We start from the raw sequence: 57671 nt of genomic DNA, 5'->3' as shown, positions 1-57671 counted from the left end.
TTCCGTGGACGGCGCTCCTGCGGTCCCGGGGGCGGTCCCCGTGACTTCACGAAGATTAAGCCACGATCGCGCGGCGTGTCCGGGAAGAGAATCACCGTCGTCGCACGGGTGCTCACGGTGGCGTGATACGGGCGTTCGCCGGCGCGTCGCCGGACCGTCCGCCGGGGCCGCCCGAACACAGGCGATCACGCATCGTCACCAGGTAGATTTAAGGTTGGACTAGTTCGTTCGGAGGGTGCTCTCCCGAACTGGCGTGACCGAAACGGGTCACAGATCGTGTCCGGTTGTCGTCCTCGTGGATCAAATGATCGGCGCCGGGCACGGAGCCCTGCGGCTCTTCGGCACCCGGCGCCATGATGGAGGGCAGTCCCGGCCTGGACCGACGCCTGGACCGGCGTTTGTCCAGGCTTAGTGACCCGCTGGCCGAATTGCGCCACGTGCCACGCATCGACCTGCAAGGATTGTGGACGGAGGTTGGCCGTGGCCATTGACTTCAACCCGTCCCGCGGCCCGACGCTGGGCGTCGAGTGGGAGATCCAGCTCGTGGACGCGGAGACCAGGCACCTGCGGCAGGACGCGCGTGAGGTGCTGGCCGCGCTGCCGTCGCTCAGCGAGGGCGGCGACGTCCACAAGGTCCGGCACGAGCTGATGGAGTCGACCGTCGAGGTCGTGACGGACGTGTGCCACACCGTGGGGGAGGCCAAGGACGACCTGGCCGCCACGGTGGCCGCGCTGCGGTCGGCGGCCGCCGACCGCGGCATCGCGCTGGCCTGCACGGGGACGCATCCGATCAGCGACTGGCGGGACGCGGTCATGGCGCCGGTGCAGCGCTACGCCGACCTCATCGAGCAGATGCAGTGGCTGGCCCGCCGAATCCAGACGTTCGGGGTGCACGTCCACGTCGGCGTCAGCGACGCCGACCGGGTGATCCCGATCGTCAACGCCCTGTCGGCCTACCTGCCGCATTTCCTCGCGCTCACCGCCTCCAGCCCGTTCTGGAGCGGCCACGACACCGGGCTGGCGTCCAGCCGCGCGGTGGTCTTCGGCCAGCTGCCCACGGCCGGCCCCCCGCATCTGCTGGACGACTGGGCGGCATTCGAGGATTACATGGCGACCCTGCTGCGTGCCGGTACGATCCGCAGCATCAAGGAGGTGTGGTGGGACATCCGGCCGCACCCGGACTTCGGCACGGTCGAGATCCGGATGTTCGACGGCATTCCCACCCTGCGGGAACTGGGCATGGCGGCCGCGCTCTGCCAGAGCCTGGTGACGCTGTTCGACCAGCAGCTGGACCGCGGCTACACGCTGCCGCGTCCGGCGGCCTGGGTGGTGCGCGACAACAAGTGGCGCGCCACCCGCCACGGTCTCGACGCCATCGTCATCACCGATGACACCGGGAATACCACGCCGCTTCGCGACGATCTCTACGAACTGGTACGCGAACTCGAACCCGTCGCCGACCGGCTGGGCTGTACGGAGGAGCTCAAGGTCGCGGCGGAGGTTTTGGAACACGGGGCGTCCTACGAACGCCAGCGCGCGATCCGCGCCGAGGGCGGCACCCTGGAGAACGTGGTCGACGCCGCGATCGCCGAGTTCGCCGAGGACAGGTTCGTCACATTCGGGGAGGTTGCACATGTCGGGAACTGAGGGGCCCGCCGACCCGGCGGGCCGCGCCGGACCCGACGACGCGACCGGCCACGACCCGGACCGCGGGGTCTCGCGGGCGCGTCACGCGCCCGGGGCGAGCCCACCCAACACCGGACAGACCACCGGGCGGACGCCGTTCGGCTCCGCCATCGCGCAGGGGGCGCACATGACTCAACCGGGACCCGGGGTGATGCCCGGCCTTGAACCAGCGGCCGCCGCGGGGGCGGCGGGCGCGGGCGACGCCGAGGAGGCGCGGACCGCGCCGGGAGCGGCCGGGACCGCACCGCGCGGCGTCGCCACCGGCGGCGCCGGCGGCGCGGCGCACGGCCCCGCGATCCGCTCCGCGACCGGCTCGCCGGCCGGTGTCGCGGGCGGCCGCGCGCTGGGCGGCGAGGCGCTGCAGCTGCAGCTGGACTCGTTCCTGGCCCGCCACGAGGCCGAGCTGATCGCGTTCCGCCGCGACCTGCACATGCACCCGGAGCTGGGGTACGCCGAGCACCGCACCACGGGGCGGATCGTCGAGCGGCTCACCGCCGCCGGGCTGACCCCCACGGTGCTGCCCAAGGGCACCGGCCTGTTCTGCGACGTCGGCCCGGCCGGCGGGCCGACGGTGGCGCTGCGCGCCGACATCGACGCGCTGCCGCTGCAGGACGAGAAGGAGGGCGTGCCGTACCGGTCGACGGTGCCGGGCGTCGCGCACGCCTGCGGGCACGACGTGCACACCACGATGGTGCTGGGCGCCGGGCTGTTCCTGGCGCAGCAGGCCGCGGCGGGGCTGCTGCCGGGCCGGGTGCGGCTGCTGTTCCAGCCCGCCGAGGAGACCCCGGGCGGGGCGCTGGACGTCATGGCCGCCGGCGGCATCTGCGGGGTCGACCGGGCGTTCGCGCTGCACTGCGACCCGCGCATCGAGGTCGGCCAGCTCGGCCTGCGCACCGGGCCGATCACCGCGGCCTGCGACAAGGTGTACGTCAAGGTCACCGGGCCCGGCGGGCACACCGCCCGGCCGCATCTGACCGCCGACCTGGTGTACGCGCTGGCCAAGATCGTCACCGAGCTGCCCGCCGCGCTGTCGCGCCGGGTCGACCCGCGCTCCAGCCTGTCGCTGGTGTGGGGGCGGGTGTCGGCCGGGTCGGTGGCCAACGCCATCCCCGACGACGGCATCGCCGAGGGCACCGTGCGCTGCCTGGACGACGAGGCGTGGCACCGGGCGCCGGAGATGATGAAGGCGCTGCTGGAGTCGGTCGCGGCCGCCTACGACGTGGAGGCGTCGCTGGAGTACGTGCGCGGCGTCCCGCCCACCGTCAACGAGGCGACCAGCGTGCAGATGTTCCGCGACGCGGCCACGCAGACGCTCGGCGAGGACGCGGCGGTGCCCACGCCGCAGAGCCTGGGCGGCGAGGACTTCGGCTGGTACCTGGAGTCGATTCCGGGCGCGCTGGCCCGGCTGGGCGTGCGCACTCCCGGTTCGCCGGGCGAGTACGACCTGCACCGCGGCGACTTCGACGTGGACGAGCGCTGCATCGCCGCCGGCGTCCGGGTGCTGAGCGCCACCGCGCTGACCGCGCTGTGGGACGGCGGCCGTCCCGGCGACCCCGAGCAGGTCGAGGGCGCCGCCGTGGCGTGAGCCGTCACCGGCGGCGACGACAGATTCACCGTCCGCCCCGGGCCGGGCCCGGGGCGGCGTTCCCCGTCCTCACCGGACGGCGGGCGGGCCGCCGCACGAGCGGCCTGACCTGTGGCGATATGCCTACACCTTGGTAACGGACCCGTTGCGAATCGGCGCATCGTGGGCGTTTTGGTCTGTTTACCGGGTAGCGTCCGATCGATTTCGGCGGCCACTGTGCGGGCCGCCATTTCGAGGGCGGGGAACGGAAGGAGCGCCAAACGTGCGCCGTGGACTCAGGATTTCGCTTGTCACGCTGACGGGCGCAGCGCTCACGCTCGGCGCTTCGGCGTGCGGCGGCAAGAAGGCCACCACCGGTGGGGACGACGGCGGCGGCAAGAAGACCGTCAAGGTCGGGCTGGCCTACGACATCGGCGGGCGGGGCGACAAGTCGTTCAACGACGCCGCCTACGCCGGTCTGCAGAAGGTGCAGTCGACGCTCAACCTCGAGGTCAAGGACATCGAGGCGACCAAGGGCGAGAGCGACAACGACAAGGTGCAGCGACTGGAGCTGCTGGCCAAGTCCGGCTACAACCCGGTGATCGCGGTCGGGTTCGCCTACGCGGGCCCGCTGGGCAAGGTCGCCAAGAACCACCCGAACACCAAGTTCGCGATCGTGGACGACAGCTCGGTCACCGGCCCGAACGTCACCAACCTGGTCTTCGCCGAGGAGCAGGGCTCCTTCCTGGTGGGCGCCGCGGCGGCGCTGAAGTCCAAGACCGGCAGGATCGGCTTCATCGGCGGCGTGGACACCCCGCTGATCAAGAAGTTCGAGGCGGGCTACACGGCCGGCGCCAAGAAGGCCAAGCCGGACATCAAGATCGACGTCAAGTACATCTCCCGCGGCACCGACTTCTCCGGCTTCAGCGACCCGGCCAAGGGCAAGACCGTCGCCGAGGGCCAGTACGACGGCGGCGCCGACGTGATCTACCACGCCGCCGGCCTGTCGGGCGTCGGGCTGTTCCAGGCCGCCGCCGCCAAGCAGAAGTACGCGATCGGCGTCGACTCCGACCAGTACCAGAACGCCGAGGCGGCGCAGAAGCCGCTCATCATCACCTCGATGCTCAAGCGGGTGGACACCGCGGTGTTCGACTTCGTCAAGGCCGCGGGCGAGGGCACGGCCAAGGCCGGGCCGATCACCTTCGACCTGAAGAACGACGGCGTCGGCTACTCCACCGCCAACGCCGCGGAGATCAAGGACGTGCAGGCCAAGCTGGACGAGTTCAAGCAGCAGATCGTCAGCGGCGCGATCACCGTCCCCACCAAGTGACCTGAACGTGCCTCGGCCCGGGAGGGCGGCCAGCGGCCTCCTCCCGGGCTCTGGTGTAGGAGGACCAGGGATGTCCACCACTGAGCGGCCGTCCGACACCGGCACCGCCGCCCCGCCCGCGTTCGAACTGCGCGGCATCACCAAGCGCTTCCCCGGCGTGGTCGCCAACCACGACATCGACCTGACCGTCACCGCCGGGACCGTGCACGCCATCGTCGGGGAGAACGGCGCGGGCAAGTCCACCCTGATGAAGATCCTCTACGGCATGCAGCGTGCCGACGAGGGGACCATCAAGGTCGGCGGCGAGGAGGTCAGCTTCCACTCGCCGTCGGACGCCATCGCCCGCGGCATCGGCATGGTGCACCAGCACTTCATGCTGGCCGACAACCTCACCGTCCTGGAGAACATCGTGCTGGGCGCCGAGCGCCTGCACGGCATCGGCGCCAGGGCGCGGCGGCGGGTCGAGGAGCTGGCCGGGCGGTACGGCATGCGCGTCGACCCCGGCCGGCTGGTGGAGGAGCTCGGCGTCGGCGACCGGCAGCGGGTCGAGATCCTCAAGGTGCTCTACCGGGGCGCCCGCATCCTGATCCTGGACGAGCCCACCGCCGTGCTGGTGCCGCAGGAGGTCGAGGAGCTGTTCGCCAACCTGCGCGAGCTGCGCCGCGAGGGGCTCACCGTCCTGTTCATCTCGCACAAGCTGGACGAGGTGCTGGCGGTCGCCGACGAGATCACCGTGATCCGGCGCGGCACCACGGTGGCGACCCGGCTGGACCCGGCCGCGACGACCTCCCGGGAGCTGGCCCGGATGATGGTCGGCAGCGAGCTGCCCGTCCCCGAGCTGCGCGAGTCGACGGTGACCGACCGGCCCGTCCTGCAGCTCAGGGGGCTGACCGTGCGGGACGGCACCGGCCGCGCCGTCGTCGACGACGTCACCCTCACCATCCACGCGGGCGAGATCCTCGGCATCGCCGGGGTGGAGGGCAACGGGCAGGCCGAGCTGGTCGAGGCGATCATGGGCATGCGCGCCCCCGCCTCCGGGACGATCCTGCTGGACGGCGAGGACGTCACCGGCTGGCCGACCCGGCGGCGCCGCGAGGAGGGCGTCGGCTTCGTCCCCGAGGACCGGCACCGGCACGGGCTGCTGCTGGAGTCCCCGCTGTGGGAGAACCGCGTCCTCGGCCACCAGACGCGGCGGCCCAACGTCAAGGGCCCGTGGATCGACCGGGCCGGCGCCCGCGCCGACACCCGCCGGATCGTGGACGCCTACGACGTGCGCACGCCCGGCATCGACGTGGACGCCGGAGCGCTGTCGGGCGGCAACCAGCAGAAGCTGATCGTCGGCCGGGAGATGTCGGGCGAACCGAAACTGCTGATCGCCGCGCACCCGACCCGGGGCGTGGACGTCGGCGCGCAGGCCGCGATCTGGGAGCACCTGCGCCAGGCCCGCGCCGAGGGCCTGGCGGTGCTGCTGATCTCCGCGGACCTGGACGAGCTCATCGGCATGTCCGACACGCTGCGGGTGATCCTGCGCGGCCGCGTGGTCGGCGAGGTCGACCCCGCCGACGTGACGCCCGAACGGCTCGGCTCGGCGATGACCGGGGCGCCGCTGGAAGGGGAACAGTGAACCGGCTGAAGAACTCGCCGCTGGCGCTGACGGTCCTGGCGGCGGTGGTGGCGCTGGCGTTCTCCGTCGCCGTCACCTCGATCGTGCTGTCGATCAGCGGCTTCAACCCGCCGTCGACGTTCCAGGCGATGATCGAGTTCGGTCTGGAGCCGGACAGCGTCGTCAACATCGTCAACCGGGCGTCGACGTACTACCTGGCCGCGGTGGCGGTGGCGATCGGGTTCCGGATGGGCCTGTTCAACATCGGCGTGGACGGCCAGTACCGGCTGGCGGCGATGCTGGCCGCCGCGGTGGGCGGCGCGGTCGCGCTGCCGCCGGTGCTGCACCAAGCCATGATCATCCTGGTCGCCATGCTGGTGGGCGCGCTGTGGGCGGGCATCGCCGGGCTGCTGAAGGTCACCCGGGGCGTCAGCGAGGTGATCGCCACGATCATGCTGAACTTCATCGCCACCGGGATCATCGCCTACCTGCTGCAGAACGGCAGGCTCGGCACGCAGGTGGCGGGCAGCGACAACATCGGCACCGAGCCGATCGCCTCGTCCGGGCGGGTGGCCGGCATCCCCTACCCGGGGGCCAATCTGAAGATCTTCGGCCTGGTGCTGCTGGCCGTGGCGGTGGGCGTGGCGTTCCACGTCGTGGTGGAACGCACCCGGTTCGGGTTCGACCTGCGCGCCACCGGGCTGTCCCCGAGCGCGGCCGTGGCCAGCGGCGTCGACGCCAAGCGGATGGTCGTGGTGGCCATGCTGCTGTCGGGCGCGGCGGCCGGGCTGATCGGCATGCCGCAGCTGCTCGGCTCGTCCTACTCCTACGGGCTGGACTTCCCCGGCGGCCTGGGCTTCGTCGGCATCGGCATCGCGCTGCTGGGCCGCAACAACCCGGTCGGGATCGTGTTCGCCGCGCTGCTGTGGTCGTTCCTGGACCAGTCGTCGCAGATCCTGGAGTTCAACGAGATCCCCAAGGAGATCGTGGCGATCACGCAGGCGGCGGTGCTGCTGTCGGTGGTGGTCGTGTACGAGGTGGTGCGGCGGCTCGGGCTGCGCTGGCAGCAGCAGGCGGTCGCCGCGGAACTGGCCGGCCGTGACTCGTCCCCGAAGGAGGTGGCCGCGTGAGCTCGACCCTGGCCGAGGCGATGCCGGCGGCGGAGCCCGCGCCCGCCCGGACGGCGCGCCGCCCGCTGGTGCGCGTCCTGATCGCCCTCGCGGCCGTGTTCGGCGTGCTGGTGCTGCTGCGGGCCATCACCGGTGAGAACACCATCACCTCCGGCGGGACGGTGAGCACCACCCTGGCCCTGGGCCTGCCGATCGGCATGGCCGCGCTCGGCGGCCTGTGGGCCGAGCGGGCGGGTGTGGTCAACATCGGCCTCGAAGGCATGATGATCTTCGGGACGTGGGGCGGGGCGTTCGGCGCCTACTTCTCCGGCAACCCCTGGATGGGGCTGCTGATGGGCCTGCTGATGGGCGCCCTCGGGGGCCTGCTGCACGCGCTGGCCACCGTCACGTTCGGCGTGGACCACATCGTCTCCGGCGTGGCGATCAACATCCTGGCGCCCGGCGTGGCCCGCTACCTGTCCACGATGTTCTTCCTGGGCGAGGAGGGCGGCGGCGCCACCCAGTCGCCGCCGCTGCCGGAGTTCCCGACCGTCAGCGTGCCGGGCATCGCCGGGCCGCTGCGCGACCTGGAGGACCGGCACTGGTTCCTGCTGTCGGACCTGGCCGGGCTGGTGCGCGGCCTGACCACGGACCTGTCCGCGCTGACCATCATCGGGCTGGCGCTGATCCCGCTGACCTACGTGCTGCTGTGGCGTACGGCGTTCGGGCTGCGGCTGCGCTCGTGCGGGGAGAACCCGTACGCGGCCGAGTCCCTCGGCGTCAAGGTCTACAGGATGAAGTACGTGGCGGTCACGGTGTCGGGCGCGCTGGCCGGGCTGGGCGGCGTGTTCCTGGCCATGGTGGGAACGCACCAGTACCAGGAGAACCAGACCGGCGGCCGCGGCTTCATCGGCCTGGCCGCCATGATCTTCGGGAACTGGCGTCCCGGCGGGCTGGCGGCCGGCACCGGGCTGTTCGGCTACACCGACGCGCTCCAGCAGCGCGGCGCCACCGGGGCGGTGCACGCCCTGCTGCTGGTCGTCGCGGTCGCGCTGTTCGCGTTCGCCGCCTGGCGGCTGCTGGCGCTGCGCCGAGCGCCCGCCACCCCCGCGGAGGTGGGCGACGGCCACCGGCGTTCCCGGATCTACCAGGCGGTGGCCGCCGCCGTCGCGGGCGCGCTGCTGCTGGCGTGGTACCTGCTCACCGACGAGCTGCCGAAGGAGATCGTCACCTACAGCCCGCACATCACGACGCTGCTGGTGCTGTCGCTGGCGTCCCAGCGGCTGCGGATGCCCGCGGCCGACGGCCTGCGCTACCGGAAGGGGGAGGCCCGATGAGCGAGCCGCAGGGGCGCGGTGGCGCCTGGACTGACGAGCGACGAAGGAGCGAGGAGGGAAGGCGTCACCTTCCCGGCGCCCCGGAGGCGAGCGGGGGGAAGGCATGAGCGGGATCGACTGGGAGGCTCTGCGGACCGCCGCCCGGGAGGCGATGCGGCGCGCGTACGCGCCGTACTCCGACTTCCCGGTCGGCGCGGCCGCGCTGGTGGACGACGGCCGGGTCGTGTCCGGCTGCAACGTGGAGAACGCCTCCTACGGTGTGGGCCTGTGCGCCGAGTGCAGCCTCGTCAGCGCCCTGTACGGGCCGGGCGCGTCGGGCCGTCCCCGGCTGGTGGCGGTGGCGGTCGTCGGCGGCGACGGCGAGCCGCTGATGCCGTGCGGCCGCTGCCGCCAGCTGCTGTGGGAGCACGGCGGCCCTGACATGCTGCTGGAGACGACGCGCGGCGTGCGCCCCATGGCGGACGTGCTGCCCGACGCCTTCGGCCCCGACGACCTGACCTCCTGAAGGAGCCATTCGACGTGGACGCGATCGACGTCATCCGCGCCAAGCGGGACGGCGGCACGCTGACGCCCGAGCAGATCGACTGGACGATCGACGCCTACACCCGCGGCGTCGTCGCCGAGGAGCAGATGGCGGCGCTGGCCATGGCCATCCTGCTCAACGGCATGACCCGGGCCGAGGTGGCCCGCTGGACCGAGGCGATGATCCGGTCCGGGGAGCGCATGGACTGGTCGGGGCTGGACCGGCCCACCACCGACAAGCACTCCACCGGCGGCGTCGGCGACAAGATCACTCTGCCGCTGGCGCCGCTGGTGGCGGCGTGCGGCGCGGCCGTCCCGCAGCTGTCGGGCCGGGGCCTCGGCCACACCGGCGGCACCCTGGACAAGCTGGAGTCGATCCCGGGCTGGCGGGCGTCGCTGTCGCCCGAGGAGATGCTCGCGGTGCTGGCCGACGCCGGGGCCGTGGTGTGCGCGGCGGGCTCGGGCCTGGCGCCCGCCGACCGCCGCCTGTACGCGCTGCGCGACGTGACCGGCACCGTCGAGTCGATCCCGCTGATCGCGTCGTCGATCATGTCCAAGAAGATCGCCGAGGGCACCGGGGCACTGGTGCTGGACGTCAAGGTCGGCTCGGGCGCGTTCATGAAGACCGTCGAGCAGGCCCGCGAGCTGGCCGAGACCATGGTGGGCATCGGCTCCGACCACGGCGTGCGCACCGTCGCGCTGCTCACCGCCATGGACCGTCCGCTCGGCCGGGCGGTCGGCAACGCCGTGGAGGTCGCCGAGTCGGTCGAGGTGCTCGCGGGCGGCGGCCCGTCCGACGTCGTCGAGCTGACCGTGACCCTGGCCCGGGAGATGCTGGCGGGCGCGGGCCTGGCGTCCGCCAAGGACCCGGCCGACGCGCTCGCCGACGGCTCGGCCATGGACGTGTGGCGCCGCATGATCTCCGCCCAGGGCGGCGACCCCGACGCGCCGCTGCCGTCCGCCAAGGAGACCCACGACGTCACGGCGCCGTCCTCGGGCGTCCTGACCCGCCTGGACGCCTACGCGGTCGGCGTGGCGGCCTGGCGGCTCGGCGCGGGCCGCGCCCGCAAGGAGGACCCGGTCTCGGCCGCCGCGGGGATCATCTGCCACGCCAAGCCGGGCGACCGCGTCACCGCCGGTCAGCCCGTCCTCACCCTTCACACCGACGACCCGTCCCGCCTCCCCCGTGCCCTGGAGGCCCTGGACGGCGCCGTCCAGGTGACCGGCGACGGCACCCCCGACCTTCTGCCGCTCGTCATCGACCGCATCGCCTGAGGGTCGCGTCATCGGATACCGGGGGACATGATGTCGAAAACCCCTTCACGGCGTTATCGCCCCGTGTACATCATCTGCCTCGTCATCGCGTGTTTCGGGGGGCTGTTGACGGTCACCTGGGGTGGCGGCGCCGTCGCCGCATCGGTGGAACAGATGGGAAAGGCCAGGGCGACGGCACGGGTCCTGGAGGTCGAGGGCAACCGTTCTTCCGGGCACATCACCGTCGAGTTCACCACCCGCGACGGCCGCCGGGTCGAGACGGACGACAAACGCCGCGGCTGGCCCGCCGACGCCGGGCCCGGCGACGAGGTCGAGGTCGTCTACGACCCGAATGACGCGGCGGGCAGTGTTCAGCGGTTCCAGGACGTGCGAAAGGCTCTGGTGGTCGTGCCGTGCTTCGCGATCGTGGCGGTCCTGTCGGGCGTCGCCGCCTATCGCACGCGGCCCCGATGACGAACAGTGCCGCCGTGAACACAATTCCACGCACCCGGCAGAAGTTCCGCGGGTAAGTTCCGCAACGGTGTCCGGACGCGGTCCCGATGTCGATATCCAACTGTTTCCGGCGCGTCAAGATCGTATGATGACGCGACCTGAGAAACGGGGAGGACTGCGTGAAAGTCACGCGGACGGAAATCGATGGGGTTCCCGCGTTCTGGGCTTCCGGGGGCTACACCGACGGCTATCGCGTCGCGCTGCTCTTCCGTGTCGGCCAGTCCGACGAAACGCTGGCGCGCAGCGGAATCACACATCTGGTGGAGCATCTGGCGCTGCACCGCGTGGGGCAGCCCGAACACCACTACAACGGCACGGTCGATTCCGTGACGACGGCGTTCTTCACCGAAGGCGACGGCGACGAGGTGATCCGTTTCCTGGCCACCGTCTGCGGCGCTTTGCGCGAGCCCCCGCTCGACCGCCTGGAGGCGGAAAAGCAGATCCTGCGGACCGAGGCCGCCGGCCGGTCCCCGGGGGCCGCCGGCCGGCTGCTGCTGTGGCGGTACGGGGCCGCCGGCTACGGCCTGCAGGGCTATGACGAGCTCGGGCTGCCCGCGCACACCGGCGAGGACGTCACCGCGTGGACCGCCCGCTGGTTCACCCGCGCCAACGCCGCCCTGGCCGTCGTCGGCGGCCCGCCGCCCGCCGGGCTGCGCCTGGACCTGCCCGACGGCGAACGCATGCCCCCGCCCGAACCGACCAGCGCCCTGCCGCACACCCCCGCCTACTTCAACTCGCAGGTCAACGGCGTCGGCCTCAGCGCGATCGTGCCCCGCGCCACCGCCGGCAACGTGTTCGCGACGATCCTGCAGCGACGGCTGCACAAGGCGTTGCGACTCGACGACGCGCTCAGCTACAGCGCGCAGGTCGGCTACTCGCCCCGCGACCGCGACGTCGCCCACATCGTCGCGTTCGCCGACGGGCTCGCCGAGTCCCACCCCCGGCTGACGCAGGAGTTCATCGACGAGATCGAGCGGATCGCCGACGAGCCCGTGGCGGACGCCGAACTGGGGGAGGCGGTGTCGATCCACCGCGCCCGCCTGGACCAGCCCGAGACCGCGGGCGCGATGACGATGTCGTCCTGCTGGAACGAGCTGATGGGCGCCCCCCACCGCACGTACGAGGAGATCCTGCGCCACCTGGACGAGCTGACGCCCGACGACGTCCAGGACGTCGGGCGCACCGTGCGGGACTCGGCGCTGCTGATGGTCCCCGACGGCCAGGAACCCCACGTCGAGCGCTACGTCCCGGCGCCCGGCTCCTCGGTCGTGGCGGTGCGCGGTGAGACGTTCACCCGCGCCGATCCCGAGGCGGGCCACCTGCATCTCATCGTCGGCCCCACCGGCGTGACCAGCATGGCCGGGCCGACCATGGGGACCGTCCGCTACGACTCCTGCGCCGCCGTCCTCGCCTGGCCGGACGGCGCCCGCGCCCTGATCGGCCTGGACGGCATCACCGTCCACATCGAACCGAACCGGTGGATCGACGCCGACGGCCTGCCCGCGCGGATCGACCGGATGGTCCCCGCCGACCGCGTCGTCCCCATGCCGGCCCGCCCCGACGAGGACATCCCGGAGCGCCCCGAGACCACCGTCGCGCCCCCGAAGCCCGGCAGGCGCCGCCGCTCACTGCGCTCCCGCGTGTCCTTCGGCCTGCGCGAGGGCACGGCCTGGGACGACCCCGCCCTCGCCGCCGCGCTGCCCCAGGTCGGCGCCGGCCGGCTCGACGCGGGCCTGGAGCTGCTGACCCGCTCGCGGTCCCTGCCCGAACTGCGCGGCCTCTATCTCGACCGGCTCTCCCGCGCCGCGTCCGGCCACAGCGACCGGCTCGCCGCCATGGCCGCCGCCCGCCCGGACGACCCGGACGTCCACCTGTGGCTGGGCGGCACGCTCGTCCGCGAGGCCTGGGACGCCCGCGGCAGCGCCCAATCCGAGTATGTTTCGGACGAGCAGTTCGCCCAGTTCTGGCTCATCCTCGCCGGCGCCGGAGAACCGCTGTACCGCGCCGCCGAACTGCTGCCCGAGGATCCGGTTCCCTGGGACTCCCTGCAATGGCATGCCATCGGCCTCCAACTGGGCCGTTTGGAACTCGACCGTATATGGCGAGAACTGAAGGACCGGCATGACGGCCTGTATTGCGGCCATTACACGCGGGCCCAAGCCCTCTGCGCCAAGTGGTGGGGCTCGGACGCCGACGTCCTCGAATTCGCCGAGTCGACGGTCGAGGCCGCCAAGCCGGGCGATCCCCTGGCGGCCATACTGCCCGTCGCCCTTCTGGAGAACGGCATGGACGCCGACGACGGCCTGGAAGCGTACCTCTCCCGTCCCGAAACCCACGCCGCCCTGGGCGCGGCGGCCGACAAATGGCTGACCAACATGACGGAGCACCCCCGCACCCGCGAGGCCCACCACCTCTTCGGCGCCGCGTTCTATTTCGCGGGCGACGTCGACCGGGCCCGCCACCACCTCTCCCAGGCGGGCAAGACCCTCCCCGACGGACTGCCCTGGGGCTACTGGGCGCGCCCCGCCCGTGCCTACAAGGACGCCCTCCGAGACCTCGGCCTCCGCTGACCCGCCGGTTCCCGGTGCGCCCGCACGGCCGCGTGCAACGGACCTGAACGCCTAACCGCCCGCCACCGCTTTTGCGACATCACTCAACGCCCGCGCCTGCCTGCCGGGGTCGGTGATGGAGCGGGCGATGCGTTCGGCCTCTGCCGAATCGCAGGTCCCCAGCCCTCAGGCCGATCACCGTAGCCGGGCGCTCCGTCGCGTGACAGAAGCTTTCCGTCATCTGCCACCCCAGCCATGGCGATGCCTCAGCGCCGGGGTGTCGGACGCGCGCGTCGAGCACGACGGCCATGACCGCGCCCTACTCGTCGTTGCGGCGCGGTCATGGCCGTCGGCGGCGGGGTTACTTCGGCGGCGTGACGGTGACGGTCACGGAGCCGCCACCGGAGCCGGTCATGCCCTTTTCGAGCTTCTTGGCGTTCACGACCTGGTCGATGCTGATGGTGTAGCCGTTCGCGAGCTTCTCGCTGTGCCCGGCCTTGCCCGTCACCCTCCAGTTGCCTTCGGGGGGCACGCCGTACCCGGCGAGGACGACGACGGTGCCGGAGCCGCCGTGGGCGCCGGCGACGCCCAGGCGCAGCCCGCCCACCCAGCTGGTGGTGCCGCGTGCGACCGTGTTCGTCTCCTTCTGCGGGTTGGCCGGAGGGCTGAGCCTGGCGGTGGGCACGGATTGCGGGGACGACTTCGTCATGGGATCGGCCTCCTCGGAGGAGCCGCAGCCGGCGGCCGCGAGCGTCAGGGCGCCGGTGAGGAGAATCGGCACCGCGCGCCGGTATCCACGCTGGAACATGCTGATCCTTCTCACTCGAACGAACTGATGTCGACGCCGCTGAGGTACTGGTTGAACTCTTCCATCGTCAGGGTGGCGTGGTCATAGCCCCACGGGTTGTACAGCTCCACCTTGCCATCCTGCGTGATGCCCTTGACGACGTAGGCGTGGTTGGCGTGGAGCCGGTTCTTGTAGATCGGCTTGCCGTCGACGTCGCCCTCGTCCTTGGTGCTCACGGTGACGGCCTTGCCGTTCCTGAGCCAGTTCTGCAGGTCCTCCCGGGACACGTCGTCGGCGTCCTCGCTCTCGCTGTCGTGGCCGGTGAGGGTCTCCATGCCGTTCCCCGGGTCGCCGCCGACGATCTCCTCGTAGCCGCCCTCCTTCTGCGCGAGCGCCTTCTCCAGGACGAGCGGCCAGATCGTCGGGGGCTGGCCCTCCGGGTTGGCGAAGGACAGGTTCCCATCCTTGTTGATGGGGAAGTAGGGGGTGACCGTGACCCGCTCGCCGTCCGGGAACGTCACCGTGTACGTCCCGTTCGGGTTCTGCCGGATCATGTTCCGGAGCCGCTCGCGGCCCTCCGGGGTTTGGGCGAGCGCGCCCATGCCGGCCAGCCACCAGCAGTCGCCGAGGCCTCCCTGGTTGAGGTCCTCAAGGGACGGCTGCCCGCCGTTGCCCCACAGCCGCGCGTTCGGCACGGAGCCCCAGGCGGTGGCGGGGTTGTCGGACTTCTCGTCTTCGTAGACCTCGGTGAAGTTCGGCTCGATGGATCCCGGCGCGATGCGTTCGAGCTGGTGCAGCAGCCACGCGTCGGCGCGGAGCTTGAGGACGTCCACCACGCCGGGCTCCCGCAGGAGCCGGCGGATCTCGGCGTCGCTGAGCTCGTCGAACAGGGCCTGGATCTCGCCCGGCGACATGCCGGCCAGGAGGTCTCTGGGTGCCCGCGTCCCGTCGCAGCCCCACTTCCACACCCTCCACCAGGCGCAGGCGCTGCCGAGATAGTCGCGGATCCGGTCCGCGGCCTCCTTGCCGGTCTTGCGCTCGTCGTCGGTGGGGGCCGGAGGGGGCTGGCCGGGATCGGTGGGCCGGTTCCCCCACTCCTGCTCGCTCGGCGGGTTGTTCGCGAAGACCCTGGGTTCGGTCTCGCAGTCGTCGTCGCCGACCTTGCAGACGGCGGCCCGGATGTCGCCGACGACGGTGGCGCCCACGCCCGAGAGCGTCACCGCCCCGGCGATCCCGGCGATCAGCAGGACTACAGCGATGTACGACAGCGATCCTTCGCCGGCGTCCGATCTCCGCCCTTTCACGGTTCACGCCCTCCTACACCAGAAGGGGCCCCATCAAACAGCCCGGCCGCCGGGAGGGCATGGGCCTCCGGGCCCCAATCAGGGCTCAAATACTGGGCCTCGAACGAGTGTTTGAATGAGAGTATGGGGAAGTCTTCGATCTTCTGAGTTTTCGATTCATCGCCCCTGGCGCGCACGAGTCTGTTAACCTCGCCGTGCTCACCGCCGACCCCGAAGAGGGGCGCCCCATTACCACGGATTCAGGCCGGGTGCCCCTGTCTTCCACGTGTGCGTGTTCCATCTGACATAGGCGGCCGTCGGAACGCTCGCAGGGCAGTCCGAAAAGCAGTGGGCCCCGGCCGGCCCGGAACCGCGCGGTAACGATCTTGCAGTTGTTCGGCGGTCGAAGGCCCGGCCTCGTTGTGGGGCGGACGGATCCCGGGGCGCCCGGTTGTTTGGGGGATCGTCGCCGGGTAGGGACGCTGTGCGATGCGATTGGGCCGAGGCGCTGGGGGAGCCGATGCCCGATGCCCGGCCGCGAGCAGCGGTCTTCGCCGCCGAAGAGGCGCGCCCCATGAGCGGCCTTTCGGCACAGGGCGCCGGACGCGCTCCTCTCACCACCATCACGCCCGCGTATCCGCCGCCTCGGGCCCGCTCGATTTCGGCCCGGGGATTCCGGCCACCGTGATGCCAGAAGTCCCGCGCCGCCTGGAGCGGCTCGTGCGGGCGTTCGGCGGGCTTCCCCACCCTGTTCGCCAAGAAAGGAAAGAGGGGCTCCGATGAGTACGATCGCGCCCACGCTGCCCGCTCCCACGGGTCCCTGGCTCGAACCGGGGACGCTTCCCGGGGACTTCTACGCCTGCGAGGACCTGCTGTCCGGCGAGGAGCGCACCAGGATCGAGCGCATCCGGGACTTCGCGCGCACCGAGATCGCTCCGATCGCCAACGAGTACTGGGCCCGTGCGGAATTCCCGTTCCAGATCATCGACCGCTTCCGGGAGCTGGACCTGCTGGGCTGGGCGGACCCGCACGCGCGGCAGAAGCCGCCGAGCAATCTGGCGACGGGCTTCACCGGCATGGAGCTCGCGCACGCCGACGCGTCGATCTCGACGTTCTTCGGCGTGCACGCCGGACTGGCCATGGGCAGCATCAGGAGGCTCGGGTCCGACGAGCAGCGGCTGCGCTGGCTGCCGCCGATGAGCCGGTTCGAGAAGATCGGCGCGTTCGCGCTGACCGAACCGCACGGCGGCTCGGACGTGTCGGGAGGACTGGAGACGACGGCGCGCCGCGAGGGCGACACGTGGGTCCTCGACGGCTCCAAGCGATGGATCGGGAACGCCACCTTCGCCGATCTCGTCGTCGTGTGGGCCCGCGACACCGAGACCCGGCATGTGCTGGGGTTCGTGGTGGAGAAGGACACCCCGGGCTTCCACGCGACGAAGATCGAGAGGAAGGTCGCGCTGCGCACCGTGCAGAACGCCGACATCGTGCTCGACGGGTGCCGCGTCCCGGAGGCGAACCGGCTGCAGAACGCCGGCTCGTTCCGCGACACCGCGGTGATCCTGCGCGCGACGCGCGGCGGCGTGGCCTGGGAGGCGACCGGCCTCACGCTCGCCGCCTACGAGATCGCGCTGGCCTACGCCAAGGAGCGCGTGCAGTTCGGCAGGCCGATCGGCACGTTCCAGCTGGTGCAGGACCTGCTGGTGAAGATGCTGGGGAACGCCGCGACATCGCTCACGCTGTGCTGCCGGCTGGCGGAACTGCAGGACGCGGGCGTCTACCGCGACGAGCATTCGTCGCTGGCGAAGGCGACGTGCACCGTGCGCATGCGCGAGAACGTCGGCTGGGCGCGCGAGCTGCTCGGCGGCAACGGGATCGTCCTGGACTACAGCGCCGCCCGCTTCATGGCCGACTCCGAGGCCATCTACTCCTACGAGGGCACCCGCGAGATGAACACGCTCATCGTCGGACGCGCGGTGACCGGCCTGTCCGCCTTCGTTCACTAGGTGATGACGATGACGAACGATCCCGTGTTCAGCGGCGTCAAGGTGCTCGACATCGCCAGCTACATCGCCGGCCCCGCCGCCGCGACCGTGCTCGCGGACTTCGGCGCCGACGTGGTCAAGGTCGAGCCGCCGGGCACCGGCGATCCGCAGCGCCGCCTGGCGTTCGCGCCGCCGAATCCGCGGGCCGAGGCCAACTACGCCTGGCACCTGACGAACCGCGACAAGCGCGGCATGGCGGTCGACCTGAAGTCCCCCGGCGGCACCAGGATCCTGGAGCGGCTGGTCACCTGGGCGGACGTGCTGGTCACCAACTATCCGCACGCGGTGCGCACGCGGCTGCACCTGACCTACGACGAGGTCGCCGCCTGGAACCCGCGGATCGTCTACGCGGACTTCACCGGCTTCGGCAACGCCGGACCGGACGCCGCGCTTCCGGGCTTCGACATGACCGCCTACTGGGCGCGCAGCGGCCTGCTGGCGATGACCCGCGACGCCGACGCGCCGCCGACCCTGCCCGTCGAGGGCAGCGGCGACTACGTGTCGGCGATGGGCCTGTACTCCGCGATCGTGACCGGCCTGTACCACCGGGAGCGGACGGGCCGGGGCACGTGCGTCGGAACCTCGCTGCTCGCGCATGGCGTCTGGGCGACCGGCACGCTGGTGTCGGGCGCTCTCGCCGGCGGCGAGTTCTACGGGCTGCACGACCGCAGGGAGTCGCCGAACCCGCTGATCAACCTCTACGCGACGGCCGACGACCGCTGGCTGATGCTGGTGGTGGCGGCGCCGCGCTGGCCCCGGCTGGCCAACGCGATCGGTCGTCCGGAGCTGCTCGAAGACCCGCGCTTCACGGACGTGCCGCGGATCACCGAGAACTCACGGGCCCTGACGCGGATCCTCGACGAGGTGTTCGCCGGGCGGCCGCTGGCCGACTGGAAACGGGTGTTCGACCAGGCACGGATCACCTACGGGGCCGTCCAGACACCGCAGGAGGCGGCTGCCGACCCGCAGCTGGAGGCCAACGACATCGTCGTCCCGCTGGAGGGCGTGGAGCGGCTCGACTCCACCATCAGCAGCCCGATCACGGTGCACGCGAGCCCGAAGACGCCGCCGAGGCGCGCTCCCGGGCTGGGCGAGCACAACGACGAGGTCCTGACCGAACTCGGGTTCAGCCCGGACGAGGTGGCCGACTTCCGCTCCAGCGGAGCCATCCCCCCGGCCGCGGCCGGGACGAGCTGACCGCGAGCCGTCCCCACGGGCGGCCATGGACACGTCCGGACTCCGGCGCTCGGCGAGGAGGCGTGCGGTCAGCCGGGCGTGCGCGCGGTGGCCTCGGGGTTGGTGGCGTCGCGGATGACGCGCAGGGCGGCGGTGAGGGCGTCGAGCTGCTCCGGGGCGAGCAGGGCGATGAACCATCGCTCGATCGCGGCGAGGTAGTCGGGGAGGACCTCCTCAAGTCGCCGGGCGCCGTCGGGGGTCAGTGCTGCGAACGTGCTGCGCCTGTCGTCGGGGCAGGACTCGCGCCGGACGAGCCCCCCGCGTTCCAGGCGGTCCACCAGACGGGTGACGCCGCTGGTGGACAGGGAGGTCTGGGCGGCCAGGTCGTTCATGCGCAGCCTGCGGCCGGGGGAGCGGCTCAGGCGCAGCAGGGCGTTCAGGTCGAGGCCGGACAGTCCGGCCCGCTTCCAGGTGGGTTCCAGTTTGGTGAGCAGGCCCGCGTGAGCCTCGAAGATCAGCCCCATGGCGGTCAGGCGGGGGTCGTCGAAGAGTTCGGTCACCCGTCCCATGATAGTTGACGCAAGGATAGTTGACGTGAGGAAGAACTGAGGATAGATATTTGCTCAAGCAAAATTCCTCACCGCAACTAGGAGTGATGGCGATGCGATGGGTGGCGGGATTCCGGTCCGCGCTGGTCGGCCCGTACGAGCAGATCCGGCTCGCGCAGCCGCGCGGATTCGCCGGCCAGACGGTGCGGCAGGCGCTGCGCCTGGCGGGCGGCGGTGAACGGCTGCGGGTGCGGCTGTCCAACCGGTACGGGCGGGAGCCGCTGACGGTCGGGGCCGCCCGTGTCGCGGTGCGCAAGGCGGGCGACGAGATCGTCCCGGAGACCGACCGCGAGGTGCGGTTCGGCGGGGCGGGACAGGTGACGGTCCCGGCGGGCGGGGAGGTGGTCAGCGATCCGGTGGGCCTGGCCGTGGCGGCGGGGGCCGATCTGGCGCTGAGCCTGTTCCTGCCGGGGGAGACCGAGCCCGCGACATACACGGGGTTCGCCGGCGAGACCGCCTACGTCAGCGACGGGGATCTGGTCTCGGCGGCCGCCCTGCCCGGCGCCGAACAGGTCGACGGGCGGTTCTACGCGACCGGCGTGGACGTGCTGGCCCCCGAGGGCCCCCGGATCGCCGTGGCGTTCGGGGACTCGTGGTTCGAGGGGGTCGGCACCACGCCCGGCGCCAACCGGCGTTCGGTCGACGTGCTCAACGAACGGCTCGGCCGCGACTGGGTCGTCAACCAGGGAATCTCCGGCAACCGGCTGCTGACCGACGAGGTCGGCGAACACGGCCTGGCGCGGTTCGACCGGGACGTGCCGTCGGTGCCGGGCGTGACCCACGTCCTGGTCCACTTCGGCATCAACGACCTCGGGCTGCCGGGCATGGTGGGGCTGCCGCCCGCGCGGGCCGCGGACCTGATCGCCGGATTCACCGAGCTGGCCCGGCGCGCCCGTGACGCGGGCCTGACGATCGTCGCCGCCACCGTCGGGCCGTACGCCGGAGCGGTCTACGAGGGGATCAGCACGCCCGAAGGGCTGGCGGCGCGGCGGAGAGTGAACGAGTGGATCCGCACGAGCGGTGTGTTCGACGCGGTCGCCGACGTCGCGCGGGCGGTGGAGAACCCCGACGACCCCGACTTCATCCGGCCGGAGTTCGACAGCGGTGACGGCATGCACCTCAACGACGCCGGGGCCCGCGCCATGGCCGAGGCGTTCCTCGCGGTGGTCGATCTGCGCTGACGGGGCCGCCGGGCCACGGCCGCCGGCGAGTCCCTGACCGCCCGCGCTACCGCGTCGGCGCGGGCGGGGCGGCCGGGGGCGGCGGGGCGAGGTGCAGGCGGCTCAGCAGGATCTGCACGAGTTCCTCGACGACCTCGTCGAGGGTGGCGTCGACCCAGCCGACCGCCCAGTCGTGCATGAGGCCGTTGACGGCTCCGATGAACGCCGTCGCGGTGACCCGGTAGTCGCGGGCGGGGATCTCGCCGCGGGCGGCGGCGTCCTGGGCCTGCTCGTAGAGGAAGTCGATCCAGCGGGCGCGGCGGTCCAGGCGCTGGCGGTCCAGGCGGGGGCTCACGCCGATGATCTCGACGTAGGCGATGCGGGTGTGGCGGGGGTCGCCGGTGGCTCCGGCGGCGTAGGCGCGGAACAGGCGCGCGTACCGGTCGGCGGGGTCCAGGTGCCGCACCTGCGGAAGGACGGCCAGCACGGCCTGCTCGGCGACGTCGTTGACGTACAGGTGCAGCTCGGCCAGCAGGTCTTCCAGCGTGCGGAACTCCTCGTAGAACTGGCGGGTGGACAGCCCGGCGGCCCGGCACACGTCGGTGAGCCTGGTGGCGCGGTAGCCGGGGCCGGCGCCGAACAGGTCCAGGCCCGCCTCCAGGAAGCGTCTGCGGCGTTCGGCCTGCCGTTCGGCCGCCGACCTGCCCCCGTACCGGCCCGCCGCCGGTGTGATCCTGCCCGCCACCGTGTCCTCCGCTTCCGTGCCGCACCGATTGTCGCCCATCGGCCCCGGGCCGGGCCCGCGCCCATGGTGCTCGGCGGCGGCTGCGCACCCGTCTCCCGATCGGGTCTTGTGGCCGGGGTCACGCGTGCCTACTATCGAGTAACAAGTCTGAATATCCCCGTATTCAGACCTGCTCCGCGCCTTCTCCCCTCTCCCACCCCCGGAGGAAGAACATGCAGGCTTCGGCCTTTGCGCGTCGGCGCAGATCCCTGCTCGGCGGCGTCGTGGCGGCCGTGGCGGCCGCCGGCGTCGTGTCCGGCGCCCCCGCCGGCCCGGCGAGCGCCGCCCCCGCGCTGCAGGAGGTGATGCTCGTCGGCAACAACTGGGAAGGCACCGCCGACGCCATCAGGTCCACCGGCGACTTCGCCAGGATCGGCCGGATCAACCTCATCCCCGACAAGGACGAGCGGCTGCGCGAGATCTACCTCAACCCGATCAGGCTCGCCTACTTCCTGGGCATCCGGGAGACCGTCGGCGAGGGCCACGACCAGTTCGTCGACGACATGTACACGACCCCCGACGGCTCGGCCATCGTGGTGTCGCGCCCGAGCTTCGCCGACGTCGCCTCCATCGACACCGCCACCGGCAGGCTCAAGTGGCGGTTCCCCGTCTCCGGCTACCGGTCGGACCACATGGCCGTCTCGCCCGACGGCTCCCGGGTGGCGGTGTCGGCGTCCACCGGCAACACCGTCCACGTGCTGGACATCCGCACGGGACAGCAGGTCGGCTCGTTCGCCACCGGCGACAAGCCCCACGAGAACGTCTTCACCGGCGGCGGCAGGTACATCTGGAACATGTCGATCGGCGAGGTCAACAACGACTTCGACGCCCCCTGGCAGGACTTCCTCAAGGGCGACCGCAAGATCACCATCGCCGACGCCGCCACCTTCAAGCAGGTGAAGGTCATCGACATGCGGCAGCGCCTGGACGCCTTCGGCCGCAAGGACTTCTCCGACGCGGTGCGCCCGGTCGCCTTCACCCCCGACGAGTCCACGCTGTACTTCCAGGTGTCGTTCTTCAACGGCTTCTTCGAGTACGACGTCGCCACCGACAGGATCACCCGGGAGAAGGTGCTGCCGAAGAACCCGGACACCAGCGACGACCGCACCACCTTCGTCAACGACTCCCGCCACCACGGCATGTCGATGAACCCCGCCGGCACCAAGCTGTGCATCGCCGGGACCATGGACGACTACGCCACCGTCGTCGACCGCGCCACCCTCCAGGAGGGCCCGCTGGTGACGGCGTCCAAGCCGTACTGGGCGACCGTCAGCGGCGACGGGCGGGCCTGCGTGATCTCCGAGAGCGGCGCCGACCGGGTCACCGCCATCGACTTCGCCACCGGCCGCAAGATCACATCCGTGCCGGTCGGCGACCACCCCCAGCGGGTCCGCCTGGCCCACCTGCCGGCGGGCTGGACCGGCCCGTCCACCGGCTGACCCCCGCGGACGCCGGGACGCGGCGGTGCGGCACCCCCCGCGTCCCGGCCTCGCCGGGCGCGCCTCGCGGCAGTTCTCACCGGCATCGTCGGCTACCGTGCGTTTGAATACCGACGTATTCAGAGTCGGAGGCGGGCGGTGGACCGCCGGCGACGAGGCGCTCGCCCGGCACGCCCGCCGGGACGCCGTGCGAGGCCCGGCGGCGGTCGGAGAAGGAGACGGTATGGACGCCGATGTGATCATCGTCGGGGCGGGGCTGGCCGGTCTGGTGGCGGCGCACGAGCTGACCCGCCGGGGCCGGAAGGTGGCGCTGCTGGACCAGGAGAACGCCGCCAACCTCGGCGGGCAGGCGTTCTGGTCGTTCGGCGGCCTGTTCCTGGTCGACTCGCCCGAGCAGCGCCGCCTGCGGGTGCGCGACTCCTTCGAGCTGGCCTGGCACGACTGGCAGGCCAGCGCTCGGTTCGACCGCCTGGACGACGAGGACTCCTGGGCGGTGCGCTGGGCCCGCGCCTACGTCGAGTTCGCCGCCGGGGAGAAGCGATCCTGGCTGCTCGGCCACGGCATCAGGCTGACGCCGATGGTCGGCTGGGCCGAACGCGGAGACCTGCGCGCCGACGGCCACGGCAACTCCGTGCCGCGCTTCCACGTGGCGTGGGGCACCGGCACCGGCGTGGTCGGGCCGTTCGTGCGCAGCGCCCGGCAGGCCGCCGACGCCGGCCTGCTGACCTTCCACCACCGCCACCGGGTGGACGAACTCATCCTGGACGGCGGGGCCGTTACCGGAGTGCGCGGCACGCTGCTGGCCCCCGACGAGGCCCCGCGCGGCGCGCCGTCCAACCGCCGGGCCGTGGGCGAGTTCGAGCTGACGGCCCAGGCGGTCGTCCTCACCACCGGAGGGATCGGCGGCAACCACGACATGGTGCGCCGGCACTGGCCCGAACGGCTGGGCACCGCCCCCGCCAACATGATCACCGGCGTGCCCGCCTACGTCGACGGGCGGATGCTCGACATCAGCGCCGAGGCCGGGGTGCGGCTGGTCAACCGGGACCGGATGTGGCACTACACCGAGGGCGTGCGCAACTGGGACCCCGTCTGGCCGGGGCACGCCATCCGCATCCTGCCCGGCCCGTCGTCGATGTGGTTCGACGCGCTCGGGCGGCGGCTGCCCGACCCCTGCCTGCCCGGCTACGACACCCTGTCCACCCTGAGGTACCTGCGCACCACCCCCGACCTGGCCGGACACGACCACTCCTGGTTCGTCCTCACCCAGAAGATCATCGAGAAGGAGTTCGCGCTGTCGGGCTCGGAGCAGAACCCCGACATCACCAGCGGCGACCGCAAGGCGGTGCTGCGTGAACGGCTGCTGGCCAAGGGCGCGCCCGGCCCGGTGGAGGCGTTCAAGCGCCACGGCGCCGACTTCGTCGTGGCCGCCACCCTGGAGGAGCTGGTGGACAAGATGAACGCCCTCACCGACGAACCCCTGCTGGACGCCGCGCTGCTGCGCCGCCAGATCCAGGCCCGCGACCTGCAGGTCACCAACCCCTACAGCAAGGACTCCCAGATCCAGGGCATCCACAACGCGCGCCGCTACCTGGGCGACCGGCTCAGCCGCGCCGCCGCCCCGCACCGCATCCTGGACCCGGCCGCCGGCCCCCTCATCGGCGTCAAGCTGCACATCCTCACCCGCAAGACCCTCGGCGGCATCCAGACCGACCTGGAGTCGCGCGCCCTCGGGCTGGACGGGCGGCCCCTCGACGGGCTGTACGCGGCCGGTGAGGTCGCCGGATTCGGCGGCGGCGGAGTCCACGGCTACAACGCCCTCGAAGGCACCTTCCTCGGCGGCTGCCTGTTCTCCGGCCGCGCCGCCGGCCGCTCCCTGGCCCGCGACCTGTCCTGACGCCCCGCGCGCCGGCCCGCCGGCGACGGCCCGTACGGGGCGAACCCGGTCATATCGAAGTACTCCGAAACTTCGGTGGAGAGCGGTACCCTGCGCCCATGGCGGAGACTGCGCCCACACCGGATCCCGACCTGGTCAGCGCGTTGCGGGCGCTGTCGAACCCCGTGCGACTGCAGCTGCTGCAGTGGCTGCGCGAGCCGGAGCGCCACTTCCCGATGGACCAGGCGATCGCCGATCCGGCGGAGGTCGGCGTGTGCGTGAGCCACATCCAGGCCAGGGCGGGGCTGGCCCAGTCGACGGTGTCGGCGTACATGGCCGAGTTGCAGCGGGCGGGCCTGGTGCGGGCCACGCGCGTGGGCAAGTGGACCCACTACAAGCGCGACGAGCAGCGGATAGCCCAGTTCGTCGCCGCGCTCGGCAAGACGCTGTAACCCCAAGGGCGTCCCCTGCCGGGCCCGGCGGTTGCGGTACATATCGAGATTCTGCGATAGTTCGATATGTTCTGCTGAGGGCGTTCACGAAGGGACGTTCGATGGGTGGCATCGATGGCCTTGACCTGGGCCGGTTCGGCGTCTGGACCTTCGACTTCGAGCACCTGCCCGCCGCGCGGACGCGCGAGTCGGTCCAGGAGCTGGAGGAGCGGGGCTGGCCGACCGTGTGGATACCCGAGCTGCTCGGGCGCGAGGCGCTCACGCACGCCGGGTACCTGCTGTCGTGCACCGAGCGGATGCGCGTCGTCAACGGCATCGCGCAGATCTGGTCGCGCGGGGCCCGATGGACGTACGGGGCCGCGCTCCTGCTCGCCGACGCCTACCCCGACCGGCACGTCCTCGGCCTCGGGTTCGGCGGCGAGCCTCGGCCGGGCACCAGGCCCCTGGCCGGCATGATCGAGTACCTCGACGAGATGGACGCGCTGGAGACGGTCAACCCCCGGCCGGAGGCGCCGATGCGCCGCGTCCTGGCCGCGTACGGGCCCAAGATGCTGGAGCTGGCCCGCGACCGCGCCGCCGGGGCCCACACCTACCACGTCAACGTGGCGCACACCGCGCAGGCACGGGAGATCCTCGGGCCGGACGCGTTCCTGGGCGTCGAGCAGGCGGTGCTGTTCGAGTCCGACCCGGACACGGCCCGCGCGCTCGCGCGCGAGCACCTGCGGCCCTACCTGACCACCCCGTACAACATCGCGAAGTTCCGCCGGCTGGGCTACTCGGAGGACGAGATCGCCCACGGCGGCAGCGACCGCCTCGTCGACGACCTGGTGTTCTGGGGCGACCTGGACGCCATCGTGGGCAAGCTGCACGCCCACGTGGAGGCCGGCGCCGACCACGTCGGCGTCCAGGTGATCGGCATCCAACCGGGCGGGTCCGCGATGCCGTACTGGCGTCAGCTCGGCGAAGCACTCCTCACCCCCTGATACCGGCCCGTTGGGTCGGCCACGCCCCGGGCCGCCGCGTCCCGCACCTGGACGGTGCGGCCGGGCGCCTGGCGGCTGCCGACGTCCCGAACGGACCCGTCCGTCACGTGACGCGGTGATGATCGGCGCAACCGCCGAACCAGATCGTTCCTTCGGGAGTCTGAGGGGTGTCGTCGAGTCCCGGGGGTGTGCGAGTGAGTGACGCGGAGCTGGCCGAGCTGGTCGAGATGGCGGCGGACGAGCCGCGCAAGGCCAGGTCGGGGGTGACCAGGCTCGCGCGGCCCCTGCCCGCCAAGGAGCTGGCGCCGTTCTTCGAGCGGGCGTGCCGCGAGTTCGCCGCCGCCGACGAGAAAGAGCTGGCGACGTGGGCGTTCACCCAGGCGCGCAAGGCGGACAAGAACCACCCGGCGCTGGTCGACATGGACCGCCTGCACCGGGTGTTCCTGGAGTTCACCCCCATGGGCGTGGTCGCGCCGACGGCGTTGCGCGACCTCGTCAAGCTGATGGGCGAGCGGCTGGCGCCCGAGGAGGCGTACGACCGGTACGGCGAGATCCTGGACGCCGCGTTCGCCGACGACCTCGTCCCGTACGCGCGGATCTACCCCGACGCGCGCACGCTGGCGAAGGCCGCGAAGATCAAGAAGGTTCGGGCCGAGGACGACCTCACCGGACGGCTGCTGCGCACGGGGGCGCTGCGGTACGCCTCGCACGCGGTGTGGAACGCCGCCGAGAACTCCCTGGTGCGGCTGGCCGGCGGCGACGAGGAATTGATGCGGCTGCTGATCGCCGCCGAGCCGGACGACGGCGTCGAGGACGATCCCGACCTCGCCGAGCAGATCCGGCAGATGTGGCTGGCGGCGCTGGCCAGGGCGGGCGCGGGTGCCCACCTGGCGGAGGAGTGGTTCGCCGAGCACGCGAGCCGGTGCGAGCCGAAGGTGCTGGTCCAGCTGGTCGGGCAGGCGGGCGAGCGGCTGCTGCCGGACGAGCGGCCCGAGATCGATCCGGCCGCCGACCTGGTGTTCGGCCCCGCCCCGAAGCGCGGGTCGAGCTTCGAGTGGGCCGACGAGGAGAAATTTCCGCGCTGGTGGGACGCCACGCTCGACATGGCCGACCTCGCCGCCCGGATCGAGCGGGCCCCCGCCGCGTTCGCCCGGCAGATGGACGCCTTCGTCGCCAACCTGGGTTACTACGCCAACGTCGACTACGTCGCCACGTTGCGCAGGATGTGGCGGGAACCGGCGATCCAGGACGTGCTGCGCGAACAGGTCGCCACCTGGAAGGCCGAGGCCGCCTCCGCGTCGCTGCCCGTCCTCGCCCGGGCCGTGCACCGCCTGCTGCGGCTGGCCGACCACGACTACGCCGAGCTGGACCCCGGCTTCGCGGACGGCCTGGAGATCACCGACCCGGTGGACGCCCTGCACGCCGCCCTGCGCGGCGGCATCCCCGAGGAACTGCACTTCCCGCACGCCACGTGGAGCCGCAACCTGGGCGGCCACGTGGCGCTCGTCCAGAACGGCGACCATCTGACGGTCGCCCGCGGCGTCCACTGGACCGACGTGTACACCCCCGACGGGAAGATCCCCGAGATCAGGATCCGGAAGGACGCCGACGATCTGGCGCTGTGGTACGACGGCGAGGAGTTCCTGGCTTCGCTGGACGTGCGCGGCTCCCTGCTGACGTTCCGCGCCTACAGCGACGGCTTCGAGACTCGCCTGACACTCGACCCCGCGACGCGCAACCGGCGTCCGGACGGCCCCGCCGAGGCCGAAGTCACGTTCCCGGCGGCGGACGAGCCGTCGCGCGTCGCGTTCCGCGAGGGCGTGATCAGCGTGATCGCCCCCGACGGCACCCTGACCGCCCGGCTGCCGTACGCGCCGCGTCAGTCGCTGTCGAAGGAGAAGTGGGTACCGGTCTACCCGCCCGGCTGGTGGCCCCATCTGCGGCCGGTCGACCCCGACGGCTCGGCCGCGCTGCGCGACCTCGACCGGAAGCAGGCCGCGCGGCTGGTGGAGACGACCCTCGTCGGGCGCGGGGCCGCCCGCGACGCGTGGTCGGTGCTGGTGCCCGAGATCACGGCGCCCGCCCTGCACGACGGCGTGATCGAGCACGCCCGCGGCGCCGCCGAGTGCGTGCTGAACGGCGTGCGCCTGCGCGAACGGCTCGGCCTGCCGCTGCCCGCGGAGCCGCCGTCGCCGCTGTGGACGCGTCCCGACCTTCCGGCCGGCGGCGCCCTGTCCAACCTGCCGGGCATCCGGTGGGTGGAGGGGGTCGTCCGAGACGCCATGGAGATCCCGGCGCCGTCCGAGCCCCGTCCGGTGCGGGTCGTGCCCCTTCCCGAGCCGCGCTCCGGACTGTCGGTGGCGTTCGGCGGGACGGGCCTGGCCGCGCTGGGCGCCGTCTGGCCGTGGAACACCGAGCGCAGCCGCAGGATCGCGCTGGAGGGTCTGAACGCGTGGGCGAACACCGCGCGCGGCGACGGGTCCGGACGCTGGCGGCTGCTGCGTCTCACCCCCGAGGACGGCCGGCACAAGGAGGACTCGGCCGGCGAGGTGTGGCGGACGCCGCGCGGAGTCCTGCTCCTCGGCCACTACAGCAGCCACGACAAGACGCTGGGTGTGTGGGAGTACGCGCCCGACGGCGCGTTCGGCCCCGTGGAGCTGCCGGGATGGCGCGAGCACAGGACGCCCGTGCCGCAGGGATGGGGCGGCGCCGACCGCGTCCTGGCCCTGCGGCGGCTGCTCGACGAACGCGGCCCCCTCCACGCCGACCCCGCCTGGGTCCACGAGCTCGCCGAACGCACCGGCATGTCCACGACCGACGCCGCCATGATCATCTTCGGGGTCCGCTTCTACACCTTCACCCACTACACCCCGCGCGACGCGTTCCCCGCCGAGATCCTCGCGTTCTACCCCGAGGGCGGTACCAACGACGTGCCCTACCCGCTGCAGGACGCCGTCACCGAGTGCCTCATGCCGGACGACCCCGCCGACCTGTGGGAGCACGGCCCGGACATCGCCCGCGCCGCCGACCGCTACCTGGAACTGCGCGACGCACCGGTATAGGCGACAGTTGACGACGAGCTCCACGGAAACCTCCGGGTAGGTTGGCCGTCATGGACGATCGGCCGACTCTTGACGCGATCCGGCGTGCGCCGAAGGTGCTGCTGCACGACCACCTCGACGGCGGGCTGCGCACGGAGACCATCGTGGACCTGGCCCGCGACGAGGGATACGACGCGCTGCCCTCCACGGACCCCGACAACCTGCGGACCTGGTTCGAGGAGGCGTCCAACTCCGGGTCGCTGGAGCGGTACCTGGAGACCTTCTCCCACACCGTCGGGGTCATGCAGTCGGCCGAGGCGCTGACCCGGGTGGCCTACGAGTGCGCCGAGGACCTGGCCGCCGACGGCGTGGTGTACGCGGAGGTGCGGTACGCGCCCGAGCAGCACACCCGCAACGGGCTGACGCTGCCGCAGGTGGTCGAGGCGGTCCTCGAGGGCTTCAAGGCGGGGGAGCGCGCCCACGGCATCCGCATCGGCACGCTGGTGACCGCGATGCGGCACCAGGCGCGCAGCATGGAGATCGCCGAGCTGGCCGTCCGGTACCGGGACGAGGGCGTGGTCGGGTTCGACATCGCCGGCGCCGAGGCCGGGTACCCGCCCACCCGCCACCTGGACGCCTTCGAGTACCTGCAGCGCGAGAACGCCCACTTCACCATCCACGCGGGCGAGGCGTTCGGGCTGCCGTCGATCTGGCAGGCGATCCAGTGGTGCGGCGCCGACCGGCTCGGCCACGGCGTGCGGATCATCGACGACATCGACGCGACCGACGGCGACGCGCCCGTGCTGGGCCGGCTGGCCGCCTACGTGCGCGACAAGCGGATCCCGCTGGAGATGTGCCCGACGTCCAACATCCAGACCGGCGCGGCCAAGTCGATCGCCGAGCACCCGATCGGGCTGCTGCGCCGGCTGCACTTCCGGGTGACGGTCAACACCGACAACCGGCTGATGAGCGGCACCAGCGTGTCCCGCGAGTTCCACAAGCTGGTGGAGGCGTTCGGCTACGGCTGGGACGACCTGCAGTGGTTCACCGTCAACGCGATGAAGTCGGCGTTCGTCGGGTTCGGTGAGCGGCTGGAACTGATCAACGGTGTGATCAAGCCCGGGTTCGCGCAGCTCAAGTGGCGCGGCGCCCGTCCGCTGGCATGACCGCGCCGCACCGGTTCCGCTCCACGCCCGCACGGGTCGGCGCCTGGCTGTGGCTGGCGTTCGCCGCGCTGAACCTGGCGGACATCGTGCTGCGCGGCCGCGACCTGACGTCGGCGGCGACGGCCGCCGTGCTGCTGCTGGGCTGCGGCATCGCCTACGTCGTGGGGCTGCGGCCCGTGATCGTCGCCGACGAGCGCGGCGTCACCGTCCGCAACCCGCTGCGCGACACGCGGATGCCGTGGCCCGCGATCAAGAAGATCGAGCCCACCACCGCCGTGACGATCACGTTCGCGGACGCCGGCGGCGCCGAGCGCACCATCCGCGCGTGGGCCCTGCAGACCTCGCCGCGCGCCCAAGCCAAGGCCGAGCGCGCCGCCCGGCGCGCGGAGTCCGGCGGCGACCCGCGCCAGGTCATGCTGCCCGCCGTGATGCGCGACGGCGGTGCGGCCTCGGGGACCGGCGGCGGGTCCAGGGTGCCGCCCAACGCGGCCGGGAGGACGCCCACGATGTTCGTGGCGCAGCAGCTCAACGACATGCGGACCCGCCACCGCGGCGGGCAGGCCGCCGAGCGGGCCGCCGAGGGCTCGGTGGGCTGGGCGTGGCCCGCCGTGGCGAGCGTGGCCGTGCCCGCGGCGGCGTCGGTCGTGCTGGTCCTGGCCGCCTGGCTCAGCTGAGCCCGATGGCGGACGCCAGGTCGTCGCGCAGCCGGTCCAGGTCGGCGGCCGCGCGGGCGCGCACGGCGTCCACGTCCTCGCCGTCCCCGACCGGGTGGACGACCTGCAGGTAGCACTTGAGCTTCGGCTCGGTGCCCGACGGGCGGACGACCACCCGCGCCGACGCCAGCCGGAACCGCAGCGCGTCGGTCGGCGGCAGGCCGCCGGCCCCGTCCGACAGATCGTCGACGGCCTCCACGTCGCGGCCGCCCAGCCGGGACGGGGGAGCCGCGCGCAGCCGGGCCATCGCCTCGCCGATCAGGTCCAGGTCGGTGACGCGGATCGTCAGCGGGGCGGTGGCGTGCACACCGTGCCGGCGGGCCTGGTCGTCCAGCAGGTCCAGCAGCGTGCGGCCGTCGCGCCCGGCCTCGGCGGCCAGGGCGGCCACGGTGAGGGCCGCGCCGATGCCGTCCTTGTCGAGCACGACCACGCCGTCGTCGCCGCCCGCGCTGTAGCCGAGGGCCTCCTCGTACCCGTAGACGAGCCGGTCGCCGGGCCGCTCCGCCTTCATGATCCACTTGAAGCCGGTGAGGGTCTCGGCGAACCGCACCCCGTGCTCGCGGGCGAGCGCGCCGAGCAGGGACGACGACACGATCGTGGTGACGACCAGCCGGTCCCGGCCCGTGGTGTGACGCAGCACGTGCTCGGCCAGCAGCCCGCCGATCTCGTCGCCGGTCAGCGTCCGCCAGCCGCCGTCGCGGCCCGGTACGGCCACGGCGCAGCGGTCCGCGTCCGGGTCGTTGGCGATCACCAGGTCGGCGCCCGAGGACGCCGCCAGGCCGACCACCAGGTCCATGACGCCCGGTTCCTCGGGGTTGGGGAACGCGACGGTGGGGAAGTCGAGGTCCGGCTCGGCCTGCTCGGGGACGACGGCGGGGGCGGGGAAGCCCGTCCAGGCGAAGGCGCGTTCCAGCACGTCCCGCCCGACGCCGTGCAGCGGCGTGTAGGCCACCGAGACGTCGCGGGCGTCGCCGAGCGGCAGGTGCGACAGAGCGTGCAGGTACGCCTCGACGATCTCGTCGCCGAGCACCGTCCAGCCCTCGCCGAGCGGCAGCTCGTCGACCCGGCCGACCGCGTCGATCGCCGCCGAGATCTGCGCGTCCACCGGCGGCGTGATCTGGACGCCGTCGCCCCAGTACACCTTGTAGCCGTTGTCGCGCGGCGGGTTGTGGCTGGCCGTCACCATGATCCCCGCCGCGGCGCCCAGGTGCCGGACGGCGAACGCCAGCACGGGGGTGGGCAGCGGACGCGGCAGCAGCCACACCCGCAGCCCCGCCCCGGTCAGCACCGCGGCGCTGTCGAGGGCGAACCGCTCCGAGCCGTGCCGCGCGTCGTACCCGATCACCACGCCCGCGCCCTCGTCGTCGGGCGGCGGCTCCTGCAGCAGCCGGGCGGCGATCCCGGCGGCGGCGCGCATGACCGTGACCCGGTTCATCCGGTTGGGGCCCGCGCCCAGCTCGCCGCGCAGCCCGGCCGTGCCGAACTCCAGCCGCGCGCCGAACCGGTCGGCCAGCGCAGCCTCGTCGCCGGCGTCCAGGATCGCGCGCAGCTCGTCGCGGGTGGCCGGGTCGGGGTCCTGGGCCAGCCAGTCCTCGGCCCGGCCGCGGTAGTCGCTCATGACGGCCTCTTACAGCTTCGACAGCACGGTGCCCAGCAGCGCGCCCATGCGGGCGGCGGCGGCCCGGCCCGCCGCCAGCACCTCCTCGTGGTCCAGCGGCTGGTCGCTCAGCCCGGCCGCGATATTGGTGACCAGGGAGATCCCCAGCACCTCCGCGCCGCCCTCGCGCGCCGCGATCGTCTCCAGCACCGTGGACATGCCCACCATGTCGGCGCCCAGCGCCCGCAGCATGCGGATCTCCGCCGGGGTCTCGTACGTCGGGCCGCGCAGCGCCGCGTACACGCCCTCGCTGAGCGTGGGGTCGACCTCGCGGGCCAGGGCCCGCAGCCGCGCCGAGTACGCCTCGGTCATGTCCAGGAACGTCGCGCCCGTCAGCGGGTTGCCGCCGGTGAGGTTGAGGTGGTCGGCGATCAGCACCGGGTCGCCGACCCGCTGGTGCTCGGGCCGCAGCCCGCCGGCCGCGTTCGTCAGCACCACCGTGCCCACCCCGGCGGCCAGCGCCGTGCGCACGCCGTGCACCACGGGGTCGACGCCGCGTCCCTCGTACAGGTGGGTGCGGCCGAGGAACACCAGGGCGCGGCGCCCGGCGACCTCCACCGCGCGGATCCGGCCCGCGTGGCCCTCCACGGCGGGCGGCGCGAACCCGGGCAGCTCGGTCACCGCCAGCTCGGCCACCGGCTCGCCCAGGGCGTCGGCGGCCGGCACCCATCCCGAGCCCATCACCAGGGCGACGTCGAAGGAGTCCAGGGACGTGCGGGCGCGCAGCTGCTCGGCCGCCGCCCGGGCCAGGTCGAACGCGTCAGTGCTCACGCCGCGACGCTACCCCGGAGATCAGCCTGCGGGCGACTCGGGCGGATCAGTCGCCGAGCGACTTGCAGGGCCGGGTGCGCAGGTCCTTGACGTAGTCGTCGGGCGCACCGGCCTTCTCGGCCGCGTCGGCCAGGATGCCCAGGTAGCGGGCGGACGGCAGGCCGCCCTCGTAGTCGTCGAGCACGTACATCCACGCCAGCACGTCGCCGTCCAGCGTCTGCACCCGGACCCGGATCTTGCGGTAGACGCCGAGCGCGGCGCCCTCCCACGCGTCCAGCTCCTTCTCGTCCCAGGCGGGCACGTCGTAGAGCACGACGAACACCTGCTCGCCGGGCTCCTCGACGACCGTCGCCAGGGCGCCTTCCCAGCCGACGTCCTGCCCGCCGAACGTCAGCCGCCAGTCCGCCAGCCAGCCGGTGCCGCGCATCGGCGAGTGCGGGGCCCGCTCGGCCATCTGGTCGGGGTCCATGTTGGAGGCGTACGCCGCGTACAGTGTCACGGCAGCCAAGCGTACCCAGCACCGGGCCGCTGACCCCGGGCCGGGACGGGTCACTGCCCGTTATGCGAAACAATGGGATACGTGACCCGCATCGTGATCCTCGGTGGAGGCCCCGGCGGCTACGAGGCCGCTCTCGTCGCGGCGCAGCTGGGCGCCGACGTGACCGTGGTGGAACGCGACGGTCCCGGCGGCGCGTGCGTGCTGACCGACTGCGTGCCGTCCAAGACGCTGATCGCCACCTCGGTCCGCATGGCGGTCATGTCGGAGTCGGCCGACCTGGGCCTGCGCTACAACGGCGGCCCGGACGGGGTCGTCGGCGCCCTGGAGGCCGACATGGCCACCGTCAACAAGCGGGTCAAGGACCTGGCGCGGGCGCAGTCGTTCGACGTCGCCGAACGGCTCGCCTACGAGGAGGTCAAGATCGTACGCGGCGAGGGGCGGCTGGTCGAGCCGCACGTCGTCGCGGTCGGCGACCGGCACATCCGGGCCGACATCGTGCTGCTGGCCACCGGCGCCACCCCCCGGGTACTGCCCGGGGCGGAGCCGGACGGCGAGCGCATCCTCAACTGGCGGCAGCTCTACGACCTGCCCGAGCTGCCCGAGGAGCTGATCGTGGTCGGCTCCGGCGTCACCGGCGTGGAGCTGGCCGGGGCGTACCTGTCGCTGGGGTCACGGGTCACGCTGGTGTCCTCGCGCGACCGCATCCTGCCCAGCGAGGACGCCGACGCCGCGTCCGTGCTGCAGGAGGTGTTCCTGCGGCGCGGCATGAACGTCATGTCGCGGTCGCGGGCCGCCGGGGTGGAGCGGTCCGGCGACCGGGTGATCGTCACCCTGGAGGACGGCAGCAAGGTCGAGGGCTCGCACTGCCTGATGACGGTCGGCATGGTGCCCAACACCCAGGGCATCGGCCTCGAGGACGTCGGCGTCACGCTCGACCGGCGCGGGTTCGTCACCGTCGACAAGGTGTCGCGGACGACCGTCCCCCACATCTACGCCGCCGGCGACTGCACCGGCATCCTCATGCTGGCCTCGGTGGCGGGCATGCAGGGCCGCATCGCCATGTGGCACGCCCTCGGCGAGGCCGTGCAGCCCCTGAAGCTCGGCTGGGTGGCCTCCAACATCTTCACCGAGCCGGAGGTCGCCTCCGTCGGCGTCACGCAGTCCATGGTCGACTCCGGCGAGGTCAACGCCCGCACGGTCATGCTGCCGCTGTTCAGCAACGCCCGCGCCAAGATGCAGGGGTTCCAGGACGGGTTCGTCAAGCTGTTCTGCCGCCCGTCCACCAGCATCGTGCTCGGCGGCGTGATCGTCGCGCCGCGCGCCAGCGAGCTGATCCTCGGCGTGTCGATGGCCGTCCAGCAGCACCTGACCGTCGACCAGGTCGCGCACACCTTCGCCGTCTACCCGTCGCTGTCGGGCAGCATCACCGAGGCGGCGCGCCGCCTGATGGCCGAGCACGCCTTCTAGCCGGCCGTACGCCCGGCCGCGTTCGGTCAGGGCTCGGGCAGGCCGTGCCGGCGCAGCCGGGAGCGGCGCAGGTCCTCCGCGCCGATCACCACGGTGAACGTGCTGGCGACCAGCGCCAGCAGCCCCGCCCCCGCGCCGATCCACCACGCGCCCGGCAGCAGCGCGAACAGCAGGCAGACCGGGACCATCAGCGCCACATGGCGGCGCAGCATGCGGCCGCGCCAGCCCGCGTCGGTCAGGTCGTGCCGCACCCACTCGCGGTGCTCCGGCGGCAGCCGGAACCCCAGCACGTAGCGGACGCGCCGCAGCGGGCCCGGATCTCCCGGCAACCGTGTCATCGTCAGGGGCCTACCCGAGGGCCTTCGCGGGAACGCGCCGGGCGCGTCCCCGAGGGAACGCGCCCGGACGGTGCGGCATCGACCGCGAGGGGAGACGGCGGGGGATCAGAAGCCCCCGCCGAAGTCGCCGCCGCCGCCGCCGAAGTCTCCGCCGCCGAAGTCCCAGCCGCCGCCGATGTCGCCGGTGTCGCCGCCGAAGCCGCCGCCCATGTCACCGGGGGCGAAGCCGCCGCCGAAGCCGCCGGACATCATCGAGCCGAGCATGGTGCCGATCATCATGCCGCTGAGCAGGTCCATGCCGCCGTAGGAGGCGTAGTAGCCGCCCGCGTAGGGGGCGTAGGCCGGCCCGGCGTCCCAGTACGGACGGCGCCCGTCGCCGTACGGCACCATGCGCACGTCGGGCGACTCGCCGTTCAGCACCCGCCGCGCGTCGGCCGCGCACGCCGGGACGGACCGGGCGGGCCCGCCGGGCGGCGCCCAGGTGACGTCCTGGACCGACGGCCCGTGCTGCGGGTTGAAGAAGCACGGCGCGCGCCGCTCGGGCACCGGCTCGCCCGCCAGCCGCGCCCGCACGGCGGTCATGTGGTAGCGGCCGTCCTCCAGCGCCTCGGTGACGGCGTGCATGTCCTCGGGACGGGCGGCCCGCTCGGTGGCGGACTTGGCCCGGTCGTAGGAGTTCATGGCCTTCTCGTAGTCCTCGCGCGCGGCGGGGTCGAGATCCGGGTCCATGACGTTGAGGTCCAGGCGGGCGATGTCCTCGCCGAGCAGCGTGACGTCCTCCTCCACGCCCCGCTTGAGCTCGGCCATCTCGCGCGCCTGCTGCTCGCGGCGCCGCCTGCGCACGACCAGGAACGCGCCCGACGCCCCGGCCACCACGACGACCAGGAGGCCCAGCATCACGAACGCGCCGACCATGCCGGCGTGGGACTTCTCGTCGGCCTTGGTCTCGGCCAGGTCGGCGAACCTGATCAGCCGCGTCTTGATGTCGCCGCCGGAGGTCCGGGCGATCAGCTGGTTGATCTCCTGGCCGGACAGATCCTTGGAGATTCCCATCATCTTGCCGTCGGCGGTGATGCCGACGTACGTCTTGCCCTCGCCGACGCGCTGCGCGACCGCCTCCAGCATCGGGCCGAGCCGGTTCTTGCCCACCCCGCTCTGCACGACGACGGCGCGCACGTCGGCGTCCGTCCGGCGGTCCAGGGCGGCGCGGATGGCGGCCTGGTCGGCCTCCGGCACCGCCGCGCGGGCGTCGGTGGTCACGTACAGGCGGGACCCGGTGAGCCCGTTGGCGATCTGCGAGACGTCGTCCGCCTGGGCGGGGACGGCGAAACCGAACAGCAGCAGGAACACCGCGGCGGCCACGGCCGCGAGGGCACCGCGGCGGACGCCTCGCCCCTGGCCCGCGGTCCCTCGCCGAAGCTGCGAAGTCATGATGACAGTGTGCCTCCTCACGTCACCTTGTACGACGAGCGGGCGGCGCGCTCCGTTCCGTGCCGGGTGGGCGTTTCGCCGCGATCGTCATGAAGTGGTGCGCCCCGGCGTGCCCTGGAGGCAATACCCGGCGGAAAACGGAACACCCCCGCCGGGGCGGGGGTGTTCGCCGTGCTCCGAAGGCTCAGGCGTCCTTGATCTCGCAGATGACCGCGCCGGACGAGACCGTCGCGCCGACCTCGGCGGACAGGCCGGACACCGTGCCCGCCTTGTGCGCGGTGAGCGGCTGCTCCATCTTCATGGCCTCCAGGACCACGATGGTGTCCCCGGCCGCGACGCTCGCGCCCTCTTCGGCGACGATCTTGACGATGGTGCCCTGCATGGGGCTGACCAGGGCGTCCCCGGACGCCTGGGCCGCCCCGCCCTTCTTGGCGCCGCGCCGGCGCGCGGGCGCCGCGGCGCCCGTGGCGGCGGCGTTGCCGGCGGACACGGCGGCGCCCAGCCCGGCGGGCAGCACGACCTCCAGCCGCTTGCCGCCCACCTCGACCGTCACCCGCTCGCGTTCGCCCGCCTCGGCGGCCTCCTCGGCCGCGGCCGCGCCGTCGTAGGGCGGGATCCGGTTGTCGAACTCGGTCTCGATCCACCGGGTGTGCACGGTGAACGCCTGGTCGTCCTGCGGGGGGACGAACGCGGGGTCGTCCAGCACGGCCCGGTGGAAGGGCAGCACGGTCGGCATGCCCGCGATCTCGAACTCCGCCAGCGCGCGCCGGGCCCGCTCCACGGCCTGCCGCCGCGTCGCCCCGGTCACGATCAGCTTGGCGATGAGGGAGTCGAACGCCTGCGGCACCGTCTGGCCCTCGACGTAGCCGGAGTCCAGGCGTACGCCCGGACCGGACGGCGGACGCCACGTCGTCAGCGTGCCCACGGCGGGCAGGAAGTTGCGGCCCGCGTCCTCGGCGTTGATCCGGAACTCGATCGAGTGGCCGCGCAGCGGCGGGTCGTCGTAGCCCAGCTCCTCACCGGCGGCGACGCGGAACATCTCCCGCACCAGGTCGACGCCGGCCACCTCCTCGGTGACCGGGTGCTCCACCTGCAGCCGGGTGTTGACCTCCAGGAACGAGATCGTGCCGTCCTGGCCGACCAGGAACTCGCACGTCCCGGCGCCCACGTACCCGGCCTCCTTGAGGATGGCCTTGGACGAGGTGTACAGCACCTCGAGCTGCTCGTCGGTCAGGAACGGCGCGGGCGCCTCCTCGACCAGCTTCTGGTGGCGGCGCTGCAGCGAGCAGTCACGGGTGGACACGACCACCACGTTGCCGTGCCGGTCGGCCAGGCACTGCGTCTCGACGTGGCGGGGCCGGTCCAGGTAGCGCTCGACGAAGCACTCGCCGCGGCCGAAAGCGGCCACGGCCTCGCGCACCGCCGACTCGTACAGCTCGGGGACCTCCTCCAGCGTGCGCGCCACCTTCAGGCCGCGCCCGCCGCCGCCGTACGCGGCCTTGATCGCGATCGGCAGCCCGTGCTCCCGCGCGAACTCCACCACCTCGTCGGCGCCCGAGACCGGGTCCTTGGTGCCCGCCACCAGCGGCGCGCCGACCTTCTGCGCGATGTGCCGGGCCTGCACCTTGTCGCCGAGCGCGGTGATCGCGGCGGGCGGCGGACCGATCCAGGTCAGGCCGGCGGCCTCCACGGCGGCGGCGAAGTCGGCGTTCTCGGCCAAGAACCCGTAGCCGGGATGCACCGCGTCCGCGCCCGCCACGTCGGCGATCTTCAGGATCTTCTCGATGTCCAGGTAGCTGTCGGCGGCGGTCTGCCCGCCCAGGGCGTACGCCTCGTCGGCCACCCGAACGTGCAGCGCGTCCAGATCCGGCTCGGCGTACACCGCCACACTGGCCAGACCGGCGTCACGACAGGCGCGGGCGATGCGGACCGCGATCTCGCCGCGGTTGGCGATCAGGACCTTGCGCACGTTGGGTCTCCTCCCTCAACCAACGCACGCAGTCTAGATAATCACTCGCGGCCGGTTTCGTAAGGCCCTCCTTATAGCGCCCCCGCGGCCGGCCGGATCGGGACGCGGCGGGCCGCGTCCCTCCCCGGCGTGTTCACCGCGTGTTACGGCCGTAACGGCGGTTGAACCGCTCCACGGCGCCGGTGGCGTCGAGGATGCGGCCGCGGCCGGTGTAGAAGGGGTGACTGGCCGCGCTGACGTCCACGTCGACCAGCGGATACGTGCGGCCGTCCGGCCACTCGACCGTGCGGTCGGTGACGACCGCCGACCGTGTGACGAACGCGACATCGGCGGCCCGGTCGCGGAACACGACCGGCCGGTACTCGGGGTGGATCCCCTGCCTCATGGCGACCTCCCAGATTGCTCAGTTGGACGAACACGCTGATAATGATTTTCATTCCATCCGAGGGAGGGGGAGTGGGGCATGGCGAGCGTTCCCGTCGTCGTGGTCGCGGGCCTGCACGCGCGGGCCCGCGGCGAGGTGGTGCGCGCCCTGCTGTCGGGCGTGTCGCACTCGGCCGCCGTCCACCACGACCTGCGCGGCGGACGCGTCACAAGGGTGGTCCTGGACCCCTGGGGCGTCCGGGACCGCGCGGACGTGCCGCTCGCCCACGGCTGCGTCCCCTGCACCGTCCGCGACGACGCGCCGCACGCCCTGCTGGGCCTGGCGCACGCGGCGTCCCTGCTCGTCCTGGAGATCTGGGGCGCGCTGGAGACCCGCCCGATCGTCGAGGAGATCGCCAGGACGCCCGGCCTGCGCCCGGCCGCCGTCCTCACCGCCGTCGACGCGTCCGCGCTCCCGCACGACATCGCCTGCGACGAGCGTCTCGGCGACCGCCCGCCGGCCGCCTTGGACGACGACGACCGCTACGTGGCCGAGGTCCTGGCCCGGCAGATCGAGTACGCGTCGGGCCTGGTGCTCGTCCCGGCCGACGACCCCGGCGACACCGCCCTGGCCGCCCGCGTCCTGGACCACCTGGGCGCCGGCCTGCCCGTCACGCCGCTGCCGGAACTGACGGCCGCCACCCTGGCGGCCCAGGTTGACCCGGCCGCACTCGCCGCCCAGGTGCACCCCGCCACCGTCCGCCTGCCCTGCGACCGCGACTCCGGCGACGTCGTCACGGTGGTGTGGCGCCGCCCGCGCCCCCTGCACCCGGTGCGCTTCCACGACGTGATCCAGGACGTGATCCAGGACGTGATCCAGGACGTCGCGGGCGCCGCCGTGCGCAGCCGCGGGCGCATGTGGCTGGCCAGTCGTCCCGGCACCCTCCTGGCCTGGGACTGCGTCGCCGGGCTGCTCGCCATCGAGGACCGCGGCCCGTGGCTGGCCGCCCGCCCCGCCGCCTGGGCCTCGGCGTCCCCCGCCCGCCGCGCCGCCGCCGCGCTCGACTGGCGCCCCGGGCTCGGCGACCGCACCCAGCTCATCGCCTTCACCGGCGGCGGGATCGACCGCGCCGCCCTGTTCGGCCTCCTCGACCGGTGCCTGCTCACCGACGAGGAGATGCTCGCCGGCGCCACGGCCTGGGAGTCCTATGCCGATCCCTTCGCCGCCGTCCTGGACTGACCGCCGGGCAACATTCGCGTGTACTCCCGAGCCCGCTTCACGGGGTGTATCTTCGCTCTGATTTCGGCTGGTTCCCGGGGAGTCTGATGGTTCGCCGTCTGGGTCTTGCGGCGGCCGTGCTGGCCGCGTGTGTGACGCTGCCCTCGTCCGCCGTCCTCGACGAGCGCCCGTTCGTGGACGCCGACATCACGCACCAGCTCACCGTCGCCGCCCGCGCGGTGCTCCAGTACCGCTCCGAGGCCCTCGTCCAGCGCGCGCGCCCCGAGGAGGTGCCCACCGAGGTGCTGGGCGTGCGGATCTCCCCGAGGCTCGCCCGCCAGCAGCACCGGGCCGCCCGCGAGCTGCAGAACCGCAGCCGCGCCCCGGTCGAGGGCGGTCCCCCGTACACCGGCGCCCGCACCCGCCTGGAACCCGAGCGGGCCATACGCACCGGCGACCGCATCACCCTGGACGCCACCGAGCACACCGAGGTCCGCTACGACACGGGCAAGGTCACCCAGTCGGTGCGCCGCCGCTTCGACTTCACCGTCGACGGCTCCCAGGTCACCCTCGTCGACGAACACGTCCGCGACCCCCAGGCGCGCCCCGTCAACGACCCGCGCCCCGAACGCTGACCCTCACCGGCCGCCGTCCTCCCGCAGCCGGTCGGCGGCCTCCTGGTAGGCCCGCGCGGCCCTGGTGAAGTAGTCGAACAGGACGTCGAGCTGCTCGGGCGAGTACCCGGCGAGGATCTCCCCGATCCGCTTCCGCGCCGGCGCCATGACCTCGTCCAGCCCGGCGGGCCTGCCGATCGGCTCGACGAGCACCTTGCGCCGGTCGCCCGGCTCGGGCACCCGCCGGACGTAGCCCGCCGCCTCCAGCCGGTCGATCAGCCGGGTGGTCGGCCCGGTCGTCAGCCCCGTACGGGCGCCCAGCTCCCCGGGGGTCATCGGACCGGACAGCTCCAGGACGTTCAGCGCGTACAGGTCGGTGGCGCCCAGGTCGCACGCCTTGGCACTGGCCTGGCCGTGCAGCATCACCGCGCTCAGGTACCGCCGGTAGGCCCGGCTGGCGTCCGCGGACGTCTGCGGCCTTGACATGTGATCCCTCCATCCCTAATTTCTTCTTCAATGAAGAGACTCCCTCAAAGAAGAAACTTCTTATAAGAAGCTACCATGACGGAGGAACCATGTCCCTTACCGACCTCCCGGCCGCCCCCAAAGCCCCGGAAGCGCCCGCGCCCCGCCCCCGCAGGCGTCGCGTCAGACGCGCCCTCGGCGTCACCGCCCTGCTGGCCGGCCTGGGCGTCGGCGGCGCGTACCTGTGGCTCGACGGCACCGCCGACGTGCGCGCCACCGGCACGCCGGAGTGCCTCAGCGTCACCCCGACCGGGCCCGCCACAGGCCACCGCGACGTATGCGCCACCCTGGACGCCCTGACCGAGGCGTGGGGACGAGGCGACGCCGACGCCTACGGCGCGTTGTTCACCGACGACGCCACCTACACGACCTACGTCGGCACCCACTACCAGGGACGCCGCGACATCACCGAGGGCCACCGCGCCCTGTTCGGCGGCTTCCTCAAGGGCACGAAGCTGGCCGACTCGTTCCTCGGCATCCGCTTCTACGGCAACGCCACCGCGATCGTCACCAGCCGCGGCGACACCTACGACGGCACCCCCAAGAAGCCCGGCGAACTCTCCAAGACGCAGACCTACACGCTCGTCCGCCAGGACGACGGTCACTGGCGCATACCGCCGCGTTCCACAACACCAAGCGGCAGTCGGTCATGGAACGCATCTCCTTCCTGGTCTCCCCCGACACCCGCCCGCAGGCCGAGAAGTAAAGGACCCCCGTCATGTCGACCGACACCGCAGCGATTCTGACCACCCTGGAACAGAGCCAGGACGCCTGGAACCGGGGAGACGGCGCCGCCTACGGCGCGTGCTTCACCGCCGACGCCACCGACGTCACCTTCGTCGGAACCGTGTACCACGGCGCCGAGGAGATCGGCCGCGCCCACCAGGCGCTGTTCGAGGGCTTCCTCAAGGGCACCAGGCTCCTCCTGGAGGTCCTCGACGTGCGCCTCCACGGCCCGGACACCGCCGTCGTCGTCACCCGAGGCGACGTCGTCAAGGGCAAGCGCGCCCGAAAGCCCCGCAAGATCGCCACCTACACCCTCGTCCGCGACGCCGGCCAGTGGCGGATCGCCGCCGTCCAGAAGGCCCAGCGCAAGCGCCTGATGGAGGCCATCTCCTTCAAGCTCCAGCCCGCCACCGCCCCCACCACCCCCTGAAACCGCTCCCCACCCTCACGACGACACCGCCTGATCGATGCGTGCGGCGGCCACACCCCCACCGCCGCCGCACCGGCGCCTCCTCGCCTACCCCACCCCAACCCTCGCCGAGGCGCTCGCGAAGTACGGGGTGCGCGTCGGTGACCAGGGAGAACACGTCCTGCGGGCGGCTCATCCGCAGGCGCCGCTCAGCACGGACGTCCATCTCCAATCGATCAACGGAGAGCTGTGCTTTCTGTCGGAATGGGGCAGCGTCATCTGCGCGGCCGGAAATATCGCGGAGGCGGTCGCGTGCGTCGCGTGGCTGCTCAGCCTGCGGATTTCTTGACGCTCGGTCATCCCGCGCGTCATGAGATCGCGGTCTGTAGTCGATCAGGGCGTCGAAGGGGTCGCGCAGCAGGGCAATCGGTGGCCGGATCCGGCCAAGCGGGTGCGGCGAGAATGCGGCAAAACCACGCGTCCCGGTCGATGTACGGGTGGCTTCCTGTGATCCTTGAGCCGTAAACTGTCGGCGCTCTCGAAAAAACGGGGTAAGCGACGAAAGGGGTCGGGCATGAGCGACAAGCGGGGCGCGAGCATCGGAGCGCTCGAAGACCTCTCCCGGATGTTCAGCAAGCACTCCAGGAACCTCGACGCTCTGATCAAGGACCTCAATGGCCGCACGGTGAGCAGCACGGAGATCTGGTGGGGCCCCGGCGCCGACCGTTTCCGCAGCGCCTGGGCCGAGGCCAAGGCCGCGTTCGACAAGATGGCCGTCGCGCTCGAGCAGGGCAGCCAGGACATCAAGCGCTCCCAGCAGAACATCGAGGCCGCCACGCGCTGACCGCGCCCAAGGACGCGCGGGCCCCGGCCCATCCCCCCGAGGCCGGGGCCCGCGCCATGCCCGAAGGGAGGTCCCGTGAACGAAGCCGAACGTCTGCGCCTCCAGCTCGCGCTGAACCGGATCCAGACGCTGTCGGACGAGCACTGGCACACCTTCACCGGGCCACTGCGGGCGATGGCCGACCACGCCTGGGTCGGCGGGGCGTCCGCCAAGGGGTTCGGGCACGAACTGGAACGCAGTGACCGGGAGCTGCACGCGCAACTGCGCAAGGCCCTGGAGCTGGTGCAGGACAAACTGCGGCGGCCGCCGCTGGGCTGACAACGGGGATGGCAGGGGCCAATGGGGGACAACTGGCTGGGGCCGGACACCTGCGGCGTCAAGCTCGCACAGTTCGAGCAGATGACGCGGCAGATGACGCAGGCGGCCCCAAAGCTCGAGGAGCTGGCCGACCAGCTCTGGCAGTCGCTGAACGGGGCCGGGGTCAGCACCGCCCCGGCTATGGAGATCAAACGCATCGCCGGCTGGGCGAGCAGGGCCGCGGCCGACCTGCGCCGCCGCAACGTCCTGGCGCACAACCTGGACCGGCAGAAGCTCGCCTTCACGATCAGCCGCCCGGACGGGACCTACGTCACCCTGCCCGACCGCTACACCGACCAGGCCGCCTACGCCGACGGCCGGCGTGTCGCGGGCCTGCTGCGTCGTGCCGCCGACGGCGACGCCGCCGCCAAGGCAGCACTCGCCCGCGTAAACCCTGAGGACATCACGCCTGCCTTCGCCAAGGCACTGCTGGAAGCGCTCGGCCCGGAGGGAGTCGTCCGGCTGCCGATCGACCTCACGTTCCACCTGGGCGGCGACATCAAGCAGCACCGCGACGGCGTGGACGCCCAGGCCCGCGACGCCAGGCAGGCCCTGGCCATCCTCGGCCGCAGTCTCGCCCTCGGCACCAACCCCGCCAAACGCAGCGGCTACGTCGGCCAGGAGTACCTTCAGCGGCTGAACGCGGCGGGCCGGGCGAACTTCCCGCCCCAGAGCAGACCGCCGCACGGCGTGGTGGGCTACCAGTCGTTGTCCACGCTGCTGGCCGCTGCCGGAGATGCCCGTTTCTCCGCCGAATTCATCTCCACGGTCGGCAGCGGCATGATCGCCAACGACCGCACGCACAAGGGCCGCCACACCTGGCCGCTGCCCGACCTCGCCGGTCGCTACGGCCTCGGCAACGCCCTCGACCACGGGACGACCAAGGTCGTCGGCGGCGAACGCAGGACCGACTATCTCGTCCCGCTCCTCAACGCCGCCGCCGCGTCCGGACGGGAAGGCGCCCAGGCTCTGCTCAGCCAACGTCCCTTCGGCGTCTGGACCCACGACAAGCAGCACGATAACGCCACCTCCACCCTGGAGTACCTGCTGCGCGACCGCCGGGCGATCTGGGGTCTGACCGACCACGGCGACGCCCTCGGCAAGGTCATCAAGACCGCCTCCACCGGCACCGACAAGGACTCCGAGCGGATCGCCTTCGAAGCCGGCAAGATCCTCGCCGACGACGCCCGCAAGTACTACAAGGTCGCCAAGGTAGACGGCGACTGGAGCATCAAGCTCGACGACGGCAAGAAAACCGAACTCGACGCGCTATCGGGGCTGCGCCCTCATATGGCCGACGTGCTCGCCTCCCATATCACCAAGGTGAACGACGAATACGGCGTGTCCATCCTCGGCGCGGACCGTAGCAGGGCTCCGGTGAGCGATACCGATCTGGACTACCTGCTGCTGGAGGTGTCGCGAGACGCCAACGCCTTCGACAAGCTCCTCAACGCTCAGATCGCGCACGCCCAGGTGGACATTCAACAAGCCGCCGCGACCGGGGACAGGACGCGCCTCAAGAATGCCGTCGTGGCCAACGCTCAGATCTTCGGCCACCTGCTGGAGGCCCGCAATCAGGCCGTCTACGCCGAGCACGGTCGCGTCGAGGCCGTCAACAAGGAACTCCAGGCCAAAGTCGCGCGCCTTGCCGCGGTCATCAGCGATGCCGGCGCCGCCGGCGTCGGCTCCCGAGGTGGCCCGGTAACGCAACTGGCCTACAACCACCTGGTGGCCAAGCAACTGGAGAAGGTGGCGGCCCAAGTCGCCAAGCCATTGGAGCAGAAACCCGACGCCGTAACCGACCGCCCCACCACCAACGCCGAGGCCATCGAAGAGCTCTTCGGACAGATGCTCGCCTCATCGCTGGTCAAACAGCCCGAGGTGACCGGCAAAGAATTGCGTGGCAAACCTTTTGCCACTGATGACGAGCCGCCGCGGCTACGCCCACTCGACTCACTTGGTCCGGAACAGTACGAAGCGCTGCTGAGATGGGCGGATGACAGGTACAGCGTGCGCGAGTTGCAGGAGCGGGCCGGAGGTGCGATGGCCACAGGCATCAGCCAGGCAACGGGACATTATCGGACCGATGACGGACGCTTCAACGTGGAGCCGAGTGGGCAGCGGTGAGAGTGGCCATGCGGCGTCTGATCTGGCTCCACATTTGCCTTGCTCTCACGGCGGCAGGATGTACTGTCAATCAAGAGCGTCCGGACGCCAGAGAAACGCCACGTCCGGACATGCGGCCTGTGAGTGACCGAGCGCCATATATTTGCGAGCTTGTGCCAGAGGTGGAGTTTCGTCGCGTAACCGGGATCACCGGTACGCTCAAGCCTGCTGGTGGTGGCGATCCCGCTGACAATTATCTCTGTCTGGCACATGCCGCAGGAAGGTCGGCCCCTCTCGGGCTCCAGTGGGATCTGGAGGACGCCGAGAAAATCGTACGCCAGCAGGAGCGAGGCTACGCTGAACGTAGCTCGTATCCCTTGCCGTCAGAGCTGGGGAAGGGCTTCGCGAGCCCCGCCGCCGGCTCGCCCAGGCCCAACTACGTGATCGCCATGTTTCGCTGTGGCGACGAGCGGCCGTGGTTGAGCATTGACTTCGCGCCGGTGGTGCGGGGGCGGGATGCGGTGCAGGACATGTTCGCGTTCATGCGGATCGCGCAGAAGCGGTTCGGGCAGATTCACAAGTGTGAGCCGAGGCCGTCGTGACACAGCAGCAGGACAGTCCTCGTCCGGTCGACGCTGTCGAAGTCGGGCAGCGGATCAGAGGCGCGGTATGGGGCATGGCCGTCACGGGTGCGTTGTTCGTGTGGAACTATTTCCCGGCGGAGAAGGCCGTCGACCACGGCCGGAAATGGGCGGAGTTCGAAGACCTCGGCCTCGGTGAGGTGGTCACGGCCGTGGTCGCGTCCGCTTTCGTCGTCGGCTTGGTGGCGTGCCTGGTGCTCGGGGTGGCCGCCAGCGCCGAAGGGACGCGCAGGATCTCGCGGATGGCGGTGGCGTTCGGTCTGGTCGCCCTGGTGTCGCACGTGTGGCTGCTCTTCACCGTTGAGGAGATCTACGAACGCCCCGGCGCCGAGCTCGGTGTGCTGATCATCGTCGCGTACGTGGCGGTGTTCTTCACCGTGGCGGCGGGCACGCCCGACCCGGCAGAGCGCAAGAAGGTCGCGCGGCAGCAGAGCTGGATGGACGAGGACTTCGGGACGGTCGACAGGCGCTTCCGCCCGTAGTCGTCCCGCGGGTCACCGGTCGTCGCCGGTTGTGGGGGGTGGGAGGGCCACCTGGATCTGGGTGGTGATGCCGGTGGCCACGAAGAGGCCGCGGCCGGTGGGGCCGCCGAGGGGGGCGTTGCGGGGGAGGCGGAGGCCGAACAGTTCGCCGTCGTCGGGGGAGTCGACCGACAGCAGGACGCCGGAGCGGGAGCGGCGGGTGTCGGAGAGGAAGCCGCGGTAGCCGCGGCCGAGGTCCTCGGTGGTGCCGCCGATGACGACGGCGTGTTCGCTGTCGCGGGCGGTGCGCAGGACGCCGCACAGGGCGTCGTCGAGGTCGGTTTCGTCGAGGAGTTCGGCGTCGTCCACGACGACGACGTAGCGGTGCTCCTCGCCGATGGTCTCGGCGAGGTCGTCGGAGTCGGCGTCGGCCGACAGGACGCCGAGGACGCCCGGGCGGCCCGACAACTGCCGCAGGGGCGAGCGGCGGGGAGTGATGAGGACGACGGGGGTCAGGCCGCCGCCCACGGACGGGTCCAGGAGCGAGTGGACGATCGTCCGCAGAGTGGTGGAGCGGCCGGAGCGGGGCGGGCCCGCCACGACGAAGCCGGGGCCTTCGTTGAGCAGGTCGATGCCGACGGGGGAGAGCGTGTCGCCGCCCACGCCGACCAGTGCCCACAGGGCGGACGGCGCCAGGAACTCGGGGTCGAGGGCCATCGCCTCGCGGTAGGTGACGCGGACGGGCAGTTCGTCCACGTGGATGGGGCGCTGTTTGCGGGGCAGCCGGCCGTAGCGGGTGACGCAGGCGCGTGCGATGTCCTGGAGCGCGGTCACCTGGGCGGTGCCGGACGGGTCGTCGCCGAGCAGGCCGATCTGCGACTCGCGCAGGGGCAGGCCGGGGCCGACGACCTCCAGGGCGCGGCCGGGCGGCATGGCGGCGGGGATCTGCTTTTCCTGCAGCCCCGCGTAGCCGTAGTCGTTCGGGTCGGCCATGCGCAGGACGAGGCGGCGGTCGAAGACGGTGGAGACCTGGCCGGACAGCCCGGAACGGTCGCCGGTGAACACCGCGCGCAGGCCGACCGAGGCGCCCTCGCGCAGGAGGCGGAGCAGGGCGTCGACCAGGCGGCCGTAGTCGTAGTTCTCGAACGCGGCGACGAACCCTTCCCAGCGGTCCAGCAGGAGCAGCATCCAGGGGAGGCGGTCGGTGGCGGCCACGGCGGCGCGTTGTTCGGACAGGGACGCGAAGCCCGCCTCGGCCAGCAGTTGCTGGCGGCGGGCGACCTCCGTGGAGAGCGCGGCGATGAGGCGTTCGACGCGGTCGAGCTGGTCGCGGCTCACCACGGCCCCGCAGTGCGGCAGCGAGACGAGCGGGAGCAACGCGTTGGCGCCGCAGTCGATGGCGTACAGGTGCGCGTCGTAGGGGGAGCACGCCCCGGCCAGGGAGCCCGCGATCGTGCGCAGCGCGGTGGAACGGCCCGACTGTGCGGACCCGGCGATGTAGAGGTGGCCGCCGGACGTCAGGTCCAGCGTGAGGGCCTCGCGTGACTGGACGGCGGGCAGGTCGGTGATGCCGAACGGGACGGGCTGCACGTCCACCACAGAGCCCCCGGCGGCCGTACGGGGCGTGAGCCTGACCTTCTCCGGCAGCGGGTTCAGCCAGGGGGACGGCTGCCTGTCGATACCGGCGCGGCGGGCGGCCTCGTCCACGGCCTCGACGAGTGCGGCCAGATCGGTGACGGCGGGTGCGTCGTCCGGGGCTTCGCGGGGCGCGGGCAGGGGGCGGCCCAGGCCCTGCCAGGGGAGCGGGAGGACGGTCGGGGCGGCGGACGCCGCGACGCTCCCGGGGCGGCGGCCTCCGACGCGGGCGGTCTGCACGAGGTACAGCTCGGACGCGCCGGAACGCACGTAGCAGCGCCCAGGGGTCGACTTGGCGATGTTGGCGGCGTCGGGTGCGTCCAGCACGTCGGTGGACTCGTCCGGGTCGGTGACGCGCAGCGCTATGCGCAGGTTGGTGTTGGCGCGGATGTCGGCCGTGACGACGCCCGCGGGACGCTGCGTGGCCAGGATCAGGTGCACGCCCAGGGAACGGCCCCTGCGCCCGATGTCGACCAGGCCCGCGACGAAGTCGGGCAGTTCCGAGACCATCGCCGCGAACTCGTCGATGACGAGGACGAGCCGAGGGAGCGCGGTGCCGCCGCCCTCGTGGTAGTCGTCGATGTCCTTCGCCCCGGCGCGCAACAGGATCTCCTCGCGGCGACGCAGCTCGGCTGACAGCGACTCGAGCGCGCGCTCGGTGGCGTGCCCGTCCAGGTCCGTCACCATGCCGACGGTGTGGGGGAGCCGGGCGCAGTCCTTGAACGCAGCCCCGCCCTTGTAGTCGATGAGCACGAACGTCATCTCGTCCGGGCGGTTGGCCACCGCCAGGGACGCGATGAGCGTCTGCAGAAGTTCCGACTTGCCCGCCCCCGTGGTTCCGGCGATCAGCCCATGGGGGCCGTCGGTGCGCAGGTCGAGTTCGAAAGGCCCGTCCGGGCCGATGCCTATGGGCACGCGCGTGGTGCGGCCGCCGGTACGGTGCCAGGCGTCCAGCACCTGCTTGGCGGACGGATCCGGCATGTCGAGCAGGTCCAGCAGCCGGGCCGAGGCGGGGATGGCCTCTTCGGCGTCCTCGCGCGACACGTCCCGTACGGGGGCGAGCGCGCGCGCAACGCGGTCGGCCCACGCCGGCGACACCTGGTCCGCCAAGACGGGACCGAGCGCGTCCAGCCCCTGGCCGCGCAGCCGCAGAGTGTGGGGCCCGTCCCAGGCCGCCACGGCGGTGCACTCCTCCGGAAGCAGCCGCTCCTCGTCGTCCACGCAGATCGCGTACAGGCCGTACTCGGCGCCCCGCGACAGCAGCATCGGCATTCCGGGCACGCGGCGCAGCGCCCGCGCCCCGTCCAGCACGATCAGGATGTTGTACGGGACGGCGTCGCCGGGCTGCCGTTCCTGCCCGAAGAACGAGGACGACGCCTGCGCGGCGCGGCGGCGTTCGGTGACGCGGATGGCCAGTTCGGTGACGCGGTGCGCCACCGACTCGGGGTCGCTGCCGACCAGCGCCACGCACTCCTCGCCCTCGCGCGGCGCGCAGTGCGGCAGCCAGCGCACCCAGTTCCAGCTCTCGGCGGCGCGTTCCTCCTCGTCCGCGCACAGCACGACGATGGCCAGGTCGCGGGGGCTGTGCAGGGCGGCGGCCTGCGCCACCAGCCAGCGCGCCAGGCCGCGCGAGGCCGCGCGCGGGCCGGTCAGGCCGATCACGCCGAGGTCGGGCAGCGGCAGCGCGACCGGCACCAGCCGCGCCGCCGGGACGTCGATGCCGTCGGCCTCGCCGACCAGCTCCACGCGGGCGGGCAGGTCGGCCAGGCCGACGCGCAGGTGCAGCGTGTCGGAGTCGGTGACGCGCCGTTCCCACAGGCGGCGGCGCGGACCGGTCGCGGTGAGCAGCACCTCGGCCGGGTCGGGGTGCAGGGCGCGGCGCTCGTCCTGGTCGGCGCGGCACAGCCGGTCCAGCTCGCCGTCGAACTCGGCGGCTTTGCGCTGGTAGTCGCGCAGCGCCTTCTTGTACGACTTGCGGCCGTGCATCCGGTCGCCGATCCACTCGCCGACCGTCATCACCGGCCAGGCCAGCGCGAACAGCGCCCACCACCACTGGCCCAGCGCCACCGCCATGACCAGCCCGAACGCCGAGAACAGCAGCGCGCCGAACAGCCGCAGCCGCTCACGCGGGTTGCGTTCGGGACGCTTGGGCACCTCCAGCCGCCGCGGCGGCCGGGCCGGGTGCAGGCGGGGCGGGCGGTTGAACGCCAGCCCGCCGTCGGGCATCCGCTCCAGGTGGGTGTCGGGCGCGGCGGCCGGGACGAGCGTCAGCACGGTGGCGCCGACGGCGAGCAGCGCCCCGGGCTTCCACACCGCGGCTTCGCCGGTCTGGTCGAGCGGCGCGCCGTCCAGCATCGCGGTCGCCGACGCGTCCACGCGGACGGTCTCGCGGTCAACGGTCACCCGCAGCGCGACGGCGGGCACGGCGGGGTCGTCCACGCGGACGTCCACGTCGTCGCCGGAGCCCAGGGTCGTCACGCCCAGCCCGAGCCGGTGCACCGAGCCCGCGGCGGGCCCGCCCACCACGCGGACCTCCACCATGCCGGTCGGCTCGGCCAGCACGGTCGCGGCGGCCGTGCGCTGCTCGACGGCCACGACGGCGCCCTCGCGCAGCTCCCGCACGGCCTGCGCCTTGGGGTCGAGCATGCGGCCGTCCAGCCACAGCGCGTGCGGGGCGCCGTTCCCCGACGCCGCACCCGACGACCCGGCGCTCGATGACCCGGCGCCCGATGACGGAACGCCCGGCGCGGGAGCGACCGCAGAACGGGCGGCTTTCGAAAAGCGCGGCACCATGGGAATCGGCCGCTCATTCGCCGGCGCATTCGCGTCCAGGGCCGCGGAAAGGGACCGGGCGACGCTGTCGACCGTCGCATCCGAATCGACGCTGACGATCACGTCGCGGGAACCCCGGCCGGTCAGCGCCGTGAACGAGATCCGCATTCAGAGCCCCTCCATCGTGCCCCGCCGCCGGTCACATTACCCACCCGCGTCCCCCGCGTCGGCGGCCGCGCGGTGGTGCCGGATCCCAGGATGCGCCATTTCGCCCGGCGCGACCTGCGGTTTCCCGAACGCAGTCAGTGATCTCTGTGACTTCGGGTAAGCGCCCAAGTGGCCGGAGAATCGGCTGGTCATCACGGTGGGTGCGGTTACGGAGCGGCTTCACCTCCGAGAATCCATTGACGTGACCTCGCCCGTCCCGCAAGCATGGATCGCTCGGTGCATGCCGGATGCCGGGCGATCGCCAGGGCGAGTGCGGCGGACTCCAGGCGCAGGACGGGGCACGGATTCGCGGGCGGGACCCCGAGGGGGCGGGCGCCCGCCGGGGCGGGAAGGAGCACGTGGCGAGTGCGATGAAGAGCAACCAGTCGGCCGTCGCGAGCGGGACGACCGCCGCCGGCGCCGGCGCGGCGGCCGGGCTCGGCCGGTCCGGCCTCGGCGCGTCCGGCGGGCAGCGGCTTCCGTCCGCGCCGCGCGAGCGCAAGCCCGCGCTGGCCGCCCTGGCCGTGCTCCTGATTCTTGGCGGTGCGCTGACCAGCGCGTACCTGGTGATGGCCAGCGGCCAGCGGGTGTCGGCCATCCGGATCGCCCAGCCGGTCGCGGCCGGGCAGCGCATCCCGGCCGGCGCGCTGGAGGAGGTGCAGATCGGCGACACCGGCGTGGCGTACATCTCCTGGTCCGAGCGGCTCCGGGTGACGCAGGCGTACGCGGCCGTGCCGCTGGTCAAGGGCACCCTGCTCACCAACGAGATGGTCAGCCGGGGCGACGACGCCGCGCGGGGCCGCGTGGTCGTGGGGCTGGCGCTCAAGCCCGGCCAGTTCCCCGCCCGGGGCCTGGAGACCGGCAGGCGCGTGGCGCTGTACGCGGTCGGCGGCGCCAACGGCGGGCCGCGCGCGGGCACGGTGCTGTCCACCGACGCGATCGTCCTCGGCGTGGGCGGCGGCACCTCCGACCGGCTGCGCGACGACCTGACGTCGGTGGACGTGGCGGTCGCGCCGGGCGAGGCCGCGCTGGTCACCCAGGCCGCGTCGGCGGGCACCGTCGCCGTGGGCCTCGTCCCGGACGGCACGCAGGTAGGGTCCGCTCCGGCGTCCACCCCCGAGCGGACCAGGGAGTCCTCGCCGGGCACGGGCGGCTCCCAGTCCCCCAGGGCCGACGACGGCGGGCAGAACCCGCCGCCCAACCCGGGCACGGGCGGGCAGCAACAGGGCGGGCAGCAGTCCAACGGGCAGCAGCGGTCGTCCGGCACAGGCGGGAACTGACCGTGGCACTCATCGCGCTCGCGGCCGACAAGGGAGCGCCGGGGGTCACCACCTCCGCCGTCGCCCTCGGCGCCGTGTGGCCCCGGCCCGTGCTCGTCGCCGAATGCGACCAGGCCGGCGGTGACCTGGTGTACCGGCTGCCCGCGGCGGCCGGCGACGGCGGCGACGACACCCGCACCACCATGCTCAACCCGTCGCGCGGCCTGCTCAGCCTGGCCGCCACCGCCCGCCGCGGCCTGCGCCCCGACCAGATCGCCGAGCACTGCCAGCGGCTGGTCGGCGGCCTGGACGTGCTGGTCGGCATCACCAACGCCGAGCAGGCCCAGGGCATGACCTGGCTGTGGGGCCCGCTGGCCCGCGCGTTCGCCGGGCTCGCCCCCGTGGACGTGCTCGCCGACTGCGGACGGCTCGGCGCCGGCACCCCGCTGCTCGACCTGGTCCGCGCGTCCGACATGCTCGTGCTGTTCACCCGCGCCACCCTCGAACAGGTCGCCCACCTGCGCGAACGCATCGCGGCGCTGGCGGGCGAGCTGCGCGGCGGCCCGCCGGTCGGCGTCGTCGTGCTGGCCGACCCGCGCGACTTCCGCGCCTCCATCGCCGAGGTCGACCGGATCGTCACCAGCGCCCACCAGCGGCTGCGCGCCGACGCGGCCGCGGGCGGCGGCCCGCCGCCCCCGCCGGTGTCGGTGCTGGGCGGTCTCGCGCTGGACCCCAAGGGCGCCGAACTGCTGGCGGGCCGGTGGGGCGGCCGGCTGGACCGGTCCCTGCTGATCCGCTCGGCCCGCGAGATCGCCGGGACGCTCGCCGCCCGCGTCGCCGCGCCGGGCCCCGACGTCCCGCACGCCCACGGCCCCGAGGGCGCCGTCCACCCGGCCCCGCCCGGCGGCCGGGGCCCGGCGGCCCCGCTGGACCCGCAGCTGCAGGAGGGGAGGCTCTAGGTGGATCACGCACTGGTCAAACGGCTGCGCCAGGAGGTGGGCGACCGGCTCGCCCAGCAGCGCCGGCTCGACGCGGCCGCCGGGCTGACCCCCATGTCCGGGGAGGACGAGCGGCAGTTCGCGCGGGCGCTGATCGGCCAGGTGCTGGAGGAGTACGCGCGCGGCGAGATCACCGCGGGCCGCCGTCCGCCCAACGCCGAAGAGGAGGAGGCGCTGGCGGCGGGCGTGCACGCCGCGCTGTTCGGCGTGGGCCGCCTGCAGCCGCTCCTGGAAGACCCCGAGATCGAGAACATCGACATCAACGGCTGCGACCGGGTGTTCATCGGGTACGCCGACGGCCGCGAGGTCATGGGCGAGCCGGTGGCCGAGTCCGACGAGGAACTGGTCGAGCTGATCCAGATCCTGGCCGCCTACAGCGGGCTGTCGTCGCGCCCGTTCGACACCGCCAACCCGCAGCTGGACCTGCGGCTGCCCGACGGCTCGCGGCTGTCGGCGGTGATGGACGTCACGGTGCGGCCCGCGCTGTCGATCCGGCGCGCCCGCCTCGGCAAGGTGTTCCTGCCCGACCTGGTCGGCAACGGCACGTTCAGCGAGGAGCTGGCCCGGTTCTTCAGCGCCGCCGTGGCCGCCCGCAAGAACATCATGATCGCCGGGGCGACCAACGCGGGGAAGACCACGCTGCTGCGCGCCCTGGCCAACGAGATCCCGCCGCACGAACGGCTCATCACCGTCGAACGCGCGCTGGAGCTCGGCCTGGACGCCTTCCCCGAGCTGCATCCCAACGTCGTGGCGTTCGAGCAGCGGCTGCCCAACTCCGAGGGGCAGGGCGCGATCTCCATGGCCGAGCTGGTGCGCCGGTCGCTGCGCATGAACCCCTCGCGCGTCATCGTCGGCGAGGTGCTCGGCGACGAGATCGTCACCATGCTGAACGCGATGACGCAGGGCAACGACGGGTCGCTGTCGACCATCCACGCCAACTCCTCGATGGAGGTCTTCAACCGCATCGCCACCTACGCCATCCAGGCGGAGGAACGCCTGCCGGTGGAGGCCACCCACATGCTGATCGCGGGCGCCATCGACTTCGTGGTGTTCATCGAGAAGCGCAACGACTACGCCCACGGCGGGCGGCTGCGCCGCTTCGTGTCCAGCGTCCGCGAGGTCACCGGCGTCGACCAGCGGGTGCTGTCGTCGGAGGTGTTCGCGCTGGGCCGCGAGGGCGTCGCCGTCCCCGCAGCCCCCATCGCCTGCGCCGACGAGCTGGCCCGGCACGGCTACGACACCTCGCTGGGAGGCCCGTGGTGACCCCCGCGCCGAGGGGAGGTGGGTGAGGTGTACTCGCCGGACGTCCTGCTCGCCATCCTCGCGGGCGCGGCGGTCGGGGGCGGGCTGCTGCTGCTCGCCGCCGCGATCCGCGGGCTGCCCGCCCGGCCGGGGCCGGCGCGCGGCAGGCGCCGCGAGGAGCTGGTCCGCACGCTGACCACGCGCGGCGCCGCGGCGGCCGTCGCGGGCGCGGTCGTGCTCATCGTGACGCGCTGGCCGATCGGCGCGGCGGGCGCCGCCGTGCTGGTGCTGGCGTGGAACGGCCTGGCGGGCGGGGCCGGGGAGGAACGGCGCGGCATCGCGCGGCTGGAGGCGCTGGCCGCCTGGACCGAGTCGCTGCGCGACACGATCGCCGGGGCGGTCGGCCTGGAGCAGGCCATCCCCGCGTCGCTGCGGGTGGCGTCCCCGGTGCTGCGCCAGCCGCTGGAGACGCTGGTGGACCGTCTGCACACCCGCGTCCCCATGCCCGAGGCGCTGCGCCGCTTCGCCGACGACCTGGACGACCCGTCCGCCGACCTGGTGATCGCCGCGCTGATCCTCAACGCGCGGCTGCGCGGCCCCGGGCTGCGCGACATGCTCACCGCGCTGGCCGTGTCCGCCCGCGCCGAGCTGGACATGCGCCGCCGCGTGGAGGCCGACCGGCGCTCCACCCGCCGCAGCGTCCGCATCGTCGTCGGCGTGTCCGTCGGCACGGCCCTCGGCCTGGCCATCTTCAACCACGACTACGTGCAGCCCTACGACGACTTCCTCGGGCAGCTGGTGCTGACCCTGGTGATCGCCCTGTACGCGGCGGGCTTCGTGTGGCTGCGGCGGCTGTCCCGGCACGAGATGCCCGAACGGTTCCTGACCAGATCGCGCACCGCGCAGCCCGGCGTCCCCGGCGAGGTCCCGACCACCGTGGCGTCGTGGCAGGCCAACGGCTCGTCCGGGGACGGCACGGTGCTGCGCGGACGGCACGCGATGGACGCGGGCGGAGGTGGATCGGCATGACGGGAGACGGCATGACAGGCCCGCTGCTCGCCGGGGCCGTCGTCGGCGTCGGCCTGTACCTGCTGGTGCGGGCGCTGTTCCCGCCGCGTCCCGGGCTGGCGGCGCGGCTGGCCGCCTTCGACGCCGCCCGCCGCCGCGACCAGGAGGACGCCGCCCGGCGCATGTCGCCGACCCTGGAGAAGGTCGGCGGGCTGCGCGCCCGCGTCGGCCGGGAGCTGGTGCGGCTGTGCGAGGCGCGCGGCTGGCGGCTGCGGTCGGTGCGCGCCGACCTGGCCATCACCGGCCGCTCACTGGAGGCGTTCCTGGCCACCAAGTTCCTGCTGCCCGCCGCGGCGCTGCTGTTCATCCCGGTGGTGGCGGGGTACTTCGCGGTGCTGGGCGCCGGGGTGTCGTTCCAGGTCCCGGTGTGGATCTGCGTGCTGTTCGCGGTGCTGTTCTTCTTCTTTCCCGACATGCAGCTCAAGGAGGAGGCGCGGGCGCGGCGGCAGGACTTCCGGCACGTCGTCGGCGCGTTCCTGGATCTGGTGTCGATGAACCTGGCGGGCGGACGCGGCGTGCCCGAGGCGCTGGTGACCGCGTCCAACGTCGGCGAGGGCTGGGCGATGCTGCGCATCCGCGACGCGGTGGCGGGCGCCCGCATCACCGGGCAGACGCCCTGGCAGGCGCTCGGCCGCCTCGGCGACGAGCTGGACATCGACGAGCTGCGCGACCTGTCGGGCGCGCTGGCGCTGGTCGCCGACGACGGGGCGCAGGTCCGCAAGTCGCTGGCGGCGCGCGCCGCGTCCATGCGCAGCCGGGAGCTGTCGGAGCTGGAGGGCAAGGCCGGGGAGCGGTCCCAGTCGATGCTCGTCGCCCAGCTCCTGCTGTGCGCCGCGTTCCTGATCTTCCTGGCCTACCCCGCGGTGATGCGGGTCATGGCCGCCTGACGATGACCGCCCGACGACCGCCCGACGGCCCCACCACCGCCCGACGGCCCGACGACCGCCCGACGACCGACCGTCCTTGCGAGATCCCGACTCCGGCGAGGAGAAGCGATGCGACCGACCAATCCGCTGAACGATCCGGCAATCCTCTATCTGCGTGCGCTGCTCGGCGACCGGCTGCACCGGCTGCGCGCCGACGACGGCCGCGACCGCGGCGCCTCGGCCATCG

The 57671-nt window shown here is 72.7% G+C and carries 49 protein-coding genes and 1 pseudogene (1 of these 50 cut by a window edge); 37 read left to right on the top strand and 13 right to left on the bottom strand.

Annotation, left to right across the window (positions count from 1 at the left end):
* The first annotated feature begins 480 nt into the window (after window positions 1–480).
* The 10 genes and pseudogenes from ABZ801_RS25440 (at window position 481) to ABZ801_RS25395 (ending at window position 13488) form a co-directional block, all read left to right on the top strand.
* A complete protein-coding gene (locus ABZ801_RS25440; protein ID WP_344948019.1) occupies window positions 481–1647 on the top strand; it encodes a glutamate--cysteine ligase in 1167 nt (388 codons plus the stop codon).
* Between the two features lie 166 nt (window positions 1648–1813).
* A complete protein-coding gene (locus ABZ801_RS25435; protein WP_360702536.1) occupies window positions 1814–3271 on the top strand; it encodes an amidohydrolase in 1458 nt (485 codons plus the stop codon).
* A gap of 262 nt (window positions 3272–3533) precedes the next feature.
* Window positions 3534–4580 carry a BMP family ABC transporter substrate-binding protein gene (locus ABZ801_RS25430; protein WP_360702105.1) on the top strand — a complete coding sequence of 349 codons (1047 nt, stop codon included), beginning with the start codon at window positions 3534–3536 and terminating at the stop codon, window positions 4578–4580.
* Between the two features lie 70 nt (window positions 4581–4650).
* Window positions 4651–6204: an ABC transporter ATP-binding protein gene (locus ABZ801_RS25425; RefSeq protein WP_360702102.1), complete on the top strand. Its 1554-nt coding sequence runs from the start codon at window positions 4651–4653 to the stop codon at window positions 6202–6204.
* Window positions 6205–6215: 11 nt separating this feature from the next.
* A pseudogene (locus ABZ801_RS25420) lies at window positions 6216–7313 on the top strand (ABC transporter permease); the annotation flags it as partial.
* 20 nt (window positions 7314–7333) lie between these two features.
* On the top strand, window positions 7334–8629 hold the full coding sequence (locus ABZ801_RS25415) for an ABC transporter permease (protein WP_360702533.1): 1296 nt from the start codon (window positions 7334–7336) through the stop codon (window positions 8627–8629).
* Between the two features lie 103 nt (window positions 8630–8732).
* Window positions 8733–9134 (top strand): cytidine deaminase, encoded by a 402-nt coding sequence (locus ABZ801_RS25410; protein ID WP_360702100.1) that lies wholly within the window; start codon window positions 8733–8735, stop codon window positions 9132–9134.
* Window positions 9135–9148: 14 nt separating this feature from the next.
* On the top strand, window positions 9149–10426 hold the full coding sequence (locus ABZ801_RS25405) for a thymidine phosphorylase (RefSeq protein WP_360702097.1): 1278 nt from the start codon (window positions 9149–9151) through the stop codon (window positions 10424–10426).
* 27 nt (window positions 10427–10453) lie between these two features.
* Window positions 10454–10879 carry a DUF3592 domain-containing protein gene (locus tag ABZ801_RS25400; RefSeq protein WP_360702095.1) on the top strand — a complete coding sequence of 142 codons (426 nt, stop codon included), beginning with the start codon at window positions 10454–10456 and terminating at the stop codon, window positions 10877–10879.
* A gap of 158 nt (window positions 10880–11037) precedes the next feature.
* Window positions 11038–13488 (top strand): hypothetical protein, encoded by a 2451-nt coding sequence (locus ABZ801_RS25395; RefSeq protein ID WP_360702093.1) that lies wholly within the window; start codon window positions 11038–11040, stop codon window positions 13486–13488.
* A gap of 340 nt (window positions 13489–13828) precedes the next feature.
* Here the strand turns inward: ABZ801_RS25395 and ABZ801_RS25390 are convergent, their stop codons facing one another.
* Both ABZ801_RS25390 and ABZ801_RS25385 read right to left on the bottom strand, forming a co-directional pair.
* The gene (locus ABZ801_RS25390; RefSeq protein ID WP_344943823.1) at window positions 13829–14275 is read right to left on the bottom strand and encodes a hypothetical protein; all 447 of its coding nucleotides are present in this window, start codon (window positions 14273–14275) and stop codon (window positions 13829–13831) included.
* An 11-nt stretch (window positions 14276–14286) separates the two neighbouring features.
* A complete protein-coding gene (locus tag ABZ801_RS25385; RefSeq protein ID WP_344943821.1) occupies window positions 14287–15558 on the bottom strand; it encodes a C2 family cysteine protease in 1272 nt (423 codons plus the stop codon).
* A gap of 758 nt (window positions 15559–16316) precedes the next feature.
* Here ABZ801_RS25385 and ABZ801_RS25380 point away from each other — a divergent pair.
* Complete coding sequence (locus tag ABZ801_RS25380) at window positions 16317–17543, top strand: acyl-CoA dehydrogenase family protein (RefSeq protein WP_360702090.1); 1227 nt, start codon at window positions 16317–16319, stop codon at window positions 17541–17543.
* Between the two features lie 9 nt (window positions 17544–17552).
* A complete protein-coding gene (locus tag ABZ801_RS25375; RefSeq protein ID WP_344943815.1) occupies window positions 17553–18779 on the top strand; it encodes a CoA transferase in 1227 nt (408 codons plus the stop codon).
* A 68-nt stretch (window positions 18780–18847) separates the two neighbouring features.
* Here the strand turns inward: ABZ801_RS25375 and ABZ801_RS25370 are convergent, their stop codons facing one another.
* Window positions 18848–19318, bottom strand: a complete 471-nt coding sequence (locus tag ABZ801_RS25370) for a MarR family transcriptional regulator (protein ID WP_360702088.1) — start codon at window positions 19316–19318, stop codon at window positions 18848–18850.
* 95 nt (window positions 19319–19413) lie between these two features.
* Here ABZ801_RS25370 and ABZ801_RS25365 point away from each other — a divergent pair, with 95 nt between their 5' ends.
* The gene (locus ABZ801_RS25365; RefSeq protein WP_344943809.1) at window positions 19414–20547 is read left to right on the top strand and encodes a GDSL-type esterase/lipase family protein; all 1134 of its coding nucleotides are present in this window, start codon (window positions 19414–19416) and stop codon (window positions 20545–20547) included.
* 46 nt (window positions 20548–20593) lie between these two features.
* Here the strand turns inward: ABZ801_RS25365 and ABZ801_RS25360 are convergent, their stop codons facing one another.
* Window positions 20594–21271: a TetR/AcrR family transcriptional regulator gene (locus tag ABZ801_RS25360; RefSeq protein ID WP_344943806.1), complete on the bottom strand. Its 678-nt coding sequence runs from the start codon at window positions 21269–21271 to the stop codon at window positions 20594–20596.
* 212 nt (window positions 21272–21483) lie between these two features.
* Between ABZ801_RS25360 and ABZ801_RS25355 the strand changes: the two genes are divergently transcribed.
* From ABZ801_RS25355 to ABZ801_RS25325, 7 genes are all read left to right on the top strand, one after another.
* Window positions 21484–22749: a YncE family protein gene (locus ABZ801_RS25355; RefSeq protein ID WP_344943804.1), complete on the top strand. Its 1266-nt coding sequence runs from the start codon at window positions 21484–21486 to the stop codon at window positions 22747–22749.
* A 223-nt stretch (window positions 22750–22972) separates the two neighbouring features.
* Complete coding sequence (locus ABZ801_RS25350; RefSeq protein WP_344943801.1) at window positions 22973–24646, top strand: FAD-binding dehydrogenase; 1674 nt, start codon at window positions 22973–22975, stop codon at window positions 24644–24646.
* Window positions 24647–24744: 98 nt separating this feature from the next.
* Entirely contained in the window at window positions 24745–25077 is a 333-nt protein-coding gene (locus ABZ801_RS25345) for a metalloregulator ArsR/SmtB family transcription factor (protein ID WP_344943798.1), read from the top strand.
* Window positions 25078–25178: 101 nt separating this feature from the next.
* Window positions 25179–26060, top strand: a complete 882-nt coding sequence (locus ABZ801_RS25340; protein ID WP_344943791.1) for a TIGR03620 family F420-dependent LLM class oxidoreductase — start codon at window positions 25179–25181, stop codon at window positions 26058–26060.
* Window positions 26061–26254: 194 nt separating this feature from the next.
* Window positions 26255–29122: a hypothetical protein gene (locus ABZ801_RS25335; protein ID WP_360702082.1), complete on the top strand. Its 2868-nt coding sequence runs from the start codon at window positions 26255–26257 to the stop codon at window positions 29120–29122.
* Window positions 29123–29172: 50 nt separating this feature from the next.
* A complete protein-coding gene (locus tag ABZ801_RS25330; protein WP_344943785.1) occupies window positions 29173–30267 on the top strand; it encodes an adenosine deaminase in 1095 nt (364 codons plus the stop codon).
* Window positions 30264–30941, top strand: a complete 678-nt coding sequence (locus tag ABZ801_RS25325; RefSeq protein WP_360702079.1) for a PH domain-containing protein — start codon at window positions 30264–30266, stop codon at window positions 30939–30941. Before ABZ801_RS25330 ends, ABZ801_RS25325 begins: the two co-directional genes overlap by 4 nt.
* Here the strand turns inward: ABZ801_RS25325 and ABZ801_RS25320 are convergent.
* Genes ABZ801_RS25320 through ABZ801_RS25310 form a run of 3 tightly spaced genes read right to left on the bottom strand, consistent with a single transcriptional unit; the run spans window position 30934 to window position 33907 of the window.
* Window positions 30934–32598: a phospho-sugar mutase gene (locus ABZ801_RS25320; RefSeq protein ID WP_360702077.1), complete on the bottom strand. Its 1665-nt coding sequence runs from the start codon at window positions 32596–32598 to the stop codon at window positions 30934–30936. The two genes, ABZ801_RS25325 and ABZ801_RS25320, sit on opposite strands and share 8 nt — an antisense overlap.
* 9 nt (window positions 32599–32607) lie before the next feature.
* Window positions 32608–33408, bottom strand: a complete 801-nt coding sequence (locus ABZ801_RS25315; RefSeq protein ID WP_360702074.1) for a purine-nucleoside phosphorylase — start codon at window positions 33406–33408, stop codon at window positions 32608–32610.
* A 46-nt stretch (window positions 33409–33454) separates the two neighbouring features.
* Complete coding sequence (locus ABZ801_RS25310; protein ID WP_344943774.1) at window positions 33455–33907, bottom strand: gamma-glutamylcyclotransferase; 453 nt, start codon at window positions 33905–33907, stop codon at window positions 33455–33457.
* Window positions 33908–33988: 81 nt separating this feature from the next.
* Here ABZ801_RS25310 and ABZ801_RS25305 point away from each other — a divergent pair, with 81 nt between their 5' ends.
* Complete coding sequence (locus tag ABZ801_RS25305; protein ID WP_344943769.1) at window positions 33989–35374, top strand: NAD(P)H-quinone dehydrogenase; 1386 nt, start codon at window positions 33989–33991, stop codon at window positions 35372–35374.
* Window positions 35375–35400: 26 nt separating this feature from the next.
* Here ABZ801_RS25305 and ABZ801_RS25300 read toward each other — a convergent pair whose 3' ends face one another.
* From ABZ801_RS25300 to ABZ801_RS25285, 4 genes are all read right to left on the bottom strand, one after another.
* Entirely contained in the window at window positions 35401–35703 is a 303-nt protein-coding gene (locus ABZ801_RS25300) for a DUF5313 family protein (RefSeq protein ID WP_360702071.1), read from the bottom strand.
* A 114-nt stretch (window positions 35704–35817) separates the two neighbouring features.
* Window positions 35818–37143, bottom strand: a complete 1326-nt coding sequence (locus tag ABZ801_RS25295) for a hypothetical protein (protein WP_360702069.1) — start codon at window positions 37141–37143, stop codon at window positions 35818–35820.
* 184 nt (window positions 37144–37327) lie between these two features.
* On the bottom strand, window positions 37328–39112 hold the full coding sequence (locus ABZ801_RS25290; protein WP_360702067.1) for a biotin carboxylase N-terminal domain-containing protein: 1785 nt from the start codon (window positions 39110–39112) through the stop codon (window positions 37328–37330).
* A 133-nt stretch (window positions 39113–39245) separates the two neighbouring features.
* On the bottom strand, window positions 39246–39497 hold the full coding sequence (locus ABZ801_RS25285; protein WP_360702064.1) for a type B 50S ribosomal protein L31: 252 nt from the start codon (window positions 39495–39497) through the stop codon (window positions 39246–39248).
* A 78-nt stretch (window positions 39498–39575) separates the two neighbouring features.
* Between ABZ801_RS25285 and ABZ801_RS25280 the strand changes: the two genes are divergently transcribed.
* Both ABZ801_RS25280 and ABZ801_RS25275 read left to right on the top strand, forming a co-directional pair.
* Window positions 39576–40715: a GTP-binding protein gene (locus ABZ801_RS25280; protein WP_360702061.1), complete on the top strand. Its 1140-nt coding sequence runs from the start codon at window positions 39576–39578 to the stop codon at window positions 40713–40715.
* 86 nt (window positions 40716–40801) lie between these two features.
* The gene (locus tag ABZ801_RS25275) at window positions 40802–41329 is read left to right on the top strand and encodes a hypothetical protein (RefSeq protein ID WP_360702058.1); all 528 of its coding nucleotides are present in this window, start codon (window positions 40802–40804) and stop codon (window positions 41327–41329) included.
* A gap of 3 nt (window positions 41330–41332) precedes the next feature.
* Here the strand turns inward: ABZ801_RS25275 and ABZ801_RS25270 are convergent, their stop codons facing one another.
* Entirely contained in the window at window positions 41333–41794 is a 462-nt protein-coding gene (locus tag ABZ801_RS25270; RefSeq protein WP_344943749.1) for a MarR family transcriptional regulator, read from the bottom strand.
* A gap of 89 nt (window positions 41795–41883) precedes the next feature.
* Between ABZ801_RS25270 and ABZ801_RS25265 the strand changes: the two genes are divergently transcribed.
* The 8 genes from ABZ801_RS25265 (at window position 41884) to ABZ801_RS25230 (ending at window position 47398) form a co-directional block, all read left to right on the top strand.
* Entirely contained in the window at window positions 41884–42579 is a 696-nt protein-coding gene (locus ABZ801_RS25265) for an SgcJ/EcaC family oxidoreductase (RefSeq protein ID WP_360702054.1), read from the top strand.
* Complete coding sequence (locus ABZ801_RS25260) at window positions 42552–42989, top strand: SgcJ/EcaC family oxidoreductase (protein ID WP_360702051.1); 438 nt, start codon at window positions 42552–42554, stop codon at window positions 42987–42989. The genes ABZ801_RS25265 and ABZ801_RS25260 overlap by 28 nt, the downstream gene beginning before the upstream one ends.
* Window positions 42990–43026: 37 nt before the next feature.
* On the top strand, window positions 43027–43317 hold the full coding sequence (locus tag ABZ801_RS25255; protein ID WP_360702049.1) for a hypothetical protein: 291 nt from the start codon (window positions 43027–43029) through the stop codon (window positions 43315–43317).
* 225 nt (window positions 43318–43542) lie between these two features.
* A complete protein-coding gene (locus tag ABZ801_RS25250; protein ID WP_344943725.1) occupies window positions 43543–43812 on the top strand; it encodes a WXG100 family type VII secretion target in 270 nt (89 codons plus the stop codon).
* 75 nt (window positions 43813–43887) lie between these two features.
* The gene (locus tag ABZ801_RS25245; RefSeq protein ID WP_360702045.1) at window positions 43888–44130 is read left to right on the top strand and encodes a hypothetical protein; all 243 of its coding nucleotides are present in this window, start codon (window positions 43888–43890) and stop codon (window positions 44128–44130) included.
* 21 nt (window positions 44131–44151) lie between these two features.
* On the top strand, window positions 44152–46296 hold the full coding sequence (locus tag ABZ801_RS25240; protein WP_360702042.1) for a DUF6571 family protein: 2145 nt from the start codon (window positions 44152–44154) through the stop codon (window positions 46294–46296).
* A gap of 152 nt (window positions 46297–46448) precedes the next feature.
* On the top strand, window positions 46449–46877 hold the full coding sequence (locus ABZ801_RS25235; protein ID WP_360702039.1) for a hypothetical protein: 429 nt from the start codon (window positions 46449–46451) through the stop codon (window positions 46875–46877).
* Between the two features lie 74 nt (window positions 46878–46951).
* Window positions 46952–47398: a hypothetical protein gene (locus ABZ801_RS25230; protein WP_360702037.1), complete on the top strand. Its 447-nt coding sequence runs from the start codon at window positions 46952–46954 to the stop codon at window positions 47396–47398.
* A 12-nt stretch (window positions 47399–47410) separates the two neighbouring features.
* Here ABZ801_RS25230 and ABZ801_RS25225 read toward each other — a convergent pair whose 3' ends face one another.
* A complete protein-coding gene (locus tag ABZ801_RS25225; protein ID WP_360702034.1) occupies window positions 47411–51658 on the bottom strand; it encodes an FtsK/SpoIIIE domain-containing protein in 4248 nt (1415 codons plus the stop codon).
* A gap of 692 nt (window positions 51659–52350) precedes the next feature.
* On the opposite strand from ABZ801_RS25225, the gene ABZ801_RS25220 reads away from it, so the two are divergent.
* From ABZ801_RS25220 to ABZ801_RS25195, 6 genes are all read left to right on the top strand, one after another.
* Window positions 52351–53271 (top strand): hypothetical protein, encoded by a 921-nt coding sequence (locus ABZ801_RS25220; RefSeq protein WP_360702031.1) that lies wholly within the window; start codon window positions 52351–52353, stop codon window positions 53269–53271.
* Window positions 53272–53273: 2 nt separating this feature from the next.
* The gene (locus ABZ801_RS25215; protein WP_344943704.1) at window positions 53274–54209 is read left to right on the top strand and encodes a hypothetical protein; all 936 of its coding nucleotides are present in this window, start codon (window positions 53274–53276) and stop codon (window positions 54207–54209) included.
* Window positions 54210–55511: an ATPase, T2SS/T4P/T4SS family gene (locus ABZ801_RS25210; RefSeq protein ID WP_360702028.1), complete on the top strand. Its 1302-nt coding sequence runs from the start codon at window positions 54210–54212 to the stop codon at window positions 55509–55511. It abuts the gene before it with no gap.
* A 27-nt stretch (window positions 55512–55538) separates the two neighbouring features.
* Window positions 55539–56519: a type II secretion system F family protein gene (locus tag ABZ801_RS25205; RefSeq protein ID WP_360702025.1), complete on the top strand. Its 981-nt coding sequence runs from the start codon at window positions 55539–55541 to the stop codon at window positions 56517–56519.
* Window positions 56516–57445, top strand: coding sequence for a type II secretion system F family protein (locus ABZ801_RS25200; RefSeq protein ID WP_344943696.1), 930 nt, complete (start codon window positions 56516–56518; stop codon window positions 57443–57445). The genes ABZ801_RS25205 and ABZ801_RS25200 overlap by 4 nt, the downstream gene beginning before the upstream one ends.
* A gap of 108 nt (window positions 57446–57553) precedes the next feature.
* Window positions 57554–57671, top strand: partial view of a hypothetical protein gene (locus ABZ801_RS25195; protein ID WP_344943694.1) — the 5' portion only. 104 nt of this gene lie beyond the right edge of the window; only the first 118 of its 222 coding nucleotides appear in the window; the start codon lies at window positions 57554–57556; the stop codon falls past the right edge of the window.

Origin of the sequence: Actinomadura sp. NPDC047616, from assembly GCF_040642915.1 — a bacterium.
In the GTDB taxonomy this organism is placed as follows: Bacteria; Actinomycetota; Actinomycetes; order Streptosporangiales; family Streptosporangiaceae; genus Spirillospora; species Spirillospora miaoliensis.
This window is presented reverse-complemented; position numbering and strand designations above follow the sequence as displayed.

Excerpts from the sequence above, each read along its gene's own strand:
- ABZ801_RS25285 (WP_360702064.1), bottom strand. The coding sequence starts at position 39,497 with ATGAGGCAGGGGATCCACCCCGAGTACCGGCCGGTCGTGTTCCGCGAC.
- ABZ801_RS25265 (WP_360702054.1), top strand. The coding sequence starts at position 41,884 with ATGTCCCTTACCGACCTCCCGGCCGCCCCCAAAGCCCCGGAAGCGCCC.
- ABZ801_RS25275 (WP_360702058.1), top strand. The coding sequence starts at position 40,802 with ATGGTTCGCCGTCTGGGTCTTGCGGCGGCCGTGCTGGCCGCGTGTGTG.
- ABZ801_RS25355 (WP_344943804.1), top strand. The coding sequence starts at position 21,484 with ATGCAGGCTTCGGCCTTTGCGCGTCGGCGCAGATCCCTGCTCGGCGGC.
- ABZ801_RS25225 (WP_360702034.1), bottom strand. The coding sequence starts at position 51,658 with ATGCTCGACCCCAAGGCGCAGGCCGTGCGGGAGCTGCGCGAGGGCGCC.
- ABZ801_RS25270 (WP_344943749.1), bottom strand. The coding sequence starts at position 41,794 with ATGTCAAGGCCGCAGACGTCCGCGGACGCCAGCCGGGCCTACCGGCGG.
- ABZ801_RS25350 (WP_344943801.1), top strand. The coding sequence starts at position 22,973 with ATGGACGCCGATGTGATCATCGTCGGGGCGGGGCTGGCCGGTCTGGTG.
- ABZ801_RS25200 (WP_344943696.1), top strand. The coding sequence starts at position 56,516 with ATGACGGGAGACGGCATGACAGGCCCGCTGCTCGCCGGGGCCGTCGTC.
- ABZ801_RS25260 (WP_360702051.1), top strand. The coding sequence starts at position 42,552 with ATGTCGACCGACACCGCAGCGATTCTGACCACCCTGGAACAGAGCCAG.
- ABZ801_RS25320 (WP_360702077.1), bottom strand. The coding sequence starts at position 32,598 with ATGAGCGACTACCGCGGCCGGGCCGAGGACTGGCTGGCCCAGGACCCC.
- ABZ801_RS25375 (WP_344943815.1), top strand. The coding sequence starts at position 17,553 with ATGACGAACGATCCCGTGTTCAGCGGCGTCAAGGTGCTCGACATCGCC.
- ABZ801_RS25280 (WP_360702061.1), top strand. The coding sequence starts at position 39,576 with ATGGCGAGCGTTCCCGTCGTCGTGGTCGCGGGCCTGCACGCGCGGGCC.
- ABZ801_RS25325 (WP_360702079.1), top strand. The coding sequence starts at position 30,264 with ATGACCGCGCCGCACCGGTTCCGCTCCACGCCCGCACGGGTCGGCGCC.
- ABZ801_RS25295 (WP_360702069.1), bottom strand. The coding sequence starts at position 37,143 with ATGACTTCGCAGCTTCGGCGAGGGACCGCGGGCCAGGGGCGAGGCGTC.
- ABZ801_RS25250 (WP_344943725.1), top strand. The coding sequence starts at position 43,543 with ATGAGCGACAAGCGGGGCGCGAGCATCGGAGCGCTCGAAGACCTCTCC.
- ABZ801_RS25345 (WP_344943798.1), top strand. The coding sequence starts at position 24,745 with ATGGCGGAGACTGCGCCCACACCGGATCCCGACCTGGTCAGCGCGTTG.
- ABZ801_RS25380 (WP_360702090.1), top strand. The coding sequence starts at position 16,317 with ATGAGTACGATCGCGCCCACGCTGCCCGCTCCCACGGGTCCCTGGCTC.
- ABZ801_RS25330 (WP_344943785.1), top strand. The coding sequence starts at position 29,173 with ATGGACGATCGGCCGACTCTTGACGCGATCCGGCGTGCGCCGAAGGTG.
- ABZ801_RS25365 (WP_344943809.1), top strand. The coding sequence starts at position 19,414 with ATGGCGATGCGATGGGTGGCGGGATTCCGGTCCGCGCTGGTCGGCCCG.
- ABZ801_RS25425 (WP_360702102.1), top strand. The coding sequence starts at position 4,651 with ATGTCCACCACTGAGCGGCCGTCCGACACCGGCACCGCCGCCCCGCCC.
- ABZ801_RS25435 (WP_360702536.1), top strand. The coding sequence starts at position 1,814 with ATGACTCAACCGGGACCCGGGGTGATGCCCGGCCTTGAACCAGCGGCC.
- ABZ801_RS25340 (WP_344943791.1), top strand. The coding sequence starts at position 25,179 with ATGGGTGGCATCGATGGCCTTGACCTGGGCCGGTTCGGCGTCTGGACC.
- ABZ801_RS25390 (WP_344943823.1), bottom strand. The coding sequence starts at position 14,275 with ATGTTCCAGCGTGGATACCGGCGCGCGGTGCCGATTCTCCTCACCGGC.
- ABZ801_RS25415 (WP_360702533.1), top strand. The coding sequence starts at position 7,334 with ATGCCGGCGGCGGAGCCCGCGCCCGCCCGGACGGCGCGCCGCCCGCTG.
- ABZ801_RS25240 (WP_360702042.1), top strand. The coding sequence starts at position 44,152 with ATGGGGGACAACTGGCTGGGGCCGGACACCTGCGGCGTCAAGCTCGCA.
- ABZ801_RS25400 (WP_360702095.1), top strand. The coding sequence starts at position 10,454 with ATGATGTCGAAAACCCCTTCACGGCGTTATCGCCCCGTGTACATCATC.
- ABZ801_RS25410 (WP_360702100.1), top strand. The coding sequence starts at position 8,733 with ATGAGCGGGATCGACTGGGAGGCTCTGCGGACCGCCGCCCGGGAGGCG.
- ABZ801_RS25230 (WP_360702037.1), top strand. The coding sequence starts at position 46,952 with ATGGCCGTCACGGGTGCGTTGTTCGTGTGGAACTATTTCCCGGCGGAG.
- ABZ801_RS25255 (WP_360702049.1), top strand. The coding sequence starts at position 43,027 with ATGCGTGCGGCGGCCACACCCCCACCGCCGCCGCACCGGCGCCTCCTC.